Annotated in this window: 59 protein-coding genes, 1 riboswitch and 1 other annotated feature (2 of these 61 running past the window's edge); of the genes, 21 read left to right on the top strand and 38 right to left on the bottom strand. The window is 35.3% G+C overall.

All coding sequences use genetic code 11. The features are described 5' to 3' along the window. From ABE34_RS18315 to ABE34_RS18330, 4 genes are all read right to left on the bottom strand, one after another. Positions 1–177, bottom strand: the 5' portion of a protein-coding gene (locus ABE34_RS18315; RefSeq protein ID WP_197143888.1) for a sensor histidine kinase. 1176 nt of this gene lie to the left of the window's left edge; the window shows 177 of its 1353 coding nt (coding positions 1–177); the start codon lies at positions 175–177; its stop codon lies beyond the left edge, outside the window. Further along, positions 174–842, bottom strand: a complete 669-nt coding sequence (locus ABE34_RS18320; protein WP_197143889.1) for a response regulator transcription factor — start codon at positions 840–842, stop codon at positions 174–176. Before ABE34_RS18320 ends, ABE34_RS18315 begins: the two co-directional genes overlap by 4 nt. Before the next feature lie 293 nt (positions 843–1135). After that, positions 1136–1579 (bottom strand): VOC family protein, encoded by a 444-nt coding sequence (locus ABE34_RS18325; RefSeq protein ID WP_197143890.1) that lies wholly within the window; start codon positions 1577–1579, stop codon positions 1136–1138. Between the two features lie 318 nt (positions 1580–1897). Next, positions 1898–2707, bottom strand: a complete 810-nt coding sequence (locus ABE34_RS18330; RefSeq protein WP_197143891.1) for a GNAT family N-acetyltransferase — start codon at positions 2705–2707, stop codon at positions 1898–1900. A gap of 228 nt (positions 2708–2935) precedes the next feature. On the opposite strand from ABE34_RS18330, the gene ABE34_RS18335 reads away from it, so the two are divergent. Next, on the top strand, positions 2936–3781 hold the full coding sequence (locus ABE34_RS18335) for an aldo/keto reductase (RefSeq protein WP_197143892.1): 846 nt from the start codon (positions 2936–2938) through the stop codon (positions 3779–3781). Positions 3782–3850: 69 nt separating this feature from the next. Here ABE34_RS18335 and ABE34_RS18340 read toward each other — a convergent pair whose 3' ends face one another. Next, positions 3851–4234, bottom strand: a complete 384-nt coding sequence (locus ABE34_RS18340) for a winged helix-turn-helix transcriptional regulator (protein WP_197143893.1) — start codon at positions 4232–4234, stop codon at positions 3851–3853. A 110-nt stretch (positions 4235–4344) separates the two neighbouring features. On the opposite strand from ABE34_RS18340, the gene ABE34_RS18345 reads away from it, so the two are divergent. From ABE34_RS18345 to ABE34_RS18355, 3 genes are all read left to right on the top strand, one after another. Continuing rightward, positions 4345–5544, top strand: coding sequence for an MFS transporter (locus tag ABE34_RS18345; RefSeq protein ID WP_197143894.1), 1200 nt, complete (start codon positions 4345–4347; stop codon positions 5542–5544). Positions 5545–5803: 259 nt separating this feature from the next. Next, positions 5804–6220 (top strand): hypothetical protein, encoded by a 417-nt coding sequence (locus ABE34_RS18350; protein ID WP_197143895.1) that lies wholly within the window; start codon positions 5804–5806, stop codon positions 6218–6220. Between the two features lie 149 nt (positions 6221–6369). Next, positions 6370–6474: riboswitch (SAM riboswitch) on the top strand. Between the two features lie 98 nt (positions 6475–6572). After that, positions 6573–7310 (top strand): cyclase family protein, encoded by a 738-nt coding sequence (locus ABE34_RS18355; RefSeq protein WP_197143896.1) that lies wholly within the window; start codon positions 6573–6575, stop codon positions 7308–7310. 181 nt (positions 7311–7491) lie between these two features. Here ABE34_RS18355 and ABE34_RS18360 read toward each other — a convergent pair whose 3' ends face one another. Continuing rightward, positions 7492–8088 carry a DedA family protein gene (locus ABE34_RS18360; protein WP_197143897.1) on the bottom strand — a complete coding sequence of 199 codons (597 nt, stop codon included), beginning with the start codon at positions 8086–8088 and terminating at the stop codon, positions 7492–7494. Positions 8089–8190: 102 nt separating this feature from the next. Further along, positions 8191–8964, bottom strand: a complete 774-nt coding sequence (locus ABE34_RS18365; protein WP_197143898.1) for a Cof-type HAD-IIB family hydrolase — start codon at positions 8962–8964, stop codon at positions 8191–8193. A 688-nt stretch (positions 8965–9652) separates the two neighbouring features. Here ABE34_RS18365 and ABE34_RS18370 point away from each other — a divergent pair. Together ABE34_RS18370 and ABE34_RS18375 are read left to right on the top strand one after the other, a co-directional pair. Continuing rightward, the gene (locus ABE34_RS18370) at positions 9653–10348 is read left to right on the top strand and encodes a DUF2225 domain-containing protein (RefSeq protein WP_197143899.1); all 696 of its coding nucleotides are present in this window, start codon (positions 9653–9655) and stop codon (positions 10346–10348) included. Positions 10349–10371: 23 nt separating this feature from the next. After that, on the top strand, positions 10372–10725 hold the full coding sequence (locus tag ABE34_RS18375) for a hypothetical protein (RefSeq protein ID WP_197143900.1): 354 nt from the start codon (positions 10372–10374) through the stop codon (positions 10723–10725). 307 nt (positions 10726–11032) lie between these two features. Here ABE34_RS18375 and ABE34_RS18380 read toward each other — a convergent pair whose 3' ends face one another. Further along, positions 11033–12208 (bottom strand): DUF4272 domain-containing protein, encoded by a 1176-nt coding sequence (locus ABE34_RS18380; protein ID WP_197143901.1) that lies wholly within the window; start codon positions 12206–12208, stop codon positions 11033–11035. A gap of 57 nt (positions 12209–12265) precedes the next feature. After that, positions 12266–13096 carry a MerR family transcriptional regulator gene (locus ABE34_RS18385; protein ID WP_197143902.1) on the bottom strand — a complete coding sequence of 277 codons (831 nt, stop codon included), beginning with the start codon at positions 13094–13096 and terminating at the stop codon, positions 12266–12268. A 175-nt stretch (positions 13097–13271) separates the two neighbouring features. Between ABE34_RS18385 and ABE34_RS18390 the strand changes: the two genes are divergently transcribed. Both ABE34_RS18390 and ABE34_RS18395 read left to right on the top strand, forming a co-directional pair. Then, positions 13272–13739, top strand: a complete 468-nt coding sequence (locus tag ABE34_RS18390) for a GNAT family N-acetyltransferase (protein WP_197143903.1) — start codon at positions 13272–13274, stop codon at positions 13737–13739. Next, on the top strand, positions 13726–15081 hold the full coding sequence (locus ABE34_RS18395; protein WP_197143904.1) for an MATE family efflux transporter: 1356 nt from the start codon (positions 13726–13728) through the stop codon (positions 15079–15081). Before ABE34_RS18390 ends, ABE34_RS18395 begins: the two co-directional genes overlap by 14 nt. A 108-nt stretch (positions 15082–15189) precedes the next feature. On the opposite strand, the gene ABE34_RS18400 is transcribed toward ABE34_RS18395, so the two are convergent. The 5 genes from ABE34_RS18400 to ABE34_RS18420 form a co-directional block, all read right to left on the bottom strand. Further along, positions 15190–15645 (bottom strand): GNAT family N-acetyltransferase, encoded by a 456-nt coding sequence (locus ABE34_RS18400; protein WP_197143905.1) that lies wholly within the window; start codon positions 15643–15645, stop codon positions 15190–15192. Between the two features lie 248 nt (positions 15646–15893). Next, positions 15894–16433, bottom strand: coding sequence for a GNAT family N-acetyltransferase (locus ABE34_RS18405; protein ID WP_197143906.1), 540 nt, complete (start codon positions 16431–16433; stop codon positions 15894–15896). 126 nt (positions 16434–16559) lie between these two features. Beyond that, positions 16560–16823 (bottom strand): CD3324 family protein, encoded by a 264-nt coding sequence (locus tag ABE34_RS18410; RefSeq protein WP_197143907.1) that lies wholly within the window; start codon positions 16821–16823, stop codon positions 16560–16562. A gap of 491 nt (positions 16824–17314) precedes the next feature. Then, positions 17315–18358, bottom strand: coding sequence for an AI-2E family transporter (locus tag ABE34_RS18415; RefSeq protein ID WP_197143908.1), 1044 nt, complete (start codon positions 18356–18358; stop codon positions 17315–17317). Between the two features lie 902 nt (positions 18359–19260). Further along, positions 19261–20661, bottom strand: a complete 1401-nt coding sequence (locus ABE34_RS18420) for an amino acid permease (protein WP_197143909.1) — start codon at positions 20659–20661, stop codon at positions 19261–19263. Positions 20662–20931: 270 nt separating this feature from the next. Between ABE34_RS18420 and ABE34_RS18425 the strand changes: the two genes are divergently transcribed. Continuing rightward, positions 20932–21699 carry an IclR family transcriptional regulator gene (locus ABE34_RS18425; protein ID WP_197143910.1) on the top strand — a complete coding sequence of 256 codons (768 nt, stop codon included), beginning with the start codon at positions 20932–20934 and terminating at the stop codon, positions 21697–21699. A gap of 105 nt (positions 21700–21804) precedes the next feature. Then, positions 21805–22740 carry an aldo/keto reductase gene (locus ABE34_RS18430; RefSeq protein ID WP_197143911.1) on the top strand — a complete coding sequence of 312 codons (936 nt, stop codon included), beginning with the start codon at positions 21805–21807 and terminating at the stop codon, positions 22738–22740. A gap of 48 nt (positions 22741–22788) precedes the next feature. On the opposite strand, the gene ABE34_RS18435 is transcribed toward ABE34_RS18430, so the two are convergent. The 5 genes from ABE34_RS18435 to ABE34_RS18455 all read right to left on the bottom strand — a co-directional run bounded on the left by ABE34_RS18435 (position 22789) and on the right by ABE34_RS18455 (position 26689). After that, positions 22789–23397 (bottom strand): flavin reductase family protein, encoded by a 609-nt coding sequence (locus ABE34_RS18435; protein WP_197143912.1) that lies wholly within the window; start codon positions 23395–23397, stop codon positions 22789–22791. 14 nt (positions 23398–23411) lie between these two features. Continuing rightward, positions 23412–24350: a ring-cleaving dioxygenase gene (locus ABE34_RS18440; protein ID WP_197143913.1), complete on the bottom strand. Its 939-nt coding sequence runs from the start codon at positions 24348–24350 to the stop codon at positions 23412–23414. A gap of 434 nt (positions 24351–24784) precedes the next feature. Further along, a complete protein-coding gene (locus tag ABE34_RS18445; protein ID WP_197143914.1) occupies positions 24785–25378 on the bottom strand; it encodes an NADPH-dependent FMN reductase in 594 nt (197 codons plus the stop codon). 409 nt (positions 25379–25787) lie between these two features. Then, positions 25788–26132, bottom strand: coding sequence for a YunG family protein (locus ABE34_RS18450; RefSeq protein WP_197143915.1), 345 nt, complete (start codon positions 26130–26132; stop codon positions 25788–25790). Between the two features lie 32 nt (positions 26133–26164). Then, positions 26165–26689, bottom strand: a complete 525-nt coding sequence (locus ABE34_RS18455) for a GNAT family N-acetyltransferase (RefSeq protein WP_197143916.1) — start codon at positions 26687–26689, stop codon at positions 26165–26167. A 211-nt stretch (positions 26690–26900) separates the two neighbouring features. Between ABE34_RS18455 and ABE34_RS18460 the strand changes: the two genes are divergently transcribed. Continuing rightward, entirely contained in the window at positions 26901–28370 is a 1470-nt protein-coding gene (locus ABE34_RS18460; protein ID WP_197143955.1) for a serine hydrolase domain-containing protein, read from the top strand. Positions 28371–28435: 65 nt separating this feature from the next. Here the strand turns inward: ABE34_RS18460 and ABE34_RS18465 are convergent, their stop codons facing one another. After that, positions 28436–29005, bottom strand: coding sequence for a cupin domain-containing protein (locus ABE34_RS18465; RefSeq protein WP_197143917.1), 570 nt, complete (start codon positions 29003–29005; stop codon positions 28436–28438). A gap of 156 nt (positions 29006–29161) precedes the next feature. After that, complete coding sequence (locus ABE34_RS18470; RefSeq protein ID WP_197143918.1) at positions 29162–29602, bottom strand: SRPBCC domain-containing protein; 441 nt, start codon at positions 29600–29602, stop codon at positions 29162–29164. A 363-nt stretch (positions 29603–29965) separates the two neighbouring features. Between ABE34_RS18470 and ABE34_RS18475 the strand changes: the two genes are divergently transcribed. After that, on the top strand, positions 29966–30805 hold the full coding sequence (locus ABE34_RS18475; RefSeq protein WP_197143919.1) for a YitT family protein: 840 nt from the start codon (positions 29966–29968) through the stop codon (positions 30803–30805). A 467-nt stretch (positions 30806–31272) separates the two neighbouring features. On the opposite strand, the gene ABE34_RS18480 is transcribed toward ABE34_RS18475, so the two are convergent. The 3 genes from ABE34_RS18480 to ABE34_RS18490 all read right to left on the bottom strand — a co-directional run bounded on the left by ABE34_RS18480 (position 31273) and on the right by ABE34_RS18490 (position 34636). Further along, complete coding sequence (locus tag ABE34_RS18480; protein WP_197143920.1) at positions 31273–32175, bottom strand: D-alanine--D-alanine ligase; 903 nt, start codon at positions 32173–32175, stop codon at positions 31273–31275. 4 nt (positions 32176–32179) lie between these two features. Further along, complete coding sequence (locus tag ABE34_RS18485) at positions 32180–33628, bottom strand: PLP-dependent aminotransferase family protein (RefSeq protein ID WP_197143921.1); 1449 nt, start codon at positions 33626–33628, stop codon at positions 32180–32182. Positions 33629–33934: 306 nt separating this feature from the next. After that, positions 33935–34636, bottom strand: a complete 702-nt coding sequence (locus ABE34_RS18490; protein WP_197143922.1) for a class I SAM-dependent methyltransferase — start codon at positions 34634–34636, stop codon at positions 33935–33937. Positions 34637–34853: 217 nt separating this feature from the next. Here ABE34_RS18490 and ABE34_RS18495 point away from each other — a divergent pair, with 217 nt between their 5' ends. Continuing rightward, a complete protein-coding gene (locus ABE34_RS18495) occupies positions 34854–35630 on the top strand; it encodes an ABC transporter ATP-binding protein (RefSeq protein WP_197143923.1) in 777 nt (258 codons plus the stop codon). A 2-nt stretch (positions 35631–35632) separates the two neighbouring features. Beyond that, on the top strand, positions 35633–37261 hold the full coding sequence (locus ABE34_RS18500) for a hypothetical protein (RefSeq protein WP_197143924.1): 1629 nt from the start codon (positions 35633–35635) through the stop codon (positions 37259–37261). Positions 37262–37381: 120 nt separating this feature from the next. Here the strand turns inward: ABE34_RS18500 and ABE34_RS18505 are convergent, their stop codons facing one another. The 5 genes from ABE34_RS18505 to ABE34_RS18525 all read right to left on the bottom strand — a co-directional run bounded on the left by ABE34_RS18505 (position 37382) and on the right by ABE34_RS18525 (position 40816). Beyond that, a complete protein-coding gene (locus ABE34_RS18505; RefSeq protein ID WP_197143925.1) occupies positions 37382–37651 on the bottom strand; it encodes a hypothetical protein in 270 nt (89 codons plus the stop codon). Positions 37652–37769: 118 nt separating this feature from the next. Then, positions 37770–38384: an ABC-2 transporter permease gene (locus tag ABE34_RS18510; RefSeq protein WP_197143926.1), complete on the bottom strand. Its 615-nt coding sequence runs from the start codon at positions 38382–38384 to the stop codon at positions 37770–37772. Positions 38385–38388: 4 nt separating this feature from the next. After that, positions 38389–39246, bottom strand: coding sequence for an ABC transporter ATP-binding protein (locus tag ABE34_RS18515; RefSeq protein ID WP_197143956.1), 858 nt, complete (start codon positions 39244–39246; stop codon positions 38389–38391). A 285-nt stretch (positions 39247–39531) separates the two neighbouring features. Beyond that, positions 39532–39837, bottom strand: coding sequence for a monooxygenase (locus tag ABE34_RS18520; RefSeq protein WP_197143927.1), 306 nt, complete (start codon positions 39835–39837; stop codon positions 39532–39534). Positions 39838–39895: 58 nt separating this feature from the next. After that, positions 39896–40816 (bottom strand): DsbA family protein, encoded by a 921-nt coding sequence (locus ABE34_RS18525; RefSeq protein WP_197143957.1) that lies wholly within the window; start codon positions 40814–40816, stop codon positions 39896–39898. Positions 40817–41008: 192 nt separating this feature from the next. On the opposite strand from ABE34_RS18525, the gene ABE34_RS18530 reads away from it, so the two are divergent. Further along, on the top strand, positions 41009–41578 hold the full coding sequence (locus tag ABE34_RS18530; protein WP_197143928.1) for a TetR/AcrR family transcriptional regulator: 570 nt from the start codon (positions 41009–41011) through the stop codon (positions 41576–41578). A gap of 66 nt (positions 41579–41644) precedes the next feature. Here the strand turns inward: ABE34_RS18530 and ABE34_RS18535 are convergent, their stop codons facing one another. The 4 genes from ABE34_RS18535 to ABE34_RS18550 all read right to left on the bottom strand — a co-directional run bounded on the left by ABE34_RS18535 (position 41645) and on the right by ABE34_RS18550 (position 44162). Next, positions 41645–42595, bottom strand: a complete 951-nt coding sequence (locus tag ABE34_RS18535; RefSeq protein ID WP_206700678.1) for an alpha/beta hydrolase — start codon at positions 42593–42595, stop codon at positions 41645–41647. Positions 42596–42678: 83 nt separating this feature from the next. Further along, entirely contained in the window at positions 42679–43182 is a 504-nt protein-coding gene (locus ABE34_RS18540) for a GNAT family N-acetyltransferase (RefSeq protein ID WP_197143929.1), read from the bottom strand. Between the two features lie 60 nt (positions 43183–43242). Further along, positions 43243–43494 carry a hypothetical protein gene (locus ABE34_RS18545; protein ID WP_197143930.1) on the bottom strand — a complete coding sequence of 84 codons (252 nt, stop codon included), beginning with the start codon at positions 43492–43494 and terminating at the stop codon, positions 43243–43245. Between the two features lie 104 nt (positions 43495–43598). Continuing rightward, on the bottom strand, positions 43599–44162 hold the full coding sequence (locus ABE34_RS18550; RefSeq protein ID WP_197143931.1) for a GNAT family N-acetyltransferase: 564 nt from the start codon (positions 44160–44162) through the stop codon (positions 43599–43601). A 577-nt stretch (positions 44163–44739) separates the two neighbouring features. On the opposite strand from ABE34_RS18550, the gene ABE34_RS18555 reads away from it, so the two are divergent. Continuing rightward, positions 44740–46404 carry a methyl-accepting chemotaxis protein gene (locus ABE34_RS18555; protein WP_206700679.1) on the top strand — a complete coding sequence of 555 codons (1665 nt, stop codon included), beginning with the start codon at positions 44740–44742 and terminating at the stop codon, positions 46402–46404. A gap of 74 nt (positions 46405–46478) precedes the next feature. On the opposite strand, the gene ABE34_RS18560 is transcribed toward ABE34_RS18555, so the two are convergent. Further along, positions 46479–48251, bottom strand: coding sequence for an oleate hydratase (locus ABE34_RS18560; RefSeq protein ID WP_197143932.1), 1773 nt, complete (start codon positions 48249–48251; stop codon positions 46479–46481). A gap of 715 nt (positions 48252–48966) precedes the next feature. Here ABE34_RS18560 and ABE34_RS18565 point away from each other — a divergent pair. The 4 genes from ABE34_RS18565 to ABE34_RS18580 all read left to right on the top strand — a co-directional run bounded on the left by ABE34_RS18565 (position 48967) and on the right by ABE34_RS18580 (position 52942). After that, the gene (locus ABE34_RS18565; protein ID WP_197143933.1) at positions 48967–50022 is read left to right on the top strand and encodes a FecCD family ABC transporter permease; all 1056 of its coding nucleotides are present in this window, start codon (positions 48967–48969) and stop codon (positions 50020–50022) included. Next, complete coding sequence (locus ABE34_RS18570) at positions 50019–51035, top strand: FecCD family ABC transporter permease (protein ID WP_197143934.1); 1017 nt, start codon at positions 50019–50021, stop codon at positions 51033–51035. Before ABE34_RS18565 ends, ABE34_RS18570 begins: the two co-directional genes overlap by 4 nt. A 15-nt stretch (positions 51036–51050) precedes the next feature. Next, positions 51051–51863, top strand: a complete 813-nt coding sequence (locus ABE34_RS18575; protein ID WP_197143935.1) for an ABC transporter ATP-binding protein — start codon at positions 51051–51053, stop codon at positions 51861–51863. 137 nt (positions 51864–52000) lie between these two features. Beyond that, entirely contained in the window at positions 52001–52942 is a 942-nt protein-coding gene (locus ABE34_RS18580; RefSeq protein WP_197143936.1) for an ABC transporter substrate-binding protein, read from the top strand. A 116-nt stretch (positions 52943–53058) separates the two neighbouring features. On the opposite strand, the gene ABE34_RS18585 is transcribed toward ABE34_RS18580, so the two are convergent. Beyond that, positions 53059–53373, bottom strand: coding sequence for a hypothetical protein (locus tag ABE34_RS18585; RefSeq protein ID WP_197229841.1), 315 nt, complete (start codon positions 53371–53373; stop codon positions 53059–53061). A 248-nt stretch (positions 53374–53621) separates the two neighbouring features. Next, positions 53622–53863, bottom strand: a binding site (T-box leader). 122 nt (positions 53864–53985) lie between these two features. Further along, the gene (locus ABE34_RS18590; RefSeq protein ID WP_197143938.1) at positions 53986–54612 is read right to left on the bottom strand and encodes a nitroreductase family protein; all 627 of its coding nucleotides are present in this window, start codon (positions 54610–54612) and stop codon (positions 53986–53988) included. 123 nt (positions 54613–54735) lie between these two features. Here ABE34_RS18590 and ABE34_RS18595 point away from each other — a divergent pair, with 123 nt between their 5' ends. Then, positions 54736–55113 (top strand): winged helix-turn-helix transcriptional regulator, encoded by a 378-nt coding sequence (locus ABE34_RS18595; protein WP_197143939.1) that lies wholly within the window; start codon positions 54736–54738, stop codon positions 55111–55113. Positions 55114–55187: 74 nt separating this feature from the next. Here the strand turns inward: ABE34_RS18595 and ABE34_RS18600 are convergent, their stop codons facing one another. Further along, positions 55188–56627, bottom strand: a complete 1440-nt coding sequence (locus tag ABE34_RS18600) for an MDR family MFS transporter (RefSeq protein ID WP_197143940.1) — start codon at positions 56625–56627, stop codon at positions 55188–55190. A gap of 570 nt (positions 56628–57197) precedes the next feature. Further along, positions 57198–57671 carry the end of a DUF4179 domain-containing protein gene (locus tag ABE34_RS18605; RefSeq protein WP_197143941.1) on the bottom strand. The gene runs 1170 nt beyond the window's last position, so the window shows 474 of its 1644 coding nt (coding positions 1171–1644); its start codon lies off the right edge, out of view — the gene reads right to left on this strand; it ends in the stop codon at positions 57198–57200.

Genomic DNA, 57671 nt, shown 5'->3' on the forward strand with positions numbered 1-57671 from the left:
AGCTTCTGTAAGCCATTTTTCTTCTACTTCGCTTGCCATAAGAACTTTACCTGAAAAATCAGTTTTCCCTATTCCAAAAATAAAAAGGGCACTAGCAAAGTATGCTAATTGAACAATAGAAATGGCCAAAAAAATGATCAGCATATACTTTACTAATAAAGATCGAAAAAACTTCATTGTTTCACCCTATATCCAATACCACGAATGGTTTCAATAATTGTTGGCTTAGCTGGATTTATTTCTATTTTTTCTCTTAAGTATCGAATATGCACCATTAATGTTTTGTCGCCTTCTATGTAACTTTCACCCCAAACACCTTCATAGAGCTGTTCCTTCGTTAAAATTTGATTTAAATGGCGAATAAAATATTGTAATAAATAGAATTGCTTACCCGTTAATTGAATTTCTTCATTCGTTTCCTTGTTAATGATCCGCATATCTTTCGTATAAATTTTTAAATGCTGAAGATCTAATACATCATCATTTTTTTGATATCTCCTTAGTAAAACTTCTACACGAGCTATAAGTTCATCAGGGTGGAATGGCTTCGTTAAATAATCGTCCGCGAAGTTAAGACCCTCTATTTTATCCTCTACAGCAGTTCGTGCTGATAGCATTAAAATTGGGATGTCTTTATTTTCTCGCTTAATTCTTTTGCCAATTGAAAAGCCATCTAAGCCTGGCAGCATCACATCTAATATAGCGATATCCTTAAAAGCTATGTGCTGATCGACCTCTTCCCCAGATTCGAGCCATGTAACCTCGTACCCTCTTTCCGTTAAATCCTTTGTCACCCATTGGCCAATCTCTTTTTCGTCTTCTATGTACAATATGTTATACAAAATGGTAACCCTCCCAATCTACTCTATATATTTGAAATAAATGTTATTAAAAGCATATTTGTATTATACGATTTCAAAGATTTGTACTCAATCATTGTCTGTAAAGTGAGAGAGTCATTGAATAAATCACATCTAAGGCTAGTGATATGTCGATAAAATTAAAAAGTTGGGTGATAAATTCTAAAAGTTATGTGATAAAACTGAAAAGTTGAGCGATAAACGCTAAAAGTTGGGTGATAAAATAGGCTAACTATAAAAAGACGTATTTGGATTCCCCCAAATACGTCTTTCTTTTATTCAGTAATAATCAACATATCATGATCATCAAACAGCCACATGTCTCCGTAAGCAACTTCCCAATAGTAGCCGTTTGGGTCTTGGAAATAGCCACTATAGCCACCCCAAAATACAGTTTCTGGCTCCTTGACGATTTCCGCCCCTGCCTTTTTAGCTAAATCAAATACTTGATCAACTTCTTCTTTTGACTTTCCATTATAAGCAAGCGTAATCCCATTAAAGCCATTGCCGATTGCTGGTGGACTTGCTTCGTTAATATCTTTTACTAAACGGTCAATCGGAAACAGTGAGATTTTTGTCCCCCCATTATTAAAGAAAACAACATCTGGGTTTGTTTCCTCGCCATACACAATCACTTCAAAACCCAGACCCTCTCTATAAAACCTAAGAGACTCGACCATATCTTTTACACCCAATGTAATTAAATTTAAACGATTCATCACACTCTCTCCTTTTAATCAATTTCGCCTTGGCGTAATTGCGTCCGGATTTGAATTGTGCTCAGGCATGCACGACGCAGGTCAGTTAGCCGTTTTCGCAGGATGCGAAGGTTTTAGGCTAACATCCTTTATTCATTCCTTTCAAAATCTGTGACATCCGCCGGAGGCTTTATCTTCATTTAGTTTGTGTTTGGTCTAAATAGGATCCTTATCTTCTGTAGATGAATCTACAAAAAACATTCTTGCTGTATGAAGATAACAGATTCAATTACTTATTCTATCTTAAACATTGAATCCCCTTCTAGCTTCTTTCAATCCTCATGTTGCTTCTGTCCATATACTCTTTGTATAAGCCATTCTTAATCCACAGCGCTCCATATTATTTTGGCTTATGGATGCAAATTTCGCGTGACCTATCATTACATTAAAATTTTGTTGAAGAGCTTCGTTGATACGAAACTGTGTTAATGCCTGGTGAACCCCTTGATTACGGGCTTTCGGCTTTACTGCGGATGCGGCTAAAATGGCTGTTCTATCATTTATATACAAGGAGCCGATACCAACGTCCTCACCTTGAAGAGTAGCAATATAAAACGACCAACCAGGCTTGTCATACAAAACTTTATTATTCGTTGTGACACTATCTGCTAAAAATGCTGGCATACCAAAACCTTCAACATAGATATTTCCGTAACGATCAAATTCGTCTTCATTGATTTGTCTTATTTTAATGAACGAATTCTTTGTTTTCCCTACCGTCTCTTCGTTTAGCTCACAATATAAGGTTGCATGAAAATCACTCTGAAAAAGACCAGCATTATGTAATTTTTGTAGCGAAGTAGTATTCACATATTGAGGGGCTAAATCAAAACGAGCTGGTATTTCTCTTGTTTTATAAAAGCTAAGGATTTTATCTATCGTATTCTCCGAACTCAAGCTATCACCCTTTACAACATTGTAAGAGGGACCGGGGATATTTTTAATGAAGAAAGCATAGGCACCTTCAAATTGACCAATCTCTACGCCCATAGCATTGTTCTTAATTTCCTTAATTGCATTAAACCTTGATTTGAACATCTTTATTTCGGTCTCTTCTAAGTGATTTGCCAAGTTTTTTGTTATTACCATTCGTTCACCAACCCTTTTCGAAGATTCAATTTTCTACCACTAATTGTAACGTATACAGAGAACCGAACCACGTAAACTAATAAAAATTTCTTACAGCGAACCATTGATATCTCACAAAAGTAACCTCTACGTTTCTATGAAACTAAAAAGTGCGTACTTTTTTTTGCAATGGTATGGAAGCATAATGAGAAAGCAACAAAGCACAAACGAAAATTGGAGGACAAAAAAATGATTAATCATTTACAAGATAAAATTACATTAAATAACGGCTTACAAATGCCTGGTATGGGTCTAGGCGTATTCCAAGTACCAAATGATGTTACAGCGGAAATGGTAAAAAATGCGATCGAGGTTGGTTACCGTAGTATCGATACTGCTGCTATTTATGGTAATGAAGCAGGTGTTGGTGAAGGTATTAGTCAGGCACTAGCAACTACTGGTTTAAAACGCGAGGATTTATTTATTACATCTAAAGTATGGAACGATGGCTTGAGCTACGAAGAGACAATTGCAGCATACGATGACAGCTTGAAAAAATTAGGGCTAGATTATTTAGACCTTTATCTTATTCATTGGCCAGGTAAAAATAAATTTGCAGAATCTTGGAGAGCACTTGAAGATTTATACGAGCAAGGGAAAATTAAAGCTATTGGGGTATGTAACTTCCAAGTATCACACTTACAAGATCTTCTTAAAATCGCTCGTATCAAACCAGTTATTAACCAAGTGGAACTTCATCCACGATTACAACAAACTGAGGTACGTTCATTCTGCGAAGAGCACAATATCCAAATGGAAGCTTGGGCACCATTAATGCAAGGTGGACTTCTTGAAAATGAAACTATTTCAAAAATAGCTGAAAAATACGGGAAATCAAATCCTCAAGTTATCTTGCGCTGGGATATTCAAAATGGTATTGTCACAATTCCAAAATCTGTGCGCAAAGAACGTATGCTTCAAAACGCTGATATTTTTGATTTCACACTAACTGATGAAGAGATGGCAATCATTAACGCCATGAATCTAGATCAACGTGTTGGACCAAACCCAGATGAATTTGATTTTGTCATGTAAACGATAGCTATGTAAATGTGAAAGAGACTGTCTTATTTTCTTCTCTTAGACAGTCTCTTTCCAATCTATTTAAGATGTATGCTTTATTGCGATATCTTCATCACGTTGCATTATCAGTACATCTTCACCTTGATCTTGTAGCATTTCGATATGTTTTTCACCCCAAGTGCAAAGCATGTTCAGCACAGGGTCCATCTCTTGGCCATATGGTGTTAGCGAATATTCAACTTTTGGCGGTACTTGATTGAAAACCTTGCGATTAATTAATCCAGACTGCTCTAATTCACGCAACTGGCTTGTCAGCATTTTTTGTGAAATGCCTGGAATCAATCGGCGAAATTCATTCGTACGAATCTTACCATGGTGGTTAAGATGACAAAGAATAATAGGTTTCCATTTGCCCCCAATGACTTCAAGAGTGGCTTCAACACCAATATTATAAACTTTTTTCATTGTAAACCCCCTGTAATATTCAAAAGTAACTAAAAGTGCCCTATATAACTTTTAGGTATGTATGAATATTACTATATACTATACAAAAAATCAAAGGAGATATTAATAGAATGAAAGATACAAAAGTGCCGAATGCCAAACTAACATTACTCGCACTTGCGATCAGTGCATTTGGTATAGGCTCTACAGAATTTATAAGCGTTGGACTACTTCCATTAATTACAGAAGATTTTGATATAACATTAAGTACTGCGGGCTTAACCGTATCTATATATGCACTGGGAGTAACTATTGGTGCACCACTTTTAACAGCATTAACATCGCGCATTAGTCGCAAAAATGTGTTACTGCTTGTTATGGTGCTGTTTATTATCGGTAATTTACTTGCAGCCTTAGCACCCTCGTTCTCATTACTACTAACTGGGCGTGTTATTTCAGCATTAGCACATGGTGTGTTTATGTCTATTGCCTCTGTTATCGCTGCAGATGTTGTAGCGCCTAATAAACGAGCAAGCGCAATAGCTTTTATGTTCACAGGGCTAACATTAGCAACTGTCACTGGTGTCCCACTAGGAACTTTTATTGGACAAGTAACTGATTGGCGAATGTCGTTCATTTTCATTGTGATTATAGGTATTATCGGATTAATTAGTAATGCCATACTTGTTCCTAGTCAGTTATCGAAAAGCAATCCAATATCAATTCGCGATATCGGAAAAGTATTAGGGAATATACGAATGTTATTAATTCTCTTTATTACTGCCATCGGATATGGTGGCGCATTCGTAGTATATACGTATATTTCCCCTATTTTAGAAAAGTATATGGGCTACTCACCCAAAGCAATAGTCGTGATTTTAGTTGTATACGGTATTTGTGTTGCCATCGGTAATACATTAGGTGGTCATTTTGCGAATAATAACCCTTTACGTTCTATCTTTATTATCCTTATCGGCTTAGCATTAGCTCTACTCGGCATCAACTTCTTTTTAGAATCATCAATCGGTGGATTAATAATGGTCTTAATAATGGGACTATTTATGTTTATGAATGTACCGGGATTACAGCTTTATGCCGTTCAGATTTCTGAAAAATATATACCATCAGCTATCACAATGGCTTCAGCATTAAATATTTCGGCCTTTAACATTGGTATTTTCCTAGGATCATACCTTGGAGGAATTATCGTTCGCCAACAATCATTAGCGCATACTCCTATATACGGATTCGGCATGGTGATGATTGCTGCAGCTACTACGTTCCTATGGTTAATCTTCGATAGAAGCAAACAATACGTTTCTTATAAGTAAAAAATGGAAGGAAGGTGCTTTCTAAAATGCCCCTTCCTTTTTGCTATTTATTAGATTCAAGGAAAGTATCATCAAAATATGCCTTAAAATTCAGGTATTACACCAAAATAATGATGATACGTTGAAATAAATTGGTCGAGATTTAAGCCGTTTGAACTGAGCCCTTTTCGCTCAAGCTTTTCAAAGCACAGCCATTAACACCTAAAGTCTTTGTTGTACATAAGATAATGTATCAACTATAGGATAGGAGGAAATTTAGTTGTATTACAATCCTTATCCGTATTTTGTCTATCCTAATTATTATCCGGCATGGGTAATGGCAAATCAGCCAACTACTCAACAATCTTCTAGACATCTAGCAATGCCTGACCCAACGAATAGAAGTCATAGAAGTCCATTTCCATCCATCAATACAGTGAAATTAAAGACTTCCGCGAAACGAATCAAGATTATTATGCAGCAAGCACAATTACTTACGGATAAAATTGATGAATCAGAGCAATTTGCACATGATCTTATGAACGCGGCGCAACAATCAAATAAAACAGAAGTTGAAAAGTTAATTGCGTCAACTGGCATTACAGTAAAATTCGATACTACCTATACACCAGATGGATTTCGAATAATATTTACTGATAGCGGCTGTTGTAAGCTAACACTAATTTTGGGTTGGTGAAAAGTTGGTCCTTTGAAGAGGGCCTCTTTTTTTGCCTTCAGCATCTTCTTTATGAATTATAACCACGTATCCCTACTGAACTTGTAAACTATAAATAAATATGCTAAAGTATTCATAAATTTCATTTCTGAAAATTCTTATATTTTATTTTCTTATCTAGAGAGACGGAGGGATTGGCCCTATGAAGTCTCAGCAACCAGCCTATAGGTATGGTGCTAATTCCAAATGGCATAATTTAGCCTTGAAGATGAGAAGACTTACTGCATTTGCTTTGCACAAGAGTCCTCTTCTACAAGGAGGGCTCTTTTTTATTGTTGCATTCAAAATAATTAACAGAAAGCAGGGAACTATAATGACAAACGAACTTTTACAAGCAATACAACTATTAAAATCAAAAGAATGGGTTGATTTAACACATACATTCGGTCCAAACTCTCCTCATTTCTTTATGTTTGATGATGCAAAATTTGAAACATTATTTTCCCATGACGATGGCTTCTTCGCACAGCAATTCACTTTCCCTGGGCAATACGGAACGCATATTGACCCACCTATCCATTTCGTGAGAGAAACACGCTATTTAGAGGAATTGGAGCTAAAAGAACTAGTACTCCCACTAATCGTTATTGATAAATCGAAGGAAGCTGAAATTAACAACGACTACACGTTAAACGTTCAAGATATTCTTAACTTTGAAGCTGAATATGGAGAAATTGAAGAAGGTACCTTCGTTGCGCTACGTACCGATTGGAGTAAACGTTGGCCAGATAAAGAGGCTTTCAGCAACAAAGATGTTGATGGCAATAATCATATTCCTGGCTGGGGATTAGAAGCGTTGCAATTTTTATTCAACGAACGAAAAGTAAGTGCAATCGGCCACGAAACATTTGATACGGATTCAGCAACAGATTTTCGTAAAAACGGTAAGTTAGACGGCGAATATTTTGTGCTTGAGCAAGATACTTATCAAATTGAGCTTATGACAAATTTGGATAAGCTACCTCCAAAAGGCGCCGTTATATTCAATATTGTGCCAAAGCCTGAAAAAGCATCCGGATTCCCTGTCCGTTCATTTGCTATATTGCCTTAATATAGCAACAGAGGCTGGGACATAACTAATTTGTACTTTATGAAAAACGTATAATTTTTAAATTAGCAATGAATATAAACAGAAAACCCGAACAATTACGAAACACAGGCTGAGCGTTTCGTGATATAGTTCGGGTTTTTCATTGGCTAAAATCCTTGTGTCCCAGACCTTTCTTAATCATTTATTTAGTGGGATTTCTCTTTTTAAAAACAACATAAACGATCAACATAATTATTATGAACAATACTATAAGATAAATGCTGTAGCGAGATAAATAAACCTCAACATAATGCCATTTCTCACCTAGTACGTTACCTAAAGTAATAAACGTAAATGTCCATATAACTGCTCCCGTATACGCAAAGAAAGCAAATTTTTTATAAGGATAATTATTAATAGCCGCAATATATGCTGTAAGATGACGCACGCCCGGAATAAAATATCCTATTAATAATAATCCCGGCCCTATTTTTGCAAATAAATTTTTTGTGAATTCAATTTTCTGCTCAGTAATATGAATTTTCGAACCGTATTTTTGCAATAAAGGTAGCCCGAATCTATAGCCTATATAGTAGCTCAAAGTAATTCCCCCTACCGCACCTACGATAGCGCTGATTAAAGCTGGAATATGTGCAAGCGTTTCTCGATATACGCTATACCCTACATAGGTCAAAAATATTTCATCAGGAAGTGGCAGCCCGACAATCCCCCCAATTAGGACAAGAATGATGCCAAAATATCCATAATGTTCAATAAGAGATTGCACGTGATGCGCCATTAATCCATCCCACCTAAAGCATAATAATTTTTATAGTTAGCTTTATCATAACTCAATGGAGGCAACATTATGAATGTTATGAAATCAATACAGTTTTCTCCATTAAATGATTTTTAGCTCACGAAGAGCATAATCAATACCATCTTCAGTTGATTTCTTTGTTACAAAATTAGCGATATTTTTTAATGCTTCACTACCGTTACTCATTGCAACACCGAAGCCGACCTGCTCTAGCATATCGATATCATTATCTCCATCCCCAAAAGCAAGTGCTTCTTCAGGACTCAAGTCGAAATATTCTAGTACAGCTAGAACAGCAATAGACTTAGAAACATCATGTTGCAAAACATTTGTAATGTTAGGATGCCACCTTTTAAATAATAAATGAGGAAATGCAGAGGTATACTTTTTCTCAACATCCTCATCACCATATAAACACATTAAATACACTTCTTGCGTTACAATATCTTCATTGATAACAGGAAACTCTTGCAAAGATAATGTTTCTTTCATAGCTTTTAATGTCTCTTCTACTTGAACGTTATTCATTGATAATGTTTCTGTAAAAAACGATAGACTTTGTTTATTTTCATCAGCAAATGCCTTCACTACTTGGACCACTTCTTTGGCAACCGGTATTTTATGTATAACTTGATCTTGGTGCTTAACATATGCACCGTTCGCTGTAATAAACGTCTCTATGCCTACATTTCTTAAATCCTGGCACATTGATAAAGGTCTTCCTGTAGCAGCTACAATATGAATTCCTTTATTCTTTAATTGTCGAATAGCGGTCCTTGTACTTTCTTGCATACGACCATCTTCATAATTAACAAGCGTTCCATCTACATCAAAGAATACAATTTTAGTACCCATCGTTCGCTCCTTTTCATTTTACATATTAGGTGTAAATCTAGTAGAGGAATAACACCAAAGCATAGGGGGATGATTTCCGTTCCGGCTGGGCGCTTTCCTAGGGGCGTCCGATGAGCCGCTTCGCTGCGCTCCAATCACCCTATAAATGTCATCCGCAATTTTGATAATGAATCTAATTTAAAGACACTCATTCCAACTACAGGAGAGCATTAATTGGCTCCTCTTTACCGGCAATCATAATCCTAAATTCCCCAACCAACATACCTGTAATTTTACGTTAATAATTAAGAGGAAGCATCTTTATAGAAAAATTCAATATAGGTATTTTAACCTACAAAACCGACTTTATAATAAAAAAATAAGATTTAAACATTTGTACGTATTTTGACAAACTAAAACGAACGTATAAATTACTTCAGCAACACCGATAAATACTATTACGGGTAAGTATCGATATTTCAAATAACTAAGAAAGTAATGAACATTTTTATTTTAATAATTCTAAAGGAGTATACCAAAGAACATAGAATTGTTAAAATAAGAGAAATTAAATTAAATACATTGAACGACATTGCCTTTCATATAAATAGAACAAAAGAAATGCATCTACATTTATCGCACTACCGTCAGAGGCGGGAGTCTTCTACTGAATGTAGATAATTAGTCGGGTGTAAAGGAGTTGATTCTTATGGCATTTAACATTTACTACTATGAAAGCAGTGTGGATTGTAAGTTTTGTAAAAAGCATTTTACTACATATAAAGTACGCCCTAATCGATATAAAATTATCGAAGAACAAACAGACTTCATGCCAGTTTATGAGGGTTTAAACCCGTTATTATATGAGGTTGCCGTTTGTCCGCATTGTGGCTACGCTTACCACAAATCTATGACAAGAACGTATGGACCTTTCATGCTTCTTATAGACGAGCTGTACATTAAAGAGCTACAAAAACCAATGGATATTTGCAAGGAACGTACGATTGATGATGCCATTGTAAGCCTTAAATTAGCCTATCTTGTATCAAGAGCATCAATGGAAGAGTCACTTCTTATGGCCAATTTCGCACTAAAAATAGCATGGCTATATCGCTTAAAAAATGATCATGAATCGGAAATGCGCTACCTCTTTGCTGCAAGAGACTTTTACAGTAAATCTTTTGCATCCAATCAAGAGGGCGGAGAGAGAATTCAATATTTACATGCAGAATTAAGCCTTCGACTTGGAGATATTGCTGAGGCGAAAAAAGGATTCTCTCGATTAATTGCAGATCGACATGTTTCCAATAAATATCGAAAACTAGCACGAAATCGTTGGGAAAACTATAAATATGACGATCAACCTAACAACGTAAATGACAATATAGGAGAAGTCATCAATTAATATAAACAGGGAGAGTAATAAATATGCTGCTATTCACCAAAAGGATTGATGTGAGAGAAGAAGATATTTTTTCGGAATTACATCATTTTCTACTAAGAAAAAATAATCGCTACTTAACGAACGATGAGGTAGTTACATTAACTGGGGTTTCATCAGACCTACTCTATAAATGGGTCAAAGTAGGAAAGTTAAAAAAATCGATTTTCCCTAATTTAGGCGCACCTTGTGAACGCTGTGGACAAATTACTCAGGCAAAAATCTGTGTTAGCTGCTCATCAACCATCGTTAGTACATTAAAACAAGAGGAAAAGGATCGTGCATGGTTCAATCAAATACAACGGAATCATTCTAGAGCTAGCACGTATCACTATAAATAAAAGGAACTCATCCAAGAAAGTCTTGTTCCGCGAGATCAATATGATGGCCTTCTTCTGATTGATAAAGTAAGTAAGCCGAATTACATAAAGTAAAACTATAATCAGTGGGGGTCTCTTCATCCCCACTGATTATTAGTCTTTACCATTCGGGTTTTTACGGGCAGTCCTTTCTTACTTTTGAGGTGAGGTTTGCACCTGACGCTTCGCTTTCGGTAAAGTAAATTACTGTCCATTAATACGGGATTAAATAATATTGTTAAGATAGCAAACTAGTTTCTACTTCTAGTTTGATATTTTTCTTTTATGTTTAAGTATCCATCGAAATAGTATCCCATTCTTCATTACGATGACCTACCATCCAGAACAAGCCCCTACGTCTTTCCATAACGATACTTTCATTCATCCCCGCAGGAGCTGTTCGTTCTTGTATACGACTATCTACACAAGCCCAATGATATCTGTAAATTTTGTCGGCTTCATCCAAAATCTCTTCCTGACTACGCATGATAGCTTGAAGATAAAATTGTTCAAACGTTTCACAGTTAGAAACAACTTGAATGGCATACTCGCAATCGCATACTTCGTCAGGAAAATCAAGCTCTTCAACAAAGCCAAGTGCCCAAATAAGCGTCCAATATGCCTCGTATTGCCATGAAATATTAATGGCTTCTTGCACATCTGGTTCTGAAGCTTGTAAAAAGTCTCTTTCATTTTCAGTTAGATCGTTTTCCACTTTATATGTGCGTAACATATTGATGAAAAAGTCCCGCGATTCTTCCACATTTCCGCCTTGTGCCACATCACAAGCAAATTGAATAACAATTAACAGAGCTACAGCTCTTCTAGCAATGTCTTCTTGGGTTTTAAACTGACAATCCTCAATTGGTGGGAGCTGAGGGAGTGAAGCTGTATATGAAATAGCTCTTTCCTTTAAATAAGCTATCGTGTTATTTTTTCTTTGCTCGCCTTCTTCTGATGACACCTCTTGTCCCATAACCTTGCGTGGACACGCTTGAGGTCTGAAATTGGACGGTCCTGATTGCCCGTCAGGATAAACAATAACCGCCCCTTCATCGTCTAACAAAGTGCCATTCGGTAAAAAGCCAATCCCCCCAATTTTTGATAGCAGGTCCGTAAATAACAGCAACTGGTCTTCATTTATCTCTTTTTCTGATTCGATCGCAATCACTGTATTTAAAACGGATATTTGCGTCAACACTAAATCTTTTAAATGATCATCTTCAAAAGGAATGTTATTGTAATACCCCATCATCCCAGGAATATTATTAACGAAGTAGTCTGGATTCGTATCTTCAGACATGACTCTAACGATTAATTTATGTTTTTTAAACAGCGCCTTGGACTTTAATAAATACTCGTTTTCATTTTTACCAATAGCAAAACCTTTTGCAAAAACATCTGAAATTTTAAACTCAATATCATCAATGTTGTTCTTAGATGCAAATATTGTGAAATAGTTCATTCTTCTCTCTCCTTTTATTCACCAACTATTTTTTGTACCTAGAGTGCATACTACTGATCAACAACCCTTTTTAATTTCTATCATAATTTTCGTTACATAATCCTCTTCACGATTTTTAATAACGGCGTCATAAATATATTCCTCATATACGTATTTCCCTAGTTCAAAGCCCATTTCTCGCATGACCTTAAATAATCGCTCATATGATTCACCCAATGTAGTGGACGTTCCTACATGGTATCCAACAATGAAATCCCCTTCAATCGCTTCGAAATAAGGATGGCCTTCTCGTGGATGCGGCTGCTCTATATACAAGTAACTATAGTTATCATAATTTCCGGCTACTATTTGCTCTCTTCTTGTAATCCCTCCAATGGGATACCCTGTGTCTAATTGCGAGCGATCTAATTCATCAATAAAGTCTGAAACAGCCTTCGTAAACTGTTCTTCCGTCGAGTCCTCGATATTTTTGCTTAAATACAACGTTGCCTCTGGCAGATGTTCAATTGTAATGCTATCAAAATCAAGGTGTAAGGCTTCTTTTGTTAAATCGATTTTGACATCAATAATGCTTTCAATCATCTCCAGCTCCCGACGTTTTTTCGCTACAATTTCCTTTTGCTGATACATTAAGTCTAAAAAATTTTCAGGTGATTTTTCTGCCATATATTTTTGAATATCTTTTAAAGACATGCCGACCGCCTTTAATAGCTCGATCACACTGAAAAATTCATATTGTGCAACAGAATAATAACGGTAGTCTTTATTATCTTTCATAATTGGTGACAATAAACCAATTTGGTCGTAGTAAATTAACGTTTGTTTATTAACCTTGCAAATTTTAGCAAACTCACCAGTTGTAAAATATTTTACATTTTTATTAAACATTTTTAAAATCCCCTCCTTGACTATATAGTAACTATATACATTAGATTGTAGCTATTCACAATTAATTATGCCACTGCATAATTGAGTCCGGAATCGGTTTGGATAGCATAAAGATCCCTTTCCGATTTCCGTGACATCTGCTGAAAGAAATTAAAAATAGAAAGGTTTTGAAATTATGTTCACGGAAATTCGTGACATTACAGCTTTAAACAAAGAGGAAGTATTAGCACTACGCATTGCTGATAATCAGCAAGATTTTATTGAAAGTACAGAACAATGCTTAGCAGAGGCAAAAGAAGATAAGCGCTTTATCCCTGTAGGATTGTATAAGGAAGATCATGCAGTCGGCTTCGCTATGTATGGCATGTTCCCACAAAAGGACAATTTACAACGTGTTTGGTTAGATCGCTATTTCATTGATGAGCGCTACCAGCACAAAGGATTGGGAAAATACTTTTTACAGCAGCTTATTCAATATTTAGTAGCTAAATACAATTGTCAAAATATATATTTAAGCGTTTATGACAACAATATAGTAGCTATTCAGTTATATAAAAAGTTTGGCTTCATCTTTAACGGTGAGCTAGATGATAAGGGCGAAAAGGTGATGGTAAAGGAGGTACATGCTCATGACTACCATTAATCCAATTGAAACAAGACCGCTTAGGCCCTTGTTTTTATCATATTTATTCCCGGCTATGATTGGTATGTTGCTGATGTCAGTCAATATTTTAGTGGATGGTATTTTCGTTAGTCATGGAGTTGGACCAGCCGCTTTAGCAGGGGTAAATATCGCCGTACCAATTTTCTCGATTTTACTATCCATTTCCCTTTGGATTGGTATGGGTGGAGCAACACTATTTTCAATTTCCCTCGGTGAGGGCAATAAAAAACGAGCACATCAGCTCTTTACATTAGCATTTACAGCAATGATCGTTGTCGTCATGACACTGATTCTAATCCTTTTATTAAATTTAAAGGAAATCTCCTATATATTTGGGGCAAGTGACGCCACCTTCCCTTATGTTCAAGAGTATCTACATGTTATTTTGATTTTCGGTGTGTTCTATACAATTGAAAACTTACTAAGTATTTTTATTCGAAATGATGGCAATCCAAAGCTTGCGATGATGGGCTTAGTCACTACATCAGTGTTAAACATTATTTTAAACTACATCTTTATTTTCGTACTCAATTACGGCGTAACTGGCTGTGCCCTAGCTACAGCAATCTCCACAATAATCGGTATGTCGGTACTATGCCTACACTTCTTCCGAAAGCAATCCGAATTAAAATTTGTCCGTACATTTTTTTGCATATCTGATTTAAAGAAAATATTCGCTATTGGGCTACCAAGCTTTATCGTTGAAGCCTCCGTTGCTGTAATGGTTATTTTATACAATGTTACATTTTTACATTATTTAGGCTCAGACGGCGTTACTGCTTATGCAATGGTTAACTATATTCATACTGTACTGTTAACAGTATTCCTTGGCATCGGTATGGCCCTACAGCCACTAGTTAGTTATCACCACGGTGCGAGGTTGATTGAGCGATTAACAGCATTATTGAAAATAGGTATTGCCACTGCAATTATTATAGGTTTAACGACTGTCATTATTGCTACGTTATTCCCTTCTCAGCTAATTGCATTATTTGGTGATAGCACATTTGACATTCGCAATATGGCTACACAAGGCTTTATACATTTTGCAATTGGGTATGTATTCCTTGGAGTGAACATGGTATTTGCAGAATTCTTCCAGTCCATTGAAAAAATACGTCTTGCAACAACCATCATGTTACTTCGCAGTATTCTATTATTTATCCCTGCTCTCGTACTATTGCCTAAACTCCTTGGCCCACAAGCTATTTGGTGGACATTCCCTGTCGCAGAAGGTATTACCGCATTGCTAATTTTTATATTTATGAAGAAAAAAAGGCATACCATTTTTTCAGAAGCAAGTTCCTTAAAGGCACAATAAATGAAGTTAACCCCCTTTCAATTGAAAGGGGGTTAGCTGTTTAATGTTTCTCATTCACTTTTATGAAGACAAATTCAAAAGGGACCTTGAATTGTTCCCTTTTCTTTATTATTCATGTAAATATTTGATGACAGCCATTTCTTTACCGAAGCGATCACCATAATCTTTAAATCCTAAACTTGAATATAAATTATGCGCATCTTTATTTTCTGGGTGGTAACCTACTATAACTTTTTGCGCATTTGGTAATTTAGCTATTTCTGAAATCATTAGCCTAGTGGCCGCTTTCCCTATACCCTTACCTTGAAAATGCTTATCTATCATAATTCGATAAATCCAATAGCCATCAAGCTCTTCTTTAACAGAATTAAACATTAAAAAACCTACTACTTTCTCTTCAAAATAAATAACGTATGGTTTTAATGTTAGCTCAAACTTTGATTGCACTATTGAAATAGCGTTTGGTTCAATATAATTTCTTTGCTCTTTTGATATTTCTAATAGACAACACTCATACCAATTCTCTGCATTAACTTCTACAATCTTTACTGAATTCTTACTCATATTTTTCCCCTTCCGAATTCAGGGGAAACGCTTTATATCTTTATTAATTTAGCGTTATCCCCCAGTATTTAAAGATAAAAAAAGTTTTGTTTGTCATAATGACCGCCCCCTTTAACAAAGATTTATTTATACCATATTACATTTTACCATTTACTATAACAATTACCATAATGTGTGGTTAATGTCTATTCCGACTGAGCGCTTCCCTGGGAACGCTGCGCGCGATACCACTAAAGCAAGGATCAAGACTAATAGCTCTTTTTAAATTCCATATATTCATCACGTAAAATACTCATAATAATTTCATCTGAATACTTACCGTTCATATATAAGGATTGCCTTAAAGTTCCTTCCTTTTTGAAGCCTACCTTTTCATACGATTTTATTCCCCGAATATTATGAGAGTATACTTGTAACTCTAAGCGATTAAGCTGAAGCTCCTCGAACGAAAATTGTTGAACAAGCTGAACCGCTTCAGCCCCATATCCCTTGCCACAATCTTCTATCCTATGTAAAGCTATGCGAAATATTGCCTTTTTATCGTCTAAATTTATTTCCATAATAGCTAAATCACCAACAACTCGGCTATTTTCTACTAAGCAAATAGCAAAATCACAGCGTGTAGAATCTTCGCTAAATCGACTCAAACCCTCCCTAATCTGATCCTTCGTTAAAATGTTACGTGTACCTGTCATATACATAATTTCTTCATCTTGAAAACACTCGTAGATACTATCTACATCTTCTTCAGTAATTGGTCTTAAAAATACACTTTGCCCTGTAATCATAAATTAACCTCCCCCTTTAACTATATTGAACAAAATTTCTAGCGGAAAGAATATGCCTAGTTCGATTAAGAAACGTACAAGACATACAAAAAGCACTAACAAATCAGGTGCTAGTGCTTAAATAAATTACTTTGTATATATAATTTTTTTAATCGTTTCTACAGCTAAATGATATTCCTTAGATAATTGTTCAATAGAAGCTCCATTTGTAAACGCTTCTTTTATAGACTTATTCCTATTCTCAATATATTTCTTTGAGCCTGAACGAGCACCCCACTCTAAATACGTGTTTTCTATTTTAGGAATATAAATCGTTTCGCCTTGAACATATTTTTGGATTTCTACTAAAAGCTCTTTCGGTAATATAGCTGAAGCCTTCTTATAAGCCATTTATGCCAACCCCTCAATTTTATTTGGAAATGAATAAAATAAGGTAGCAAAGCTAATTTTATAAGAAATACTTCAGGGCAAATAAATATCAATTATGCCTTGGCATAATTGCGTCTGGAATCGGCTTTGTGCTTGCACAAAGAACTCCTTTCCGATTCCGTGTCATCCGCCGGAGGCTTTAACTTATTTCAGTAGATGTTTGGACACCCGCTGAAAAGTAACTTAAACATGCATTCACCTCACCACCTATAGAGGTGAGAGATTTCTTCTGAAATAAGTTAATATTTACCCCATGCAAAGTATTGCCATATCAAAATTAGGCTTTGCATGGGCTGCTTCCGTATCTAGCAACTTAACATAATTACTCACATCTATCCCCCCTAACTTGTAACGTGTTCATAGTTCATCTTATCATATGTATATATTTTCAATAAATAAAACAAAAAGGAATCAGACACACTGATTCCTTTTCAAACTAAACTTTATTCAATTTATTTGTCCACTTGTGTTTCCATTATCTTTTGCCGTTCATCCTCCGAGGACGTAACGCCCAGAATATCGAGAAGGAACATGAATAATGGAATACCAATAATTAATCCCCAAACACCAAGGAAATGCTCTGAGAAGAGAATGACGATGAATGTATAAAAAATTGGAAGATTTGTCTTTGCAGACATCAGCTTTGGATTTAAGAAGTATGCCTCCATAGCATGTAGCACCATAACGATCACTAAAATATAAACAATGTACATTGGTCCACCGATACTATATGCAATTATAGTGAGAGGAATCAAGGACATGATAACCCCTGCAACCGGCACTAACCCTAGTATAAAGAGCATAATCCCAAGTGCAATTAAATGCGGGAAGCCCATAATGGATAAAGCAATAACAGATAAAACACAGTTTACAGCAGCAATAATGAACTGCGCTTCAATAACTTTACCGAAAGAACGAATGAAGATCTTCGAAAAATAATGTAGTTCATCGTACAGATGACTCATTTTACTATCTTTAAATTTCGCTGTAAAATCTATAATGCGCTTCTTCTCAAGTAAAATAAACAAGCTTAAAATTAGTGCGATGAATATGTGCAAAATAACTTTACCAATATTCGTAAGATTTTTTAGCGTGAGGTCTACACCCTGCTCTAAATATTTACCCAGTTCAATCTTCTCAAAGGTTGGAGCTAAATACCTTGCAATCTCGTTATCATCTGGATCGAGACTGAAGCTAGCAATGAGGTCAAAGAGCTGTGTAATTTGTTGGGTTACGACAGGCAAATACTTGTAGATTATTGCAACAATACCTGCAACAAGCAAAAGATAAAGGGTAACTGTCACAGCCTTTTCGTTCATTGGTGTGTATTTTCTAATCTTTTTTGTTGTCTTCGTAGTCAGTTGATTCATCAAGTAAGTAATAATGAACGTAAGAAGAATAAGATTGATCATACTTCGCATCAAATATAGTGCAATAGCGATCCCAACAAGAATTATAAAACGTTTAAATCCGTGGCTTCGAAAGAAATTACTCATGTATTCACTCCTTCTACAAAACGGCTTCGCTGCCTTTACTGCCCGGGTTTCGCTATCAAATGAACATAAGCAATTAATAAATTGATGTAAAACATTACGTATCATTCTTATGTATATGCCCCCTTCTTTGGATTATTATTCCCATCATCACTTAGAAAAAGACTTACTTGCATGCCGCTTTATAAGTCTTATAAGAAATAAATAAATCCATGGAGCGAAAAGAATTATATGTCTTATCAAATTGTAAATTAATGACCATACTTTTGTACTTTATTGAAAGCTGTATCAGCGTTATAAGCCTTAATTCTATTATTCTATTATAACCCTTTGAACACCATCATAGCCAATGTAACTTCTTTTATGAAGGGAATCAATTATGCTCCGGCATAATTGCGTTCATTCCTATTAATTAAGAACAGATTTGGGTATTGCTCCTTAGTTTCAGTATGATATCCTTATTAAAATTTTAAACTGCAAATAATAGAAAAGATGGATTTTGTGAAAGCTCCATAAACCTCGAAGAATATTCATAACCAATCACTCTTTATGAACATCAAATTGCTGTAACGAGTCGATAAAATAGCTGGAGAAAGATAGGACTGTATCTGAAGAGCCATTCGCTCAAATGAAGTTAGCATAAAAATATCGGGAAGAGTGTTAAAAGTGCACATATGGAACTTCAAGATTTAACGAAGATAGTCTTTTTATTTGTTTGGGGAAATTAATAAGGCACAAGAAAAGCGAAAAATTATAAACGACTTTCTTGGCTATGCCTTCTGCGAAATCGACGCCTGGGCATATAAGGGAGTTTAACTTATACTATGTTGTGATTCACAAGGATGTGCGCCAGATCTGCATTAAAAAAAAACACCTCTTTAGAGCTAAAGAGGTGTTTATCTCATTTATAGATTTTCATTTTCAGAGCCCATTTTAGCGTGCTTATATCCATAGCCTATGTAAATAACTAAACCTATCGCTAACCAAATCAGAAAGCGCACTATAGTAAATAACGGTAGACTAAATATTAATACAATACATCCTCCAACCCCTACAGTTGCTACAAGCCATAACGCAGGTACTTTGAATATACGCGGTTGATCTGGTCGTGTATAACGAAGAACAACGACACTAACTGTTGTTAAAGCAAAAGCAGTTAAACCTCCGATGTTAGCAAATTCCGCTAATTCCCCGATTGATAAAAATCCTGATAAGAGAATACCTGTTCCAACTACAATTAAAGTTGATAATACAGGTACCCCTGTTTTTTTATTTGTTTGTGCAATACGTTCTGGCAGAAGCCCATCACGACTCATTGCAAACAACACGCGCGTCGCACTAGTCGTATTTGCAATCATCGTAGCAAGCAATCCAAAAATAACTGATACTGCGATGATAGCACCTCCCCATTGAATACCAACAGATTGTAGTGCATACACTGTAGGATTTGGGACATCCAATTCAGGGAATGGTACAATACCTGTTAATACTAGCGCAACTAATGCATAAATAAGCGTTAATACACTCAGACCACCAATTAAAGCTTTTGGTATAGTTTTTTGTGGATTTTTTACTTCTTCCATAACAGTTGTTACACCATCAAATCCAGTAAAGGCAAAGAACACTAATGCCGCTCCTGCCATTACACCTGACCAGCCAAACGGTGTAAATGGTGTCCAGTTTATAGGGTTAATGTGAAAAGCCCCAATAGCAAGGAATAAAACAATCGCGCCGACTTTTGCCATTGTAAATAACATATTTGATCGACCAACATTTTTAATCCCGCTCATAGCAATCCAAGCTACAATAAGCCAACCAACCACAGCAGGTAGATTGACCACCCCACCATGAGCAATATCTTTTGTTAAGGCTCCCGGTAAGTGGATACCGATAGATTGTAAAAATGAATCGACGTAGCCACTCCAACCAACTGCGACCGTGCTAGAAATAACGATGAATTCCAGTAATAAGTCCCAACCGATCATCCAGGCAATAATTTCACCTAGTGCTATATAAGAATAGGTATAGGCGCTACCTGCGACGGGCGCCATCGCTGCGAATTCGACATAGGCTAATCCAACTGCAATTGTTACAAGACCCCCAATTAAGAAAGAAACAACAACACCTGGGCCTGCATGAAGAGCAGCTGTAGTTCCTGGCAGTACAAAAATTCCAGCTCCTATTGTAGCCCCTAGTACATACAGCAATAACTGCAACGACCCTAATTCACGCTTTAGTTTAAAACGTTCGACTTCAGTTATTTTATTGGCTTGCTCAATTGACTTCCTTCGAAAAAAATTCGCCATAATAACCACTCCATTTCCAATAAACAGCTAATAAATATCATTTTTATGCATTTTTACTAATAATCAGTATATTATATATATTTTTAAATCGAGTCAACAATTAGATTATTATAGCAATTTATCTTTTACTAGAAAACGAGTTAATCGACGCATTCTTTTATATCAAACTTTTGTAATACTATTTTACTGGAATGAAACAACGATCCAACCTAGTAAATCAATAGTAAAGATGATATTGTACAAGCTATCTTGAAGCAAGGAGAGGACAAAATGGATTCCTATGAAGTATCGACATTAAAAAAGGGACTTTTGATTTTAGATGTATTACGTCAAAAGCATTCTCTTACATTAACTGAAATTATGGAAGAATTATCAATGAATAAGACGTCCGTCTTTCGCATGCTTTATACGCTAGAAAAAATGAATTATATTTTTAAATATAATAAGTATTATCAATTAAATCCGCATATTTTTAGGGATGAGCACTTATATTGGCACAAAGATATCCAATGGGCGTCTCTCGTAGCGCCATACCAATTAGCCCGCCAAGAAGAAATAACTACTTATATTGGTATTTTGGAAGATTGCGATATGGTAATAAAAAATGTGATTCGTGAACCTTTTGAACAGCCTGCTTTTCATGCGATCGATACTCGAACACCTATGCACTCAAGTGCGCTAGGAAAAGTAGTATTAGCTCATCTGTCACCTAAAAAACAACGGGAACTATTAAATAGTATTGAACTGAATACCTTTACTACAAAAACCTTCTATGATTATGGTCTTTTGCTTCCTCATTTACAGGTCATTAAAGCTCAAGGATATGCTGTTGATAATGAAGAAACGACTGAAGGTAAATGTTGTATTGCCGTTCCTATTTATGCGAATGAAGAAGTCATCGGGGCAATTGCTTTCCACGGTTCGACGAATCAAATTAAGAAAGCTGCCATTCGGTCTTATGCAAAAAAGTTAAGCGAGGCAAGTCAGCAATTGACAGAAGAAATTCATTATCTTTTAGCATTATGTAAAGGCCCTTAGCAATTAAAATACACTTGTTTCTATATATGAAACGATAACGACGCGCATTGGTAAAAACACCCTTTTTATTTTATTCTGATTACAGAACAACAAGGAGGTAGGAATATGAAATTTCATACTTTGAAAAAAACAAATATCAAGATTTCCGAAATTGGTCTTGGGACGAATGCTGTAGGTGGGCATAACTTATTTGAAAACTTAAATGAACAAGATGGGAAGGAGCTAGTCTCAGCTGCACTTGACTTAGGGATAACTTTTATTGATACAGCAGACATTTACGGAAAAGGGCGTTCAGAAGAACTTGTTGGCGAAGTATTAAAAAATTACGCCAGAGATGAGTTTGTTTTAGCAACAAAAGGAGGTAGACATTGGTTTGAGGATGGTTCAGTAAAAACAGATAATCGTCCGCAATATCTACGTGGGGCATTTGAAAATAGCTTGAAACGGCTACAAATGGATTACGTAGATCTTTACTACCTCCACTTCCCGGATAACGAAACTCCTCTTGCGGAGTCGATTGGTGAATTGTCACGCTTAAAAGAAGAAGGAAAGATCCGCGCAATAGGCATTTCAAACGTAACATTAGAACAGCTTATAGAGGCAAATGCGCATAATGATATTTCTGTCCTACAATCTCCTTACAATATGTTAAATCGTTCAGGAGAGCAGGATTTATTGCCATACTGTATAAAAAATGAAATTTCATTTATTCCTTACGGTCCACTTGCATATGGCCTACTTGGCGGAAAGTATACAAAAGACTTTAAGCTAGGTATTGGTGACTGGCGAACTTCAGACCCTTTATTCCAAGGCGAATCATTTGAACAAACATTAGTAAAAGTAGAAGCATTAAAAGGAATTGCAGAGGAAAAGCAAACGACATTACCAAATTTAGCGCTTGCTTGGTTATTGGCTCAAGATGGCGTTGATGCAGTTATCCCAGGCGGGAAACATAAAAAACAAGTGGCTATCAATGTGAAAGCAACGGATGTCCTATTAACAAACGAAGATTTTGGGAATATAGGAAGAGTTCTTATATAAACAAAAAAACGCGAAAATGCTGTTATACCAACATTTTCGCATTTTATTTTAATCAGGACGTTCTATCTCAAATATATCTCCAATTTTTGCGTAATTTGAGCCGGCAAGTCTGCTAACTGCTTTTAGTTTTCTTGGATCAATTCGTCCTTCATTATAAATGGTCTCATCTATATGATATTGTACGACTTCACCAATAAACAAATCACCTGTTTGTTCGTCACCATTCATTAAAGGAATCGACTGTACTAAACGGCATTCCATTCGAACTTTCGCCTCTTGAATACCTGGTACAGATATAAGCTGGCTATCGATTAATGTAAATTGAGCTCGATCAATCTCACTTTCAGTCACAGGTAAGGACGCGGCTGTTTCATTCACCTGCTTAACATTATCCTCATCTACAATATGCACAACAAATTGTTGCTGATGATGAATATGGCGAGCGGTATCTTTTAAGCGCCCATTTGGTCTTTGAACAGCTAGAGAAATCATCGGCGGATTGGAAGACACGATATTAAAAAAACTAAAAGGCGCGCCATTGATGACTCCTTGCTCTGCCTTTGTCGTAACAAAGGCAATCGGTCTCGGAATAATACTGCCAATCAATAACTTATAATTTTCGCGCTCTGTATTTTTCTTAGGATCAATTGAAATCAAACGTCCCATCTCCTTTAATCTAGTGCACGCACTTCGATTGGAATTAATGTTCTTTCCAATTGTTCTCGATGCTGTTCATATTGAGATGGTAACATTAATTGGCTACCCATTGTCTCAGGTGTCTCATCATGAGCGAATCCAGGTGGATCTGTCGCAATTTCAAATAAAATCTCACCAGGTTCACGGAAATAAATCGCATTAAAATAATTACGATCTTTCACTTCAGTTACATGTTGTCCATGATTCATTACATGCTCTTGCCATTCTAGGTGATCCACATTATCCTGTGCTCTCCAGGCAATATGATGAACTGTTCCAACGCCCATTTGACCGCGCATACCAGGAACAACTTTCAAATCCACTATATTGCCAATATCTGCGCTGGATTTGTAACGAGTATACTCGCCCTCTGTTGCTACTTTTTCAAGACCCATAACTTCAGTTAATACTTTTGCTGTCTCTTCTGGGTGACTTGAATACAGTGTTGCACCGCCAAACCCTTTAATGGCAACCTCAGGAGTTACTTCACCAAATGTCCATTCATTCAATTCGCCTTCTGCACGTGCCACTAATTCAATATGAAGTCCGTGTGGATCATCAAATTGTACTACTTGTTCACCAAAGCGTTCAGCTTTTTGGAATGGAATAGTGAATTTTGCAAGACGATTAACCCAAAATGGTAGTGCTCCTTCTGGTACAACATAAGTAGTTACGCCAACTTGGCCATCACCAATACGTCCTTGATAAGCATTTGCCCATGGAAAGAATGTAATAATTGTACCAGGTTTACCACCTTTGTTTCCGAAGTAAAGATGGTATGTGCCAGGATCATCAAAGTTTACTGTTTGTTTAACTAAACGCAAGCCTAGTACACCAGCATAAAAATCAATATTTTCTTGTGGATGCCCTACAATGGCTGTGATATGGTGAATACCCGCAGTATGTTTTTTCATGTTAACAAGCCCCTTCATGACTAAATGTATTTTCTCACCTATACTTTACCCAATACCGTTCTACCTCAATCTTTGAACAAAAATCAATTATGCCTTGGCATAATTGCGTATGGAATCGGCTTTGTGCTTAGGCCTGCACGATGCAGGTCAGTTAGCCGTTATCGCATGGATGCGATGATTTTAGGCTAACATCCTTTAAGAACTCTTTTCCGATTCCATGACATCCGCCGGAGGCTTTGGGCCAACACGAAGTTGGTCACTCAGTCTTTGCCACAGGACGTGGCGTTCTTTGACTGAGTTTTTCTGTTTCAGCGGGCGTTTGGACACCCGCTGAAAAACAGCTTATATTCGCATTCATTTCACCACCTATAGAGGTGGGAGACTTCTGTAACTGCCGTTGCACTTTCGTTACAAAAGACATTTGCTGAAAGAAGTTAACGAATTGTATATAAAGCTTTTGACCAAGGAATTAATTGGTCTAACATTTGGTTAACAGAATCTGATTGCACTTCTTTTGGTTTAAAATCAGTACCATTTTCAAAGTCTGTGAATAGTGACAATGCTGGGTGTACACGTACATCCGCAATTAAAAGTTCACCCATAATACCACGTAAATGTTCAGCTGCTCGTGCACCACCTACAGAACCATAAGAAACAATACCCGCAGCTTTGTTGTTCCATTCTTCACGTAAATAATCTAGTGCATTTTTTAGAGCACCTGTAATAGAGTGATTGTACTCTTGTACGATGAATACAAATCCATCTTGTTTTGCAATAATTTCTGACCAAGCTTGAGCGCCTGAAGCATCTTGCCCTGGTTCACCTAGTAAAGGTAATTTGTAATCTGCAATATCAATAACTGTATAATTAGCATCGCCTCGTTGATCTGCGATTTCTTTCACCCATTGTGCTACTTGTGGACTTACACGACCTTCACGTGTTGATCCGATAATAATTCCGATATTTAATTCTGCCATTGTTTTTTCCTCCTCTTTTTTTGAACTAAAAAATTTATTTAAAAAACCCATGATGATTTCCTCCTTCTGAAGAAAAGTAAAACTTTACTTTCTGAATGGATTAAAAGGTTCGAATTCATTTATCTTGAATTTAGTTATCTTGAATTCGAGATAATAATAACACGATAGTTTAATTTGCGTCAACATGTTTGTTTAATGTTTTAAATGAATAAAAAAATTAATATGGCTCATCACCAAAACGAGTGGTTGATTTCCGTTCTGGCTGGGCGCTTTCCTGGGGGCGTCCGATGAGCCGCTAAGCTGGAATCAAAATAGTACTATGACATACTAAACTATCAAGAAAATCAGAAAAATTATAATGGAGTATATTTGAAAATTTTTCATCCAAGCCAAATCTCACCCTAGGAAAAACGAGGGTGAGCACAGGTGTAATGAAATCAATATTTCTGCCTTTAACTCCCTAGCTTTTTCTTAAATTCTCATCAACCTGTGATTTTAGATAGCTATATTGAATATCATTCGTATCTTGAAAAGCCTCTTCCCTGTTTGAACGAACATCCTGATATTCAAGGTTGTATGTAAATTGTTCTTGTGTAAAATCCTTTCTTTCCCCATTTAGGATATTGTAGAAATGCCAGCCTTCATCAAGCCATGTTTTATAAATTTCACCCCCAAGAATATCATTTACAATTAAAGTAGTGACTCCGCAATGTCCTCTTGCAGGGTTATCTATACTCCATTTTGAGCTAGAGTGAATTGACCAGGACTTTTTTAAAGCTCTTAACACTTCATTTTCTGTATACATTCTTCAACGTCCTTTTCTACCTTTACTTTAATTTAATAAGGTACATCATCCATCTTAATAGGAGTTGTTCTGCCTAATGCCCAATCATCTTTTATTGCACCATATAAGATACTATCAGTTATAGTACCATCTGCATTTTCCCAGGCATTTCTTAAATAGCCCTCTTTCACAAAGCCAGCTTTCGTAAAGCATTTTCTCATACCGATATTATCGACTCTCGTATATCCTTCGATACGAATCTTACCTTTTTCTCCAAATAGATAATCTTGTAACCAAAGGAGTGTTTCTACTCCGTATCCTTTTCCTCTATGAAGTGTACTTAAACGGATATCAAATAACGGGATTGTATCGCTTATGTCATGAATTATAATAATCCCGACCTTTTCTTCATGATCAATGATCCAATACGTCTCACGATTGCTATGATAGTATCCTTCTGCATACCCTTTTCGAACGGATTTCTCTTTCACACTTTGATCAGTATGATAAATCCACTTGTTTTGAGTTAATAACTCCACTAAATCTTCAATTTCATCTTCGAATAGTTTGTATTCCATTCTTATTACCCCTCCATTGCATAAAATTGGGCTCATCACTATAACGCGAGGTTAGATTAAGGTAGTTACATTGCCTTTAAATTCTATGTTCTTCGAATAGAATTCACAACAACTATCATATACTTTAAAGAAGTGTATATTTTTGTTAAATTTACTTCATGGAATCAATTATGAAGTAAAAATTTTTTGGAGGAAATAGGTGAAAACGACAATGAAAACAACCCCCATATATAAAGCTATATTAGTTTGTTTATTATTAATTCTATTCAATCTATTTCTGCCAGTCTCACAAATCTCCGCTGCAGAACAAGACATTAAAAGTACTATAGATAAATATGTTGAAAACTTTTTGAAAGAGCAGCGAATTCCAGGAGCATCTATTGCTATCGTTCATAAAAATAATATCTTTTACTCTAAATCGTGGGGCGTAACTGGAGAATCCGAAGAAAAAATAACTGCTGAAACTCCATTTGTAACCGGCTCTATCAGTAAGTCGTTAACTGGCTTAGCCATCATGAGATTGGTTGATGCAGGCACCATTCAATTAGATGATCCCGTTCAAAAGTATATGCCGTGGTTTACACTTAAAGATAAAAAGGCCGCTTCCCAAATAACGATTAAACATTTGCTTACCCAAACAAGTGGGATCAGCACTTATTCTGGCTTAGCTATATCGGACAAGGAATCTAATGATTTGAGTGCTATAAAGGAAAATGTAGAAAGTTTATCGAATGTTAAGCTGACTGCTGCACCTGGAGAAAAGCATCAGTATAGTAATGCTAACTTTTCTATTCTTGGCGCTCTCATCGAAGAAGTGACTAATCAAACATTTTCTGAATATATGGAGGAACAAGTTTTTTCTCCATTAGAGATGAAAAATGCAGCCGCTAATAGTAGCATGGCCTATGAAAATGGATACTTATCTGGTTATCAATCATGGCTTGGTCACCCTGTCAAAAGTGCAGTCACCTATGATAATGGAGGTGCACCATATGGATATATAACGGCAAGTGCAACAGATATGGTGCAGTATATTAGACTACTTAGTCAACATAAGCAAAACAATTTTTTAAGTAAAAATGCGATGAACCTTTATATTTCACCGCTTGTCCGAACTAGTAAATCTCGATATTACGGCCTTGGTGTACGAATTTCCTATCCAGAATCTAAAGAAGAAATGATTTGGCATTCTGGTTCAAATCCTGACGCACGCTCAGAAGTATTTTATCTTCCAGAAACCGATTGGGGCGGTGTGATTCTCACTAATAAAAGTCATATATTAGAGGAAAAGTCCCTTCTTTACTTAAAGCAAGGGATTATCAATATTTTAAATGGGAAAGAGCCCGTTGACGCACCTAAATATAAACCAACATTACAAATCATAGCAATTGCTATAATATGTTTACTTTTTGTGATGTTTATTTATCTTTTAATAAAGGTTAAAGCTAAAAAAGTGAATAAAAGAGGCGTGTTTGGTATATTCGGTTTCATACTTTTAGTTTTAGCCATGATCTCAATTCCATTATTAAGCTATAGTATAGAAACACCTTGGCATACGATTAGATATTTTGCTCCTGATATTGCATTTTTGACTATAATGATGGTTACTCTTTTAACATTGAATGGCTTATTTTCTATATATATTTCATTTAAACGACGACAAAAAAGACAACTTCTCTAAGTAGGAGTTGTCTTTTTTAGTTATGCTTATATTATCGAGGAAAAAGCTACATATTCTAAAATTGATTATTCATCTCCATGCCCGTATCCTGCTTCCGAGGTCTCAGCGTCTGCTTTCGTAACATGTACCGTACCCAATGGATGGTTAGGAGGAGCGTATATCGAATAAAGCTTTAGTGGCACATTTCCTGTATTTGTGAAGTTATGCCATGTTCCAGCAGGTACTACTATGGCATAATTTTCACGGACCCTTCTTTCATAGTTTAAATTGTTTTTACTAGGGCCCATTTGAGCAAGTCCCTCACCCTGTTCAATATATAAAAATTGCTCAACATTTGGGTGTGCCTCCAAACCAATACTATCGCCAACATTAATACTCATTAAAGTAATCTGTAAATTCTTTCCCGTCCACAGAGCCGTACGATACGTATCGTTTTGCTTAGTCGCATTTTCAAGATCGATGACAAGTGGCTGAGCTCCATAATCTTTTAATTCAATACTTCCACCATTGGAAAAACGAGAAGGTTCAGCGTTGTTCGCATACCCTATCTGATAAGGAGGTGCCCAATAAACAAGCTGATCTCCATAGTTATAGTTATACATAGGCATGTTTCCGTAATAAGGAATGTAGTACATTTTCTCAATCCCCTCACACATTATAAGAACATCCTATGCAACTTGCTAAGGAAATGTACTCCTTTTGCAAAACATCATCGTTAGACATAACACTTTGAACTACTGACAGCTTTAAGGAGTTCACTTGTTACAACGGGCCTATACATCAAAATTCTCTTAATGAATTAACGATGCTCTTAAAGTAGTTATTCCGTTTTCTAAATACCCCTTTAAACAAGTTAATATATACACCCAGCCTTCTTTTTGTTCCATCATTTTTGCTATTACGTCCGGGTTTTCTTCCTTAAGTCCTGACTCAACTACTTTAATAACTGTATTTGAATCCTCCCCCGTAAATGTTATTGTCACCATCGTTCCGTTCCCATGTTCTTCTCCCCAAGTAAACGCAATAGTCCTATTTATCTCGATATCAAGCACAGTAATAACAACCTTTGCTTTATACTCATCATATTTTAAAGTAAGCTTTTTTCCCTTTTCCCATCTCTCTGAACTACTTGAGAACCAAAAGCCCCCGATTTTATCTGGAGATACAATAGCTTCAAATACTTCACTTGCTGGCTTATGGATTTTTAATTTGGTAATTACGTCAGTATTCATTATTAATCATCCTCCCCTTATCAATTATGTTCGGCACAAAAGTATTTGCTGAAAGTAGTTAAACTCTTTCTAAAATTCCCCATCTCCTTCTTTACTATTCACACACATTTCTTAATTCCCTATTAGTAATTTTGAAAATGTAGTGTAAATAAGGTGCGATTATCTAAAATGAAGAAGTCTTCGTGAGATATTTTTAATACTAGCCATGTGTAAACAAATTCTTCAATTCAATATTTCCCCTGATAAAGGACATACTAACTATTATAGATTTATCACAAACGAACATTCCAAAAAGTATATAATTTGACTAGAACTTGATATAGTATGTATTTAGGAATAATCAATTTGTTTGGTGGTGTATATATGAAGAAGTTCAGTATGGATTTTTTAATGATTACGGTCGGAGCGCTGCTTTTTGCACTAGCTGTAAATTTATTTGTTATACCTAATGATTTAGGTGAAGGTGGCGTAACAGGTGTAACAATCATCGCTTATTATTTGTTCGGATGGTCGCCTAGTATTGTGAGCCTTGTGTTAAACGCAGCTTTATTAGCGGTTGGTTATAAATTTTTAAGTAGACAAACGACTATTTATACGATTATTGCAGTATCCCTCCATTCACTCTTTTTACATTTAACAGAATCGTGGTCAATTTCTTCAAATGAAATTATCGTGAATACTATTTTTGGCGGGGTGTTCGCTGGAGTTGGCATAGGCTTAATTATAAGAGTTGGTGGAACAACAGCAGGTTCAACAATCTTAGCTAGAATGACCAATAAATATTTAGGCTGGAGTATTAGTTACGGTTTATTGTTTTTTGATTTAATCGTTGCTTTTTCATCTTATTTTATTATTGGGGCAGAAGCATTAATGCTTACTATTATTATGCTTTATGTCGGTACTAAGGTGATGGAGTTTGTTATTGAAGGTGTGAATCCAAAAAAAGCTGTTACGATCATTTCGAAAAATCCAGAAGAGATTGCCAGTCATGTAAATGGTTTTATGAATCGGGGCGTGACGGTCCTATCTGGTCATGGCTATTATACGAAGGAGCAAAAAGAAATTCTGTATATTGTCATTAGTAAACAAGAAGTTGTAAAACTGAAGAAAATCGTCAAAGAAATAGACAAGGATGCCTTTATTGCCATTCATGATGTACGAGATGTCTTTGGACATGGATTTATTGAATTATCTAAGGCTTAATAAGACAACTGAGAAAACACCTTTTGTTGGAAATGGGTTAATCCCTTTAAAAATCAACATGGAGGTGTTTTTTCCATTGAAATTAACTCATACTTACCCATTTACGATTATCACCATAACGAGTGATTGATTTCCGTTCCGACTGGGCGCTTTGTTGCTGACGCTTCGCTTTCGCACAGTTAAAACATTTGCCGCTGACGCTTCGCTTTCGCGCAGAGCAGAGCTTCCTGGGGGCGTCCGATGAGCCGCTTCGCTCCGCTGCAGGGTCTCGGGCCAACAGATGTTTTTTGCGCGAAAGCGTAGTGCTAACGTAGCGGCAGCGGCACGATGTTGGTCACGAAGGCGTTATCACAGGATGTGATGGTTTTAGCCTTCGTTCCTTTATTGCTGATCCCCAAGGAGTCGCCCAGTCGTAACGAAGATCAACTTATACGCAAGGTTAATTCCAATTTTCAGTAACGGACCCTTTATTCCCTAACCTGTAAGGAAGTTTCAATAATCGTATCTAAAAGTTGTGTATAAGACATTCCTGCACAGGATGCGCTTTTTGGTAGTAAGCTGTTTTTTGTCATTCCCGGCAATGTGTTTACCTCCATGACATATGGAATTCCATCCTTGAGCATCATATCAATTCTGGCATAAACACTACATTTTAACGCGGCATAACTAGCCTTTGCAGCTTTAGCAACTCGGTCATGTATGGCAGGCGGAAGTTCTACAACCTCCTCGATCGTTGCGGCATCTTCGTATTTCGCCTTGTAATCAAAAAATGTTGCTGTATGGCGAATCGAAATAATCGGTAAAAGCTTACCATCTATAATAGAGCATGTTATTTCTTCCCCTTTTATATATTTCTCAATAATGATTTCAGCATCCCATTTGAATACTTCCTCGACCGAAGTGAGTAAAGAATCTTTATCATAAACTATTTTTACCCCTACACTGGAGCCACCCGAATTAGGCTTTACTACTAACGGATAGCTCATTTTGTCTAATTCGTCCCACTTAAGCTCCTCAATATTCGAAAGATGAAGCCAATTTGGAGTTTCAATTCCTTCATAACGTAGGATTTTTTTCGATATATTTTTATCCATACAAATACCGCTAGATAGCATCCCACTTCCGGTATATGGAACACCCAACGTTTCTAGCACACCTTGAATCGTTCCATCTTCTCCAAATTTTCCGTGAAGCGCTAGCAGGGCTATATCGAGGTTTTTCACCTTTTCTATAAGCTCTTTTTTATCATGTAGTTCAATTGCTACAACTTCATATTTACTCTTATCTAAATGAGCAATCATTTCTTCCCCTGTCATAATCGAGACCTGCTTTTCAGAGGAAACGCCCCCCATTATCACGCCAACTTTCATATTTTCAACTCCCCATTTCATTTTTCAAGGTATCTCCAATAATCTTAATACCACTCACAATATCCTCTTCTGTTAGTCGAGAAAATCCTAAGCGAAATGTGTTACTTCCTTCACCGTTGCTGTAAAAAACATCTCCAGGATAAAAAACAACTCCCCTTAGATAGCACTTTTCCAATAATGTACGAGCGTTCATTCCTTCTTCTAGCTCAATAAAAAGATGAAGTCCACCATCTCCTGTCATTCTCTTAAAGGGAATGTATTGATGGCATGCTTGACGGGCTAGTTCATATTTTTTCTTATAAACGAACTTAGCCTTTTTTAAGTATTTTTCAAAATAGCCATCCTGTAAATATTGATAAAGTACAGCCTGATCCAGAGTCGATGTATGAATAGTACGAGCTCTTTTCATACTTTCCAGACAATTGATGAGCTCCTTATCTGCTAATATCCAACCAACACGTAAGCCAGGAAAGAGAACTTTAGAAAAGCTACTGATATAAATAACATTGTTACCCTCACCGATAAAAGTCATTAACGGTGCTAAATGCGAACCTGAATAACGTAATTCTTCATTAAAGCCATCCTCTACAATCGGAATTTGATATTGTGAAAAAAGCTTAATAATTTCAGCTCTTTTTTCAGAGGATGTAACAATGCCTGTCGGATTATGATAAGACGGGATTAAGTAGGCAAAATCAAATTCCTTCTCCGACAAGCTTCTCTCAACTTGTTCAATATCGATACCGTCATCCTTCATATCGATCCCATGGATGTCAAATCCATGTAAGCGAAAAAGCTTTAATGCCGCATGATGAGTAGGATTTTCACAAATAACACGTCCAGATTTTTTCGCTAAGGAAGATAATAAAATATCCAATCCCTCGGTAAAGCCATTCGTAATCAAAATATCCTTATTGGAAATATCTACGCCCTTCATTTCCATATAGTGAAGAAGGTACTCGATTAACGGTTTATAGCCCTTTGCGTATCCATAATTCAAAACGATATCTCCTTCAAGGGACATCCGAGTCAGAAAGGCTCTTTTAAAATTTTCAACATCAAAAAGCTTTTCTTCGGGGGCAACGCTATTAAAGGAAATCATGCCTTTTTCCCAGTGAATATCTTGCTTCATTAAATCTAATTCATCAGCTAATAAGGTAGCTTTATTAAGCCTTTCCTTCCATTTAAGCTCGATGGAAGGTGCTTTCAATGTTGCGACCTTCCCTACAAAGTTTCCTTTTCCTTTTATCGCATAGATAATACCTTCTTGCTCTAAATCTGCATATGCATTCAGGATCGTATTTCTACTGACCAATAATAATTTACTTAGTTCACGGGTTGATGGAAGCTTCTGATGCTCCAACAAGTGTCCCTTCATAATCTTTTCTTTCAAATAATTTTTTAACTGAATATAAACCGGACGATCATCGATAAGCTTAAAATCATTAAACATTTCCTTGACCCCCTTGCTTTATTTTTGCATAACCGTATTTAACTCAAAAGGTCCACAGTAAATGTATTTTTCCTTCATAGTGGTATGGTTTCTAACTCATAAAAAATGCAACCCTTCAGAATGAAGAATTGCATCTATCATAGGCTAATTATAATTACGTTTAGTTGAATAACGCTAATTTAATTTCTAATGCAGCATATTTATTGCTGCTTGGGAATGTAATCTACGTTAATCACAGAAAAATAATATCCAGTCACTGTTGATATTCGAAAAGTTGAACCTTAATCTTCCCATTAGCTTCGCTCCTCATGAATTCTTTTTAAATAAACCTACTAAAAATCCTTCTAAACCGAAAATCTGATCTTCATCAGACATGGCGATCATGTTCCGTATTTCAATTTTCTCAAATAATTGAAACACTTCTTTTAGTTGTTTTTTTGTATACCCTAGCCCGCCTTCTAAGCTACGTTTTATATAAACTTCTTCATCTGAGATGGCAGAACCACCATATGAACCATGCTCCTCAAATGAGCATAAAGCGAAGTAACCATTCGGTTTTAATAATTTACGAATCAATTCAATATACGTCACACGACGATGAGGGGCTATATGGTGAAAACAACCTGAATCATAAATAAAATCAAAGCTCTCTTCTTGTAAATTCAACTCAAAAATATTGGCACAAATTAATTCTACATTTACGTTTGCTTCATCAACCCTTCTTTGCGCCCATTGCAATGCTTTATCCGATAAATCAACACCAACAACTGAACAACCTTGTTTTGCTAAGTAAATGGCATTTCGACCCGCACCACAACCTAACTCTAAAACTTTATTTGGACGGATCATCTTTTCTTCTAAATAGCTTACTAAGTTTTCATCTGGTTTATTAATAAAAAAAGGTATCTTTTCAAATGTTTGATCATAAAATTCATTCCAAAATTTCTGTGGTTCACGTAATAAATTATCTAATACAACTAGCAATTGTTCATTTGATTTGATTAGCATTTTACGCCTCCCGTTTGCACCTATCATCTTTCAAAAAAACAAATATTCTTTATCTCTTCATTATAAAGTAAAGTTGGGTGATACTGGAAATTAATCGCCCTTAATTCACAGGAGGTATATTTATACATTTTTAAATAAAATATTATAACTGTGGATATTTTCTCTAAATCAATTACACTGAACATAAGATAAAGTGAAAACAGGAAGGAGTTACAACATGGAAGAAATCTTGACGATTACGAATTTGACGAAAAGCTATGGTAGCAAGGAAATTTTAAAAGGAATCGACTTGCACGTCTCGAGGGGTGAAATCATTGGCTATATCGGTCCGAATGGTGCTGGTAAAAGTACGACTGTCAAAATTATTTTAGGAATTGAAGGCGATTACGGTGGAGAAATTAAACTTTTCGGAGAGAATATCGGCAAAGACAGCCTTGAATATAAACGAAGAATTGGCTATGTACCGGAGATAGCAGACGTTTATGATAATTTAACGGGGTATGAGTATTTAACCTTTATCGGCCAGCTTTATGGTCTTGAATTAGAGGTGGCTGCTGATAAATCAAAATCCTTAATGGAATTGTTCGGCGTTGGAGAAGCATATCATTCCAGAATATCTTCTTATTCAAAAGGGATGCGGCAAAAGCTATTAATTATCGCTAGCTTAATACATAATCCCGATTTGTTATTTTTAGATGAGCCAATTAATGGATTAGATGCGAATAGCGTGATGATTTTCAAAGAAATTTTGACTCAACTGGCTGCTCAAGGAAAAACAATATTTTATTCCTCTCATATCATGGATGTTGTCGAAAAAATCAGTAGTCGTATCATCTTGTTGAATGATGGAAAAATCGCGGCCGACGGGACATTTGCCCAACTACAGGCAGACAATACTGAAGGAACTCTGGAAAGAATTTTCAACCAATTGACAGGATTCCATGATCATCAGGAAATTGGCGAGAAGTTCGTTTCTATTGTACAAGAGGTATGAACATGAAAGATTTCAAAATCCTACAATTTCTTGATAAAATTCAATTTATTTTTGTGAAAATGGGCGTCGATTACGATATCATGCGAAAGATCCTCCATATTAAACTAACAATGGATGAGCGCAAAGTACCGACTATATTTAACCAAGCATCCAATAAAAACAAAGAAGAGCAAAAATACGGCTACATCAAATCTTTATGGATTTATGTTTTATTTGGGCTTATGTTAATTCCTTTTATGGGATTTGGCCAAAACTATATTTTCCAGATGAGTATTGCTTATGCCATGATTATTTTTATCATCATGACAACATTGATTTCTGATTTTTCTTCCGTACTTTTGGATGTACGGGACAGAAGCATTCTCTCGACCAAGCCTATCTCTGCTAGAACGGTCAATGCGGCCAAGTTTATGCATATTTTCATTTACTTAACGTATTTAACGATTGCTTTTACAGCCATCTCCCTAGTCGTTGGCCTATTCAGACAAGGAATTGTATTCTTTATTTTAACGTTACTCTTACTAGTTTTAATTAATATTTTTATTGTCGTTTTAACGGCTGTTTTATATATTGCTATTTTAAGATTCTTTGATGGAGAAAAGCTGAAAGATATCATCAATTATGTACAAATCGGCTTATCCTTAATGCTGATGATTGGCTATCAAGTTCTTATTAGATCCTTTGAATTCGTCAATTTTGATATGGTCGTAACATTTCATTGGTGGAGTGTTTTTCTCATTCCTATGTGGTTTGCCGCTCCTTATGAGTTACTGCTAAACGGTGACGTCTCTTTATTTACAGTGATCTTCAGTATTTTAGCTGTCGTCATGCCAATCATTTCGATATGGCTTTACCTAAAGCTAATTCCAACCTTTGAACGTAATCTGCAAAAACTATTAAACACTAGCAAATCGAAAAAAGAAAAGAACAATCGACTTAAGACGCTTTTGTTAACAATCATTTGTAGAACGAATGAAGAAAGAGCTTTTTACCGCTTCGCCTCCCTTATGATGAAGCAGGAGCGAGAGTTTAAACTAAAAGTATATCCATCTTTAGGGTTTTCGTTTGTCATTCCATTTATTTTTATGTTTTCTTTTTCAAGGTACGAAGCTATTGATTATTCCGTTAGCATGGGTTATTTAAATATTTATTTCAGCATGCTAATTATTCCGACAGCTGTGCTTTTGCTTGGGCATTCAGGAAAATATAAAGCAGCTTGGATCTATAAAGTCTTTCCAATGAAAGATTATACAAACTTAAAAAAAGGTAGCTTAAAAGCATTTTTGATTAAATTGTATATTCCATTGTATATTGTTCTGAGCATCATTTTCTGCTTCATTTATGGTACGAGAATTATCCCTGATTTACTGACTGTTTTAGTAGCAAGCTGCATGTACACAGTCATTTGTTACCTCGGAATGGGCAGCAAGATTCCTTTCACAAAGCCTTATAATGAAGTTGGCGATGCCCAGAGTTGGAAAACTCTTTTGTTGTTAATTCCATTAGGTATGCTGGCGGGGCTACACTATTTAATAGCTAGTCAGATTTCCTTTGGGTCAATTATTTATCTAATTGTGCTTGTTATTTTGAATTTTATTATATGGAAACTAGTTTTTAAACGAACACCGTAATATTTAGTGACCTTAAAAATCCAGCAAGCTATACTAACCATCCCTTTGCTTAGTGGATGCCCCTCCTTGCTACATTTTATGAACTATCATGTATAAATAACTTGGTCTAATCGGATCAAGTTATTTTTCATTAGCTTTTTTAACTTTCTCACTAGCTACAACAACAATTAAATGTAATACAGAGATAATTACAGCAATACTCGCACCGATATTATAAGCTTCTAAATTGTATAAATTTATAAATGAAATGCCTACATTATCTAAAGTGCTAAATAGATTGTCAGTTCCCCTTACACCAGCTTCAATTTTATCCAATAACCAAAAAACAATAAAAATTCCAAGTAAAGTCACTAATGTAGAAATAAGACCTTTTACAATAGATTTGCCCACAATTACCTTCCTCCTATAAAAACATTTCATTAGATGTGTTTGCAGAGCTACACTTATTTAATAGCTAACCAATTAGGATGAAGCTGTTTTTGTTGGTGCCTATAAGTAAAAAATCGCTTTAAAAAGCTTTTCTCTCATATATACGAATAGATAGTAGCCATGACCCAATATACAATATAGCAATTGTAAGGATAGCTACGAGATACATTTGCGTTTCTTGTAAAGATAGGAACTTTCGTGTCAATTCCCTTAATGTTTCATTTAAATTAGGGACTAAAAACTTAATCGTCGCTAGATAGATGCCAAATAAAGCACCTGCAGCAAACACTAAATATTGCCTTTTAAATTTATAAAACACTGGGAGCATGAATGAAATAGCGACCATAACAAGCCCCATAATAAACAATATAGCTTTCCATGAAAACGGCGTTTCTTTTCCATTTAACAGGAAACTCCCTCCGTAAGTAAGCATTATAAATAGTGATGTAAATATTAATACACCTACATACCTCGAAGAAACAATTTCCTTTCTCGTATATGGAAGCGAATTGAGCAGAATATTAGCGTTATCTTTTTCATCGTAAGACAAAGCCATATTAATAAATGATAGACTACATACAACTACAATAGGAATTGGAGAAACATCTATCAGTAAGTAAATTATTATAGTAGCAATGTAAATAAAAAATACTTTTTTTTGTATTAAAATATCCTTAAATATAAGGTTAAACATACCGTTACCATCCTCTCTTCGTATAATACATAATATCTTCAAGCGTTGGTTTTTCCACAATCACAGAATCTCCAAATATGTTTGCCATACGATTTTTATCAGCTGTTAATGCTTCAAAGCCTACATTCGTTTTTCTGATTGAAATAAACTCTTGTTCCGTTTCTTTATCCAATAAATCCAACTTCCCTTTGACTATGGCATATTCCTCTTCAATTTTATAAAATTCTTTCGTAAAAATATGTTCTCCTTTATGAATAAAGGTAATATAATCCGCAATACAATCTAAATCTGTTGTAATATGTGTCGAAAAGAAAATTGTTTTTTCCCCATCCTGCATTAACTCATGTAATATATTTAGTAACTCTCTACGAAATATTGGATCGAGCCCAGCAGTCGGCTCATCCATAATAATTAATTCTGCATGATGAGCTAGAGCAATAGCTAACGAAGCTTTCATCTTCATTCCCTTCGAAAAGGTCTTCATATTTTTATTTAATGGTAGTTCGAATTTTTCAACATAGTGTTGAAAAGTGTTATCATCCCAGTTTTTATAGGCCGGTTTAATAATCTTTTTCATATCCTTTAACGTAACATTTTCATAAAAAACATTTTCATCATAGACAAAACCAATACGTTCTTTTATTTCTTTTTCATGTCCCTTATATTTCATACCAAATAATGAAACAGTACCACTATCTTGTTGTAATAAGTTCATAATCAACTTGATCGTTGTTGATTTACCTGCACCATTTCCCCCAATAAATCCAGTTACATAGCCCTTTTTAACGTTAATAGAAAAATTCTTTACCTGAAATCCATTAAATGCTTTATGAATATTCTGTAATTCAATGACATTTTCCATCATTCATCCTCCGTTTACCATAATGTAAGCATTTCCTTGAGTGTCCGTTTCTTTCGCAAAATGAACGAACAGATAGAATAAGTCCGTATTTCTCGAGATCTCCACAAAAATAATGTATATATACTCTATGTACAATATATACATATCGGGTTTATTTTGCAAGTAATAAATTATTATTGAGCTCAAAAAAAGAACATGAGACTGTTAAATTACAATCCCATGTTTTCAATTCTGAGTTATTTAGTTGATAAAACTGCCGATGATGACCTTAATTAGCTTAGGAAACTATTTAATCGGAGCATTATTAATTGTTGATAATACTTCATTCACTTCGAAGATTTTCCCACGAATATCGGTAATACCGAAACTTGTTAATCGTTCTGAATGCATGGCTAAATATTTTTCAGCATCTGTTTTGGTTTCAAATAAATAGATCCCGCCAGATTCTTTATCCGCGGCATTCTCAGTCCAAATTTTCCAAATCATACCTGGCTCTTCGTTAATACTTTTTGCTAAATCAACGAATGCCTTAGACATTTCTTCGCCGAATGGGCCGTCCATTGTAAAATCAACCTGTAATAAATATTTCATGATTAAAACTCCCTTTTTGATTTTTTTATAACAATTAGTTTTATACAAAAATGACTTTTTATTTATTTACAAAATAAGTTTCACCAAGTATTTCTTTCGCATCATAATCAGTTGGTAAAAGCTCGTTCTCCACAAATTTGTGAATGTCCTTTTGCTCAATATCATACATAACTTCTATCTCTTTCGAAAAAAGAAGCTTTTCTTTCTGAAGTAAACTAAAAAGTGCTGGTTGTGATTTTGGCTGTAGTTCATCTAAATTAAGAACTTGTTTTAGCCCAGCAATATAGGATTCTAACGTTCGGCTACCGACAATTTTCACACCTTTATTTTCTTCGTTCAACATGATAATCGTTGGAAATCCTCTAACGCCTAGTTTTGAAGCTAGCTCAAAATCTTCATTTAATAATTGCTGTCCAATCGAAAGTTCAGCTTCTTTTACAATTTTTTCTCCATTAAGTCCAAGATTATTCACGATTTCAATTAATACCGATTTCTCTGCAATATTTTGATTAAATAAGAATACAGCTTCTCTTGCACGGCGCAAAAACACCTTTGCTAAATACCCATCTTGCTTTTGAATCACTTTAAAGACTCTAGAAGGAGGGTAAGATGATTGAATGGGATTTTCAAACCAAAGCGTACCATCAATCGGCATACGACTATGCTCGCCAACCTCTCGCCAGTGTCCAGCCACATCTGTTGGGCTTGATATACCATTAGAGACATCAGCAAAGCCATTCCATTTTTCTAGCAAACCACCCATTAAAGTATGGAAATTGACATAATGACCATACTGCTCTACAAAACGACGCAGAACTGGCTCTAAAGCCCAACAATGCGAGCATATTGGATCTGTCACATAATATACATCAATCGATTTCCTTTTTTGATTGAAATCAATCACCTGCATTTCGTTATCTTCTGAAACACCACATACACCCGTTTCTAAATCACAGATTAAATTATTATTGTTCGTCATCATACTCACCACTTTCATTTTAATATCTTTCTAAATAGGAATACTTTGATGTATCGTTTTCTAAATAAGCATATTTGCTTTATAATCGTATTTTAGTAAATACTGAAGATCATCTGTACCAATAGTTCTTTAGATTTGTCGTATATACAACACATCAAAGAAATTGTTTAAAAAGTAGGAGTGATACACAAAATGACTCAATCAAAGACTGACCCTCGTGTTCTTCGTACTCGCAAATTAATTATGGATTCTTTTATTGAACTTTCAGGTCAAAAAGAATTTAAGGATATTACTGTGAAAGATATTACGACAGAGGCTATGATTAATCGCGCAACATTCTATTATCACTTTCAGGATATATATGATCTATTGGAAAAAGTATTATCAGAAGTATTATTAGTTAATTTAAATTATAGTAATTTCGAAAAAGGCGAGCTCAATGAGGAATTGATTATTCAAATTTTCGCAGCCATAACGACCTTTCAGAAATCTTTATCTAATCGTTGTCATAGAGGATATGAAGATACCATTTCTCGTATTATTAGGGAACATCTCGAAATCCTTTTTTACAAGATGTTATTAAAACAACATAATACGAAAGAGGATGCAGCACTAAAAACTACCGCTGTCATACTAAGCTGGGGAATTTACGGTGCTTCTATGGAATGGAGAAAAAATAGTATGAATACATCCCCGGAGGAATTTATTAAATTGTCCATTCCTTATATATTATCTGGGATTACTTTAGATTCTAAAGACTAAGAGTTTCCCTATCACGTAAAAGTAGAGCATGTTTTGAAAAGATTGTTCAAAACATGCTCTGGAGATTTAACGATTTAAACGCTCTATATATTTTTCTGATTCATCAGCTATTCGCTTAAATTCAATATCATGAATATAATGAGAGCAATCTAATTTTATTAATGTACCGTCTTTATGTTTACTGATGAAATCCTTTTGAAATTCAATCCACGCATCCTTATCCCAACCTGTCCCTTGACCGTTTGATGAGAACAAAAGCATAGGAACATTTGGGATTCTAGCCGCTCCTACCTTTTCAGCATTTGCCTTAATATGCTGAACTTCATTTATCATATTTTTAGTTGCCGTTCTACGATAAAAAATTACTTTATACAATTCTTTTTCCTCATCTGTTAAAGTCCCATATTTTATAGCATCACTTTCAGACAGACCCGAAATCCATCTAGTAAAACCAATATTTGCAGCAAAGGCACTTAAATGAACTAGAGGCATATTTATATCATAATCTTTATATGCGGCAGGAACGGCCATATCCAATCCTATAATCGCCTTTACTTCATTCGGGTAGGCTTGTGCCCAATACAATGCTTCAATACCAGACATAGAATGAGGAAATAAAATATATGGTCCTGCAACGCCTAATTTTAATAGAGCTTCTCTTGTTTCTTGTAAAATAGTATCCATATCACGGTCAGTATCTGTAATGTCACTAAATCCATAGCCTGCCTTTTCAACGACAACAATTTTATATTTATCGCTTAACAATGAATATAATGATTTAAAATCTAAAACAGGTGAGCTTGTGCCTCCCCCAGACATAAATACAAGCGTATCTTCTCCATCACCTTCTATGTACACATGCATCTTATGACCATTCACTTCTACCATTTTCCCTGTTGGTGTATATAATTGATCTTCCTTTGATAATTGGTTTTGATGAATAATATAACTTGTCGTAATAATTAACAAAAGGATCGCTGCAATAATTGAAAAAAATATCATGATTCGTTTTATCATGTCTTTCAACCACCCCTTACAGGATTTTTACTATCCAACAAGCCTAACTTAATAAGTTTACCCAACAGAAGAAACCATGACGTTTAGAGTTCCAAAAGATAATCGATAAACTGGAGCTTTTGGCCATTCATTTCAAACTCATCACCACTTATACACACTTGTTTAAAACCATTCTTTTCAAGAACCTTTTGAGAGGCAATATTATTTGTTGTTGTTTTTGCTTTAATCTTTTTAACGCTGATTTCTGTTTCTAATAGTAGCTTTAAAGCTTTAGCCCCTATTCCTTTTCCGCCATATTCTTTACCTACTCTATAACCGACTTCTGCTATATTGTTCACTGTATCTATATCTACTAAATTAATTCTTCCAACTATATTTCCTGAGTAGTCCCTTATTAAGTAGAACCTTGATTTTCCTTCTTTTTGTTCTTCTAATAGCTCTCTATGTTTCAATTGAAACTTTTCAAACATATAATAATCTTCCCCACGACTGGGTACCATTTGTTCAAAGAATAGTCTATTATTCTTTTCAAACAGAAATAATTCTTCTGCGTCACTTTCTCGTAAGCTATTAATTGATATTTCCAAGTTAACTCATCCCCTCGTTCTTTATGATTCTTTCATTCAAAAAAGAAAGTAGATCTATATCTACTCTCTTGATTGTTTAGGAAAAATATAAAAGTAAAAAACGAAACCAATGATAATTGCGGGTAGTAAAGCAATTCCTATATTTTGTACAAATGCACTTGCAAGCAATTTAAAAATCTCAATAATATCCTTAGATAAAATGTTTTGATACTGTTCTGCACCTGTCAAACCTCTGATTATTAAAGTTAAAGCAAAAATAATGATATAACTAATTAAGCTATATATGATACTTAACTTTATATTTTTCTCCATTTTATTTCCCTTTCCTTATTTGTGGTATGCTTATTATTACATACCGCAAATTCTATTAAAAGGAATTTCTGAAAATTGAAAATAGAATACTACCTAATCATTAATTAAAAAAACTCGGTATTCAACAAACTAAAGATCAATATATCTTTGCATTCTCCAGTAACGCTATGGCATTCAAACTGTCTTAAACAGCCTTCTTCCTTAAAGTTGAATTTCGACAATAACTTCTTTGAAGCTATATTTTCTTCCGTGACAATTGCCTGTATTCTTACTAGACCTAACTGATTAAATCCTATTGATAATACTTCCTTAACAGCTTCCGACATAATGCCACAATGCCAATATTCTTCCGATAATTCATAGCCAATTTCAGCTCGTTTGCCTGAAAATTCACTCAAGAAAATGGTACCAATAACTTCATCCGTTTCTTTGTTAGCTATAGCAAAACGTATAATCCAACCTTTATCATAGCCTTCGTTCCAAAAATGAATTACTTCATAACTTCTTTCTAAAGTCTCCGGTCCGTTCCAATCAAGATAACGATATACATTTTCATTTGAATAATAATTGAATAAGGCAGGAGCATCCTCCAACTTCAACTTTCTTAATTTTATGCGTTCAGTTTGTACTGTTGGAAAAGAAGTCCCTAATATTTCGGTAAAGTTCATTTTTTTCTCCCCTTTGTTTGAATGAATATCAAAATAAACTAAAGATGAAAATTCAAAAGAAGCTGATTAAATTATACCCTATCTAGATTTCCTGAAAAAACCATATATATTTCCTTTAGTATAATTCTTTAATACTCTTTGAAGACAAATAATATTTTTCACCTAAAGTAGCCGTGTCCGCTACTGATAGATATCCGTTATAAAAAAACAATCATGCCTCGGCATAATTTCGTCTAGAATCGGAAGGGAGTTAAACAATTTATTATTCTTTACTTTTTAACTAAAAAGCAATCAACGAAATAAAAGCTGGTTGCCATCTACTAATATAAATTGTATATGAGAGGATATTTAAAACAACTAACATTGCACTCTCTCCTAAAATAGGTATTTCTGATCTGTTCTAGGTTTTATATGATTACGGAGAAGAAAAAGGACTTTTATCCCCACCTCCGACACAATATAAGCAACAAGTCTCACAATATTCCATTGACATTCCTATTCCATTGCTTAATACTATACTTAAAATTCGAGTTTTTATAGGCATAAAGTTCCAATAAAACTCAGAGGAGGAAACTATTTGAAAATTAAAAGTATTAAGCGACGATTATTATTCTTTACATTAAGTTTGCTGCTATTGTCATCTGTAATCAATTCTATATTGGGTGTTTGGGTTGTTGGTAAAAATAGCAAAGAGGTTTTAATTGAGAAGGCCAATGAACAAGTCTATGAAATCGCAAAGCAAGCAGAAACTATATTAAATTCCGAGAGTGATCCCATTCCAGCTTTACAAGATTTTGTAAAGTTAAAAGAAAAACAAGATAATGTAACCTATGCTATTGTCATTGATACCAATGTAAAGGCTGTAGCGCATAGTGATAATGAGAAACTAGGAAAAACATATAAAGATACATACACAATCGATGGTGCTAAACAAGGAAAAAAACAATTTACAAGATGGTATGCCGAAGTTCAAGGTATATGGACATATGACATCATGGAGCCAATTTATAAGGATGGCGAGCTTTATGGAGTAATTGATATTGGAGTGCCTGAAAGTGGTATTCAATCTATTACAAACTCTGTACTAAGTTATCAGATTATTACAGGTGTAGTGAGTTTTATCATTATAGGTGCTTTAATGTGGTGGATTATTGGTCGTATTGTTGCCGCTATTAAGAATCTCGAAAATATTATTCATCAAACAACTAGCTTAGACTTTACCGCAAATCCAGAATTAGAAAAACTTTCAAATCATCAAGATGAAATTGGTCTTATGGCAAAAGGCATCTCTGGCATGCAATCTTCGTTGAAGAATGTTACCGCCAACATACATAATACTAGCACCGAGTTATCAGATTCATCAAAGATTCTTATTCAAGTAGCAGAAGATACGGTACGTACAACTGACGAAATTAGCTCAGCTATTAATGAAATAGCAAAAGCCACAGAAGAGCAGGCTCATGACACAGAAAAAGGTGCTGAACAATTAAATCAACTATCTGGAAATATTGATCGTGTGATTGAGCATACAGAGAAGATCGCTTCTATGACAGAAGATATTGATCATTTAAGTAATCAAGGTGTGGAAACTGTCAACCAACTCTCAATTTGGTCAGTGAAGAATCGTGAATCTTCACAACAAGTAAGTAACATCGTTCAAGAAGTAGATAAAACTTCATCTGATATATCAAGTATTGTTAATACAATCACAGATATCGCAACTCAAACTAATTTATTGGCTCTAAACGCTTCCATCGAGTCAGCTCGAGTAGGTGAAGCAGGTAAAGGTTTTGCGGTTGTTGCGGATGAAATTCGAAAATTATCGGAACAGACATCTAATGCTACTGAGGATATTAAAAATAAAATCTCCGCAATTCAAAATATATCTAAAAGTGCTGTGGAGGAAATTAGTACAAGCCTGAGCATTGTTGAGCAAAATGCTAAAGCTACAGAGGATACTAGTGAAATCTTCCATACAATAAAGGTAGCTCTAGACCAAACTAGTGAAGTAGCACAAGAGGTGAAACATTTATCTCATGAGATGAATGAGCGTAAAGAGCAAATCGTTAGCGCAGTTCAAAACATATCCGCTTCTGCAGTTGAAACCTCTGCTGGAGCAGAACAAGTCTCAGCATCCGCAACTGAACAGCTTAAAGGCATTGAGACTGTTTCTGAGAAAGCAAAGGATCTAACCGCTATGGTTGATGCTTTAAGAGATGAAATGAAAAAATTCACTATTTAATTGAACGAAGCAAGACTAAATAATATTGCAAAAAAGCTGATTCTTAATTGAATCAGCTTTTTTAGCATATATCTTTATATCAATTTACTGTCTTTGAGTAAATCATAGATAATCGTGTCTTTTACTTTATGAATACCAAATTTACCTATTTGTTTTAACATAAACGGCGCATCTACATCTGTTAACTTTTTACCATCTAGTAAGCGAGCAGTTGAAGCTAACAAAGTACGAATATCATAAGTAGATCCAAATACTTCTGGAACGCCTCGATCAATATCTAACAATTGATAAACAGCTTCCATCGCTGTTCTTACTGAATACTCAGTTGTGAATACTGTGTCTCTTTCTGTTTCACTAAAGTTACCAATAAAGGCTAAGTTAGTAGATCCTTTAGGGACAACTAAAGGACGATCTCCCATTGCTCTAGGCATGAAATAAGATGTTATAAAAGGCATGTAACACGGAATTGTATTACATGAATTTTGCGCTAAATCCGGTATTTCGTCTACAGGTACACCCATATGATACAACCACTCTTGCGCTATCTCACTTCCAGAACATTCCGTGATACTCTTTTTAATAAAATCACCAGGTTTGTTAGATAGTAAACCATAAATCCAAACTACTAATTGGTCTTTTGGTTGATCTTTAAAATGAGGTTGTCGGTTTAATGTATAGCTTAGCATCCAATTAGAATCTGTAGCAGTTACGATACCACCAGTTACTACCTTGCCTGCATATGGATCTCTTTTACTTATCTTTTCAATATATGGAGCTACTTTAGCATCCAATGTAGTTAGTGTTGCTGAAACAAACCAACTTTCTTCTGGAAGATCCTCGCAGAACTTTTCTGGTCTACCAAACTCAGAATCTTGAGAAGCAATGTTTTTCCAAAGTGACCAACTTCCGCCTAAATCAGTGCTTATAGGAGCTGGCGTATTATTGTCACCATAAGTTGTACTCTCCGTAATACTGCCATTTGTAACAAACACTAATTCATTTTCTGTTAACTCAATGTTCTTTTTCACACCATTTTGTTTTAACACTAAAGTATGAGCTACTTTTTTATCTCCCACTTTATCAACTAAAACATTCTCTACAACAGTATTAAATTGGAAATCAACATTATGGCTTTCTAAATATTTAATCATAGGCAGTACTAACGATTCGTACTGATTATATTTCGTAAATTTTAAAGCAGATAAATCAGGTAGACCCCCAACATGGTGAATGAAACGCATAATATAACGACGCATTTCCATTGCTGAATGCCATTTTTCAAAGGCAAACATCGTTGACCAATAAAGCCAGAAGTTTGATTCAAAGAAATCTTCAGAGAAAACATCTGTAATTTTTACATCCTCTAACTTCTCTTCGGGAGTAAAGAATAATTTAATCATTTCTTCAGAAGCTTTATCAGATAATGTAAACTTGCCATCATCCTCAAGTCTTTGCCCTCTATTTTCAATTAATCTACATTTAGAATAGTTAGGATCCTCTTTGTTTAACCAATAAAATTCATCTAAAACAGAAGCGTTTTCTACTTCTAAAGATGGGATTGAACGGAATAAATCCCATAAGCACTCAAAATGATCTTCCATTTCCCGACCACCACGGATAATAAAACCTCTTGTCGGATTTAGAATACCATCAAGGCTACCTCCTGAGATATCTAACTCTTCGAGAATATGAATATTCTCTCCCTTCATTTGCCCATCACGAATTAAAAAACATGCGGCTGACAGTGAAGCTAGCCCCGAACCAACAAGATACGCTGATTTCTCATCAACACCCTCAGGTTTTTTAGGACGTGCGAAAGCCTCATAATTACCATTACTGTAATACATAATACCGCCTCCATAAACTATTATCGTGATATAGCATACCACCAATTTGCATGATAATGGTAAAATGAGAGAGAAATTAACAAAAAATTCAATAATACAGTTGAACATTAAATATACATATACCCTATTATTTGACATAACAATTCATTGCATTTTTATAAATTATTTATCCATGTCTTTTATATCAAGGATTTTATGCAACACCTAAAATTAGTTTGTCATTGTAGCTGTTAAACTTTAAGGAACTTGGATTTATTGAATGATCTCCTTCTATACTATTAACCATAAGACTGTCCTAAGTGATTATAGTACACAACCTTTCAAGTGCAGCCTCACATAATTACTATAGTAAGAAAACAAAAAAACAGTAATTCAAACTTTTCAATTCAATCTATTTTACTCAAATTTTGAAAAATCTACTTTTTATAAAACTATTATAATTTATTTATTATCCTTTAAATAATTTTACATCCCCCACTATTCTTGATAAACCACTTAATGTAAGCGCTGTATGCGATTTTTCAAACGTATAAAAATAAACAAAATTAATATATTTAAAAAAATAATGTTTGACACCTAAAAGGACGGTATGTAGAATAGGACGAGTGATTATGAGAATCATTATCAATTAAGATGAGAACTATATTTTTTTATTACTGATTGAGAATAAATCTCATTCAAAAGAAAATATGTTGTTAGTTAGGATGGTTAACGAATGGAAGCAAGCGCAAGGAGCGTAGAACAACAAGAAGCGAATATGAAAAAGATTAAGAGCAGACCGCTTATAGCTTCTATTATTTTAATAGCAGGTACGATTTTATTAGCTTTAAGTATGAGCATGTCCATTTCATTTGGAGCAGCAGATATTAGTTTAAAGACTGTCTGGCAAGCTGTTTTTCAATTTGATGATTCACTTACACATCATAATGTCATTTGGGAACTTCGTATTCCAAGAGCAATTGGAGGAGTGGTCGCTGGTGCGTTTCTAGCGGTATCTGGTGCAATTATGCAAGGTATGACACGTAACCCTCTTGCCTCACCTTCTTTAATGGGGATTACAGATGGTGCGGTATTTGGAATTGCCATTACATATGCTTTTTTCCCTAATTCTCCATACATAATGTTTGTTATTGCTTCATTTATTGGTGCTGCATTTGGAGCGAGTATTGTATATGGTGTGGGTTCGTTCTCACCAGGAGGCCTAACACCTGTTAAATTAGCGTTAGCTGGTGCAGCGATTAGTGCACTACTTGGGGCCATTTCGTCTAGTATCGCACTTTATTTCAATCTTGCTCAAGAAGTAAGCATGTGGAATGCAGGAGGCGTTTCAGGTGTGAAATGGGTAAGTATTGAAATGCTCCTACCAATTGGACTACTTTGTCTTATTATTGCAATTTTATTGTCAAGATACATTACTATTTTAAGTTTCGGTGAAGAAATTGCAATTGGACTTGGGCAAAATACAACCTTCATTAAATTTATTGGTACTGTACTTGTGCTTGTTTTAACGGGCTCAGCTGTATCTATGGCAGGCTCTGTCGGATTTGTTGGACTTGTTATCCCACATATGACGCGTTTTCTCGTCGGATCCGATTATAGATGGGTCATTCCATGTTCAGCAGTACTAGGTGGGTTATTAATAGAATGTGCTGATATGTTATCACGTGTGATCAACCCTCCATTTGAAACGCCAATTGGTGCAATTACAGCTTTAATTGGTGTTCCATTCTTCCTTTATTTAGCTCGTAATGAAGGGAGAGGGAAAATATGAGGCAACGTATCTTCACAAAAAAGAATATTTCAGTTTTAGCTATTTTAGCTTGCCTAATTGTATCCGTATTTTTAATTAGCTTACATACAGGAACGTTTAAAATACCGCCAATAGATGTATTGAAATCGTTAATTGGTTTAGGTTCTGAAGAACAATCTGTCATTTTATTCGAGTTTCGTATGCCTCGAATGGTTATTGCTATTTTAGTTGGCTCAGCGCTAGCGATATCAGGGGCTATCATGCAAGGTTTATCTCGAAATCCACTTGCTGACCCAGGAATCATCGGTATAAATGCTGGTGCCGGATTAACAGTTGTAATTTTCGTCTATTTTTTCTTCGGGAAAGTTGGAACCGGTACGCTACTATCTGTATTCATTCTACCGCTATTTGCGTTAGTTGGTGCCTTATTAGCAGCGGTTATTATTTATACCCTAGCTTGGAAGAACGGTGTTTCGTCCACTCGTTTAATTCTTGTCGGTATTGCAGTTGCAGCAGGATTCGGTGCTGTTAGTTTAATCTTCTCGATGAAAATGACTTCAAATGATTTTCGTTTTGCAACTATTTGGTTGGCAGGGAGTTTATGGGGAACAGATTGGAAATTTGTATTAAGTGCACTTCCTTGGATGCTCATATTTATACCAATTGCATTTTGCAAGGCACATGTCTTGAATGTCATGAATTTAGGAGATGCAGCAGCGGTAGGCCTTGGTCTAAATGTAGAGAAGGAAAGACGTAAGTTATTATTTATCGCCGTTTGCTTGGCCGGTGCATCGGTAGCTGTCGCTGGTGGAATTGGATTTATTGGATTAATGGCTCCCCATTTGGCAAGACGCCTTGTTGGGGGGAAACATCAAATTATGTTACCAACAGCAGCATTAATCGGTACGCTTCTATTACTATTTGCAGATGTAATTTCAAGAAGTGTACTAACAACCTCAGAGATACCAGTCGGTTTTGTTATTTCTATTATTGGTGCACCCTATTTTATTTATTTACTTATGAGGACAAAATAAAAGGAGTCTTTTTTAATGGTAACTTTAGCAGTTGATTCGATATCCGTTGGCTATAATGAAGGATTAATTATAGATGGACTATCAGTGGAAATACCCGAAGGAAAGATTACAACGATTATTGGACCAAATGGATGTGGGAAATCTACATTGTTAAAAGCAGCTTCTCGCATCTTAAAGGCAAAACGCGGGTCTGTTTATCTTGATGGAAAAGCAATTGAGAAACAGTCAACGAAAGAAATTGCAAAGAAAATGGCAATTTTACCGCAGACTGCAGAAGTGCCGACAGGTCTTACTGTGTTTGAGCTTGTTTCATATGGTCGTTTTCCACACCAAAATGGATTTGGAACGCTGAAGGAAGAAGATTATCGCTATATTCACTGGGCACTTGAAGTGACAGGGATGGCAGAATTTGCAAACCGTTCTGCAGAAGCTTTATCAGGTGGCCAACGCCAACGAGTTTGGATTGCGATGGCACTTGCTCAAGGAACGGATTTACTTGTATTAGATGAGCCGACAACTTACTTAGATATGGCTCACCAGCTAGAAATATTAAAGTTATTGAAAAAATTAAATCAAGAAGAAGGCCGTACAATCGTTATGGTCATTCATGATTTAAACCATGCTTCTCGTTTTTCTGATCATATGGTTGCTTTAAAAGCTGGTAAACTGATGCATCAAGGAACTCCAGACGAAGTAATGACAAGTGACACACTTCGAAATGTGTTTGACATTGAAGCACTAATCGTTTCATGTCCTGTAAACAGTAAACCTATTTGTTTAACTTACGATTTAACGTTGGTTAATAATCTAGAACAGAAAAAAGCATAATAGGAAATCCCTCTTTCTCTCTTAAATAGATAAAGGAAGCATTCTAATGGGTGCTGAGCTCCTCACTTAGCCTGAGAGGCTGAACACCCATTAGAATGAAATGGGTCGTAGACAAATTATCCGGGAGGAACAAAAATATGAAGAAATTTAAACTATCGTTACTAGCAATGGTATTAGTTGTTACATCTATACTATTTGCAGCTTGTTCTTCAGATAAGAAAGAAGAAGAAAAGACCGACGCAAAAGTAGAAGAGCGTACGGTTGAACATGCTAAAGGGGAAATTAAAATCCCTGCTAATCCAAAGAAAATTGCTGACCTTAGTGGTTCAACAGAAGAATTATTAATCTTTGGCATGAAACCAATCATTACTGCAAATACATCTCAAGAAGAGATTGATCCACATATTGCAGATAAATTAAAAGATGTAAAACCAGTCGGCTCAGCATGGGGTGACAAAATTAATATCGAAGCAGTGGCTGCTGCAAAACCAGATTTAATTCTTATCAATGATCGTCAAGAAAAAATCTATGATCAGCTATCTAAAATTGCACCGACAGTTATGTTAAAAACTCCATTAGATCAATGGCGTCCAAAGTTCGAGGAATTAGGCAAAATCTTCGATAAAGAAAAAGAGACAGACGAATGGTTCAAACAGTATGACGAAAAAGCAAGCAAGTTACACGATAAAATCGTTGCTAAAACTGGTGATGCGAAGTTCATGAAAATGGCTGCATATCCAAATGCATTCCGTGTATACGGTGACTATGGTTACGGTAGCGTACTCTTTAAAGATTTAAAATTACCAGCAGTTCCAGGTACACCATTGGATAAAGCATTAGTTCAAGTACAAAAAGAAGCTTTAATTGACTACAATCCAGATTACCTACTCGTATTTACAACAGGTGACGGTTCTGAACGCTTGAAAGAATTCCAAGAAGAAACAATTTGGAAAAACATGAACGCTGTTAAGAACAACCACGTATTTATTATTAACAATGATGCAGTCAATAAAGGATACTTCCCTCTTGGTAAAGAAATGATTTTAGATGAAATTGCTGAATTTGTTTTAGGGAAATAATAAAAATGAGAATCACCTTCGTTATTCGAAGGTGATTTTTTTAATAACAACTTTGCTTAAGGATAATGAAATAGTCGTTTAGTTATCGATTGTGTCGAATAGTTCAACTTAGTCCCTTATTTTATAAATCGTATTAATCTTTTCCTCCCAATTTGCAAAATCTCATCATTCATTAATATTATGTCCGTATCATCTTCTTCAAGTTTTTCCCCATTTAAAGAAACACCCTTTTGTTTCATTAATCGCATAAATTCACTTTTACTTTTAATATATCCTTCGGCAATTAATGATGGAATAATATCTAATACAGATTCTTTTCCTATTTCAATTAACATAGTGGGGATGATATCAGGCAAAACCTCTCCTTCATTAACGACCCTACCTATACCATTTTCAATCTTCCCTAATTGTTCTTCCAGTTTTAAAAACATACAATACAACTCCTTCAATATTGAATTAATATTGCAAGTTCTATAAGAGTAAAAATCAATTTCGCCTTGGAATAATTGTTGCTGACGCTTTGCTTCCGCTACAGATAAATTATCACAAGACATAACGTTCTTAGACTGGGTTCCTCTATAAAGTTGTTAGGACACCCACTGAAAAGGAATTACATCGCATTCATCTTATCCCCCACTTCTGCTGAATGAAGATAAAAAAACGCCCTTTAGGAATAAACCTAAAGGACGTGTTATGAACGTGTTACCACCTTAATTTAAGAGCTACTCACATAACTCTTCTCAATAGGTACGGCTAAATGCGATACCTTTGCATTGATTACGGATGCAAACCCGTCGTAGCCTACTAAAGTTCGGTACGCAGCTCCAAGATGAATTCATTTTAACTTTCCTTGCGCCTCTCATCGACCGGCTACTTTCTGTAAGTTCCATTAAAACTACTAGTTCTCTTCAACACTTTTACTCTTATACTCCAAATTGTTAACAACAATTTTTCGTTATGCAAATCTTGTTAATTATTATAGTACCTTTTTTTGAATTGTCAACAAATTAAGTTGATACTATTTTTACAAAGACTATAGAACACTAAATTATGTTGTTTCTATACATTACCTTACTAACATTATGCCTTACGGTTTTATGGCCGGCTTTAGTACCTTTACCAATGGCTATAAGCATAACGTCTAAATACCTTTCAGAAATATTTAAGATATCTTTTAATTCCTTAGAATCATAGCCTGACATAGTAATAGTGTCAAAACCAGCTTCATTTGCTAACAAAATTAATGACATTGACGCAAGACTTACATCTCTAGTTAATTCTAGTTTTAAATCTTCTTTTGATTTATTTTCATAATAATTTATTGCCGCATTCGCTAAATAATCTCTTAGCGATTCATCAAAATAGCCCGCTTGAAAGCCTTCTTCATGTATTTTAATAATATTATCTTTGTCAAACGCCTGATAATCACCCAACATAACAATTAAAGTTGAAGCTTCTGTCACTTGTTGTTGATTAAAAGCTATAGGCATTAATAAATTTCTTAAATCCGGATCATCAATAATTAAGTATCGAGTAGCTTGAATATTATTTCCATTAGGTGACTTACTTGCACTTTCAACTAATGACGTTAGAACTTCTGAACTTATGTTATAGCTTGAATCGTAATGTCTAACTGAACGTCTTTTTTCCAAAATATTTTTTACACTCATTGTATCAACTCCGAAATTTTTATTAATTGCACCTTTGATTATAGTAAGCAATAATAAATAAGAAAATAACGCACAAAAATGTGGTATAGCCACTTTTAAGTGCCTATTTAGGGGAGAAAGCACATGGTTAACTATAATACTGGAATCAATATTTTTATGAATATCGCAGGTGGAAAATGGAAATGTTTAATACTCTTTTTCTTGAGCCAAAAATCAGTAAGGACAAAAGAGTTTTATGAATTATTACCTGGAATTACACAAAAAGTCTTAACGGATCAATTGAAACAGTTAGAAAGAGATGGACTTGTACGAAGAGAAATTTTTAAAGAGGTACCACCAAAAGTAGAATACAGCTTAACGGATTTAGGAAGATCATTTGTGCCAGTATTAAACACAATGTGTGCATGGGGTAATCAGTATGCAACTATTAATGGTATCGATAAAGAACAACAAATCTATTGTGATCAATCTTCACCTGATGGTCCCCATTCTATGAAGTAAGTAAACAAAATCGAAAACAATATGAAGTTACTAGAATATCATATAAAAAAGAGGACAAGCTTTGTCCTCTTTTTTTATTGCTCTCTAGTTTGTGTGGTTGGCTTTAATAAGAACCAAACAATTACTAAAGTTCCTAGTGCTAATATAAAAGTTCCCATATAAATAAAATGTACACTTGAAGCTAATGCTTCTTGCGATTCGGTTACTACGTTTGCTGTAGTTCCTTCATGTCCACCAGAAGTTACAAGATCAAGGTTTTTAATACCGCGTGCATGAATCATTGTATTGAACATCGCCCCGAATACTGCTGCTCCTAATGTTTGGCTAAACGTATTGATAAATGTGTTTAAGCCAATTGCCGTCCCGCGCGTATGATTTGGAACAGCTGCTTGAATGGTTACCATATAGATAGGTGTAATGAGACCCATCCCTAAGCCGAATAGTCCAACTGCAACATAAATTAGGAATGCTGGTGAATCTGTCGACAATGTAAATAATGAAAAGGCAGCAACCAAAAGAACGCTAGCTCCAAGTAAAATAATTTGTTTCGTATTTAAGCTACCAACTAATTTACCTGAAAAAATAGTACCGAATGTCCACATTACAGGTAGTGGCATTAAAATGAGTCCGGCGTCTGTCGCATTTTTTCCTAATACACCTTGGCTCCAAATCGGAAGATACATTGTAATACTAATAATCATTGCACCCGAAATAAGTGTTAGTATATTAATAATAGATAATGTACGGTTAGAGAAAAGTGCTAGCGGAATTAATGGTTCCGGAGATTTTTTCTCAATGAATAAGAAAATAATGAATGAAACAGCTGCAAAGATTAAAAGACCAACAATTGTCATGTCCCCCCAGTTTTGCTGACTGCTACCTGTTAATAACGCGTATAGTAGAGAGATTGTACTTAAAGAGAAGACTGTTGCACCAAGATAGTCGATATGATGCTTAGCAGGCTTAATAGATTCTTTATAATAGATGACAATCATTATGCACGCGATAATTCCAAATGGAACGTTTAAGAAAAAGATATAGCGCCAAGAAAGGGAATCGACTAAAAATCCGCCAACTAATGGTCCGATTACACCCGAGATACCCCAAACAGCACTAATCCACCCCTGTGCTTTTGCACGGTCTTTCACTTCGCTATATAAATCACCAATGATGGTCATTGTTATTGGCATAATAGCGCCAGCACCTAGACCTTGAAGGGCACGAAAGACGATGAGCTGTTCCATCGATGTAACAATACCGCAAAGTGCAGAGCCAATTAAAAATATTGTAGCTCCGATCAGTAAAACTTTTTTTCGACCGAATAAATCAGCCAGTTTCCCGTAGATTGGAGTCGAAACAGCTGTGGCAAGCATATAAATTGCATAAACCCAACTAACAAGTTCGACACCTGACAAATCATTCGTTATACGGGGGATTGCTGTACTAATAATTGTTCCTTCTACAGCAGAAAGAAATGTCATTAACATTAATGATAAAATAACTTTTTTTCTCATATTTTTCCCTTTCAATTCCATATAGGTAAATAACCCAATATATAGCTAAGTTTTTTTATTATATATCAACTAATAACTATGTATCTTCTAAAACGTCAAATTGAATATCTCCACCTATCAATTTCTCCCTGATTTGCCTAGGTTAGCATAAAAAGCGATTGCTCTAATTGAATAATCGATTATTAATGAAACAAGAAAAGTTAATCATTAACCTTCTTGATAATTGCTCATTCTATAATTCTCAAGACGATCATTAATTTTAACACAAATACCCATAAAAAAAACCACCTCAAAGAATAGCTAAAGAGGTGATTGATGTGAAGAGATAATAAAGTTGTAAATTGAGAAAGTAGAATATAGAAGCGTTATAGTTAATCTCATTTAAAAGAGATTGTTACTTATTAAAAGGCCCAACTTCTCTGCAAATTAATATAGAGAAATTGGGCTTTTACGTTACTTCATTTAGTATGAATAGGACTATCTTTAGCAGGAGTTAGATTTTCAATTAAAAATGTTTCTCTTCAAGTTCTGTTAAATTCCTACTGGGCTTTCTGATATTCATAATGCAGGTCATTTTCCAGACTTAAGTGGAATACGAAGCTCTTCGTTTGGCTTGTCGATTAAATACTTTTCAATGTAAATATCTAGCTCTTTCTTATCGAAATTTTCATACACATCCATAGCTTTATTACTTCCATCTCCAAGTATACCCATCAGTTCAGGAACCCCAAAGTTCGGTCCTTTATCGCCGTCCAGATAATAGGTTTGATTGACTCCAGCAAACGCCGGTTCTGAACTCGAGGATTCTACATAGAGGTTATTGTCCTTCAAATAATAAGTCCATGTGATTGGATACCCCTCAACGCTAGACGTTACGCTTTGAGGTTTTACTGATATGTCAGTCAAACGGATTGGATTGTCGTCTCCCCTAATTGCATCAACACGTTGCTTCGCGACGAAGGTTACAGGCTGATTAGCCAGAGAAGCCACATTTAGCCCTGTCACTTCAAAGAATAGGACTGTTTCGCTAGGTTTTTTACCAAA

The sequence above is a fragment of the Lysinibacillus sphaericus genome, assembly GCF_015844675.1.
Classification (GTDB): domain Bacteria; phylum Bacillota; class Bacilli; order Bacillales_A; family Planococcaceae; genus Lysinibacillus; species Lysinibacillus sphaericus_E.

Coding starts and splice junctions, on each gene's coding strand:
- ABE34_RS18325 (WP_197143890.1), bottom strand. CDS start 1,579: ATGAATCGTTTAAATTTAATTACATTGGGTGTAAAAGATATGGTCGAG.
- ABE34_RS18330 (WP_197143891.1), bottom strand. CDS start 2,707: ATGGTAATAACAAAAAACTTGGCAAATCACTTAGAAGAGACCGAAATA.
- ABE34_RS18335 (WP_197143892.1), top strand. CDS start 2,936: ATGATTAATCATTTACAAGATAAAATTACATTAAATAACGGCTTACAA.
- ABE34_RS18340 (WP_197143893.1), bottom strand. CDS start 4,234: ATGAAAAAAGTTTATAATATTGGTGTTGAAGCCACTCTTGAAGTCATT.
- ABE34_RS18345 (WP_197143894.1), top strand. CDS start 4,345: ATGAAAGATACAAAAGTGCCGAATGCCAAACTAACATTACTCGCACTT.
- ABE34_RS18355 (WP_197143896.1), top strand. CDS start 6,573: ATGACAAACGAACTTTTACAAGCAATACAACTATTAAAATCAAAAGAA.
- ABE34_RS18360 (WP_197143897.1), bottom strand. CDS start 8,088: ATGGCGCATCACGTGCAATCTCTTATTGAACATTATGGATATTTTGGC.
- ABE34_RS18365 (WP_197143898.1), bottom strand. CDS start 8,964: ATGGGTACTAAAATTGTATTCTTTGATGTAGATGGAACGCTTGTTAAT.
- ABE34_RS18370 (WP_197143899.1), top strand. CDS start 9,653: ATGGCATTTAACATTTACTACTATGAAAGCAGTGTGGATTGTAAGTTT.
- ABE34_RS18375 (WP_197143900.1), top strand. CDS start 10,372: ATGCTGCTATTCACCAAAAGGATTGATGTGAGAGAAGAAGATATTTTT.
- ABE34_RS18380 (WP_197143901.1), bottom strand. CDS start 12,208: ATGAACTATTTCACAATATTTGCATCTAAGAACAACATTGATGATATT.
- ABE34_RS18385 (WP_197143902.1), bottom strand. CDS start 13,096: ATGTTTAATAAAAATGTAAAATATTTTACAACTGGTGAGTTTGCTAAA.
- ABE34_RS18390 (WP_197143903.1), top strand. CDS start 13,272: ATGTTCACGGAAATTCGTGACATTACAGCTTTAAACAAAGAGGAAGTA.
- ABE34_RS18395 (WP_197143904.1), top strand. CDS start 13,726: ATGACTACCATTAATCCAATTGAAACAAGACCGCTTAGGCCCTTGTTT.
- ABE34_RS18400 (WP_197143905.1), bottom strand. CDS start 15,645: ATGAGTAAGAATTCAGTAAAGATTGTAGAAGTTAATGCAGAGAATTGG.
- ABE34_RS18405 (WP_197143906.1), bottom strand. CDS start 16,433: ATGATTACAGGGCAAAGTGTATTTTTAAGACCAATTACTGAAGAAGAT.
- ABE34_RS18410 (WP_197143907.1), bottom strand. CDS start 16,823: ATGGCTTATAAGAAGGCTTCAGCTATATTACCGAAAGAGCTTTTAGTA.
- ABE34_RS18415 (WP_197143908.1), bottom strand. CDS start 18,358: ATGAGTAATTTCTTTCGAAGCCACGGATTTAAACGTTTTATAATTCTT.
- ABE34_RS18420 (WP_197143909.1), bottom strand. CDS start 20,661: ATGGCGAATTTTTTTCGAAGGAAGTCAATTGAGCAAGCCAATAAAATA.
- ABE34_RS18425 (WP_197143910.1), top strand. CDS start 20,932: ATGGATTCCTATGAAGTATCGACATTAAAAAAGGGACTTTTGATTTTA.
- ABE34_RS18430 (WP_197143911.1), top strand. CDS start 21,805: ATGAAATTTCATACTTTGAAAAAAACAAATATCAAGATTTCCGAAATT.
- ABE34_RS18440 (WP_197143913.1), bottom strand. CDS start 24,350: ATGAAAAAACATACTGCGGGTATTCACCATATCACAGCCATTGTAGGG.
- ABE34_RS18445 (WP_197143914.1), bottom strand. CDS start 25,378: ATGGGTTTTTTAAATAAATTTTTTAGTTCAAAAAAAGAGGAGGAAAAA.
- ABE34_RS18450 (WP_197143915.1), bottom strand. CDS start 26,132: ATGTATACAGAAAATGAAGTGTTAAGAGCTTTAAAAAAGTCCTGGTCA.
- ABE34_RS18455 (WP_197143916.1), bottom strand. CDS start 26,689: ATGGAATACAAACTATTCGAAGATGAAATTGAAGATTTAGTGGAGTTA.
- ABE34_RS18460 (WP_197143955.1), top strand. CDS start 26,901: ATGAAAACAACCCCCATATATAAAGCTATATTAGTTTGTTTATTATTA.
- ABE34_RS18465 (WP_197143917.1), bottom strand. CDS start 29,005: ATGTACTACATTCCTTATTACGGAAACATGCCTATGTATAACTATAAC.
- ABE34_RS18470 (WP_197143918.1), bottom strand. CDS start 29,602: ATGAATACTGACGTAATTACCAAATTAAAAATCCATAAGCCAGCAAGT.
- ABE34_RS18475 (WP_197143919.1), top strand. CDS start 29,966: ATGAAGAAGTTCAGTATGGATTTTTTAATGATTACGGTCGGAGCGCTG.
- ABE34_RS18480 (WP_197143920.1), bottom strand. CDS start 32,175: ATGAAAGTTGGCGTGATAATGGGGGGCGTTTCCTCTGAAAAGCAGGTC.
- ABE34_RS18485 (WP_197143921.1), bottom strand. CDS start 33,628: ATGTTTAATGATTTTAAGCTTATCGATGATCGTCCGGTTTATATTCAG.
- ABE34_RS18490 (WP_197143922.1), bottom strand. CDS start 34,636: ATGCTAATCAAATCAAATGAACAATTGCTAGTTGTATTAGATAATTTA.
- ABE34_RS18495 (WP_197143923.1), top strand. CDS start 34,854: ATGGAAGAAATCTTGACGATTACGAATTTGACGAAAAGCTATGGTAGC.
- ABE34_RS18500 (WP_197143924.1), top strand. CDS start 35,633: ATGAAAGATTTCAAAATCCTACAATTTCTTGATAAAATTCAATTTATT.
- ABE34_RS18510 (WP_197143926.1), bottom strand. CDS start 38,384: ATGTTTAACCTTATATTTAAGGATATTTTAATACAAAAAAAAGTATTT.
- ABE34_RS18515 (WP_197143956.1), bottom strand. CDS start 39,246: ATGGAAAATGTCATTGAATTACAGAATATTCATAAAGCATTTAATGGA.
- ABE34_RS18520 (WP_197143927.1), bottom strand. CDS start 39,837: ATGAAATATTTATTACAGGTTGATTTTACAATGGACGGCCCATTCGGC.
- ABE34_RS18525 (WP_197143957.1), bottom strand. CDS start 40,816: ATGACGAACAATAATAATTTAATCTGTGATTTAGAAACGGGTGTATGT.
- ABE34_RS18530 (WP_197143928.1), top strand. CDS start 41,009: ATGACTCAATCAAAGACTGACCCTCGTGTTCTTCGTACTCGCAAATTA.
- ABE34_RS18535 (WP_206700678.1), bottom strand. CDS start 42,595: ATGATAAAACGAATCATGATATTTTTTTCAATTATTGCAGCGATCCTT.
- ABE34_RS18545 (WP_197143930.1), bottom strand. CDS start 43,494: ATGGAGAAAAATATAAAGTTAAGTATCATATATAGCTTAATTAGTTAT.
- ABE34_RS18550 (WP_197143931.1), bottom strand. CDS start 44,162: ATGAACTTTACCGAAATATTAGGGACTTCTTTTCCAACAGTACAAACT.
- ABE34_RS18560 (WP_197143932.1), bottom strand. CDS start 48,251: ATGTATTACAGTAATGGTAATTATGAGGCTTTCGCACGTCCTAAAAAA.
- ABE34_RS18565 (WP_197143933.1), top strand. CDS start 48,967: ATGGAAGCAAGCGCAAGGAGCGTAGAACAACAAGAAGCGAATATGAAA.
- ABE34_RS18570 (WP_197143934.1), top strand. CDS start 50,019: ATGAGGCAACGTATCTTCACAAAAAAGAATATTTCAGTTTTAGCTATT.
- ABE34_RS18575 (WP_197143935.1), top strand. CDS start 51,051: ATGGTAACTTTAGCAGTTGATTCGATATCCGTTGGCTATAATGAAGGA.
- ABE34_RS18580 (WP_197143936.1), top strand. CDS start 52,001: ATGAAGAAATTTAAACTATCGTTACTAGCAATGGTATTAGTTGTTACA.
- ABE34_RS18585 (WP_197229841.1), bottom strand. CDS start 53,373: ATGTTTTTAAAACTGGAAGAACAATTAGGGAAGATTGAAAATGGTATA.
- ABE34_RS18590 (WP_197143938.1), bottom strand. CDS start 54,612: ATGAGTGTAAAAAATATTTTGGAAAAAAGACGTTCAGTTAGACATTAC.
- ABE34_RS18595 (WP_197143939.1), top strand. CDS start 54,736: ATGGTTAACTATAATACTGGAATCAATATTTTTATGAATATCGCAGGT.
- ABE34_RS18600 (WP_197143940.1), bottom strand. CDS start 56,627: ATGAGAAAAAAAGTTATTTTATCATTAATGTTAATGACATTTCTTTCT.